This window comes from Prevotella sp. P4-119, from assembly GCF_002251345.1.
In the GTDB taxonomy this organism is placed as follows: domain Bacteria; phylum Bacteroidota; class Bacteroidia; order Bacteroidales; family Bacteroidaceae; genus Prevotella.
Genome location: NZ_NPJB01000085.1, coordinates 1 through 57,671, shown reverse-complemented (window position 1 = coordinate 57,671; position 57,671 = coordinate 1). Strand labels below are relative to the sequence as shown.

52 protein-coding genes are annotated in these 57,671 nt (G+C 41.2%); 13 read left to right on the top strand and 39 right to left on the bottom strand.

Going from position 1 to position 57,671, the window contains the following annotated elements; translation table 11 throughout:
* Positions 1-385: 385 nt before the first annotated feature.
* From CIK89_RS10710 to CIK89_RS10690, 6 genes are all read left to right on the top strand, one after another.
* Positions 386-1,087: an outer membrane beta-barrel protein gene (locus tag CIK89_RS10710; RefSeq protein ID WP_094391363.1), complete on the top strand. Its 702-nt coding sequence runs from the start codon at positions 386-388 to the stop codon at positions 1,085-1,087.
* 423 nt (positions 1,088-1,510) lie between these two features.
* Positions 1,511-1,648: a hypothetical protein gene (locus CIK89_RS13610; RefSeq protein ID WP_158215014.1), complete on the top strand. Its 138-nt coding sequence runs from the start codon at positions 1,511-1,513 to the stop codon at positions 1,646-1,648.
* A gap of 84 nt (positions 1,649-1,732) precedes the next feature.
* On the top strand, positions 1,733-2,737 hold the full coding sequence (gene mutY / locus CIK89_RS10705) for an A/G-specific adenine glycosylase (RefSeq protein WP_094391362.1): 1,005 nt from the start codon (positions 1,733-1,735) through the stop codon (positions 2,735-2,737).
* Positions 2,738-2,751: 14 nt separating this feature from the next.
* The gene (locus CIK89_RS10700) at positions 2,752-3,105 is read left to right on the top strand and encodes a YraN family protein (protein ID WP_094391361.1); all 354 of its coding nucleotides are present in this window, start codon (positions 2,752-2,754) and stop codon (positions 3,103-3,105) included.
* Positions 3,106-3,404: 299 nt separating this feature from the next.
* Positions 3,405-3,713 (top strand): helix-turn-helix domain-containing protein, encoded by a 309-nt coding sequence (locus CIK89_RS10695; protein WP_094391360.1) that lies wholly within the window; start codon positions 3,405-3,407, stop codon positions 3,711-3,713.
* Between the two features lie 456 nt (positions 3,714-4,169).
* Positions 4,170-6,563, top strand: a complete 2,394-nt coding sequence (locus CIK89_RS10690; protein WP_094391359.1) for an alpha-L-arabinofuranosidase C-terminal domain-containing protein — start codon at positions 4,170-4,172, stop codon at positions 6,561-6,563.
* A gap of 724 nt (positions 6,564-7,287) precedes the next feature.
* Here the strand turns inward: CIK89_RS10690 and CIK89_RS10685 are convergent.
* The 22 genes from CIK89_RS10685 to CIK89_RS13360 all read right to left on the bottom strand — a co-directional run bounded on the left by CIK89_RS10685 (position 7,288) and on the right by CIK89_RS13360 (position 24,060).
* Complete coding sequence (locus CIK89_RS10685) at positions 7,288-7,650, bottom strand: hypothetical protein (RefSeq protein ID WP_094391358.1); 363 nt, start codon at positions 7,648-7,650, stop codon at positions 7,288-7,290.
* Positions 7,647-8,123: a hypothetical protein gene (locus CIK89_RS10680; RefSeq protein ID WP_158215013.1), complete on the bottom strand. Its 477-nt coding sequence runs from the start codon at positions 8,121-8,123 to the stop codon at positions 7,647-7,649. The genes CIK89_RS10685 and CIK89_RS10680 overlap by 4 nt, the downstream gene beginning before the upstream one ends.
* A 130-nt stretch (positions 8,124-8,253) precedes the next feature.
* Positions 8,254-8,850 (bottom strand): matrixin family metalloprotease, encoded by a 597-nt coding sequence (locus CIK89_RS10675; protein ID WP_094391356.1) that lies wholly within the window; start codon positions 8,848-8,850, stop codon positions 8,254-8,256.
* Positions 8,847-9,413 carry a hypothetical protein gene (locus CIK89_RS10670; protein WP_094391355.1) on the bottom strand — a complete coding sequence of 189 codons (567 nt, stop codon included), beginning with the start codon at positions 9,411-9,413 and terminating at the stop codon, positions 8,847-8,849. Before CIK89_RS10670 ends, CIK89_RS10675 begins: the two co-directional genes overlap by 4 nt.
* Positions 9,406-9,972, bottom strand: a complete 567-nt coding sequence (locus tag CIK89_RS10665; RefSeq protein ID WP_144007406.1) for a hypothetical protein — start codon at positions 9,970-9,972, stop codon at positions 9,406-9,408. Before CIK89_RS10665 ends, CIK89_RS10670 begins: the two co-directional genes overlap by 8 nt.
* Positions 9,973-10,019: 47 nt before the next feature.
* On the bottom strand, positions 10,020-10,460 hold the full coding sequence (locus CIK89_RS10660; RefSeq protein WP_094391353.1) for a hypothetical protein: 441 nt from the start codon (positions 10,458-10,460) through the stop codon (positions 10,020-10,022).
* Between the two features lie 138 nt (positions 10,461-10,598).
* Positions 10,599-10,847 (bottom strand): hypothetical protein, encoded by a 249-nt coding sequence (locus CIK89_RS10655; protein ID WP_094391352.1) that lies wholly within the window; start codon positions 10,845-10,847, stop codon positions 10,599-10,601.
* A gap of 91 nt (positions 10,848-10,938) precedes the next feature.
* On the bottom strand, positions 10,939-12,144 hold the full coding sequence (locus CIK89_RS10650; protein WP_094391351.1) for a hypothetical protein: 1,206 nt from the start codon (positions 12,142-12,144) through the stop codon (positions 10,939-10,941).
* 170 nt (positions 12,145-12,314) lie between these two features.
* Positions 12,315-13,205, bottom strand: a complete 891-nt coding sequence (locus CIK89_RS10645) for a zinc-ribbon domain-containing protein (RefSeq protein ID WP_094391350.1) — start codon at positions 13,203-13,205, stop codon at positions 12,315-12,317.
* Positions 13,202-14,443: a protein phosphatase 2C domain-containing protein gene (locus tag CIK89_RS10640; protein ID WP_094391349.1), complete on the bottom strand. Its 1,242-nt coding sequence runs from the start codon at positions 14,441-14,443 to the stop codon at positions 13,202-13,204. Before CIK89_RS10640 ends, CIK89_RS10645 begins: the two co-directional genes overlap by 4 nt.
* A gap of 240 nt (positions 14,444-14,683) precedes the next feature.
* Positions 14,684-14,941 carry a zinc-ribbon domain-containing protein gene (locus CIK89_RS13365; protein ID WP_144007405.1) on the bottom strand — a complete coding sequence of 86 codons (258 nt, stop codon included), beginning with the start codon at positions 14,939-14,941 and terminating at the stop codon, positions 14,684-14,686.
* Positions 14,942-14,954: 13 nt separating this feature from the next.
* Positions 14,955-15,194 carry a hypothetical protein gene (locus CIK89_RS10635; protein ID WP_094391348.1) on the bottom strand — a complete coding sequence of 80 codons (240 nt, stop codon included), beginning with the start codon at positions 15,192-15,194 and terminating at the stop codon, positions 14,955-14,957.
* A gap of 2 nt (positions 15,195-15,196) precedes the next feature.
* Complete coding sequence (locus CIK89_RS10630; protein ID WP_094391347.1) at positions 15,197-16,306, bottom strand: serine/threonine-protein kinase; 1,110 nt, start codon at positions 16,304-16,306, stop codon at positions 15,197-15,199.
* A 57-nt stretch (positions 16,307-16,363) separates the two neighbouring features.
* Positions 16,364-17,779 carry an Hsp70 family protein gene (locus CIK89_RS10625; protein ID WP_094391346.1) on the bottom strand — a complete coding sequence of 472 codons (1,416 nt, stop codon included), beginning with the start codon at positions 17,777-17,779 and terminating at the stop codon, positions 16,364-16,366.
* A complete protein-coding gene (locus CIK89_RS10620) occupies positions 17,760-18,338 on the bottom strand; it encodes a zinc ribbon domain-containing protein (RefSeq protein ID WP_094391345.1) in 579 nt (192 codons plus the stop codon). The genes CIK89_RS10625 and CIK89_RS10620 overlap by 20 nt, the downstream gene beginning before the upstream one ends.
* The gene (locus CIK89_RS10615) at positions 18,325-18,927 is read right to left on the bottom strand and encodes a zinc ribbon domain-containing protein (RefSeq protein WP_144007404.1); all 603 of its coding nucleotides are present in this window, start codon (positions 18,925-18,927) and stop codon (positions 18,325-18,327) included. Before CIK89_RS10615 ends, CIK89_RS10620 begins: the two co-directional genes overlap by 14 nt.
* Positions 18,928-18,931: 4 nt before the next feature.
* Entirely contained in the window at positions 18,932-19,276 is a 345-nt protein-coding gene (locus CIK89_RS14040; RefSeq protein WP_094391343.1) for a zinc ribbon domain-containing protein, read from the bottom strand.
* A gap of 8 nt (positions 19,277-19,284) precedes the next feature.
* A complete protein-coding gene (locus CIK89_RS10605) occupies positions 19,285-19,650 on the bottom strand; it encodes a zinc ribbon domain-containing protein (RefSeq protein ID WP_094391342.1) in 366 nt (121 codons plus the stop codon).
* An 11-nt stretch (positions 19,651-19,661) separates the two neighbouring features.
* Positions 19,662-21,218 (bottom strand): dynamin family protein, encoded by a 1,557-nt coding sequence (locus tag CIK89_RS10600; RefSeq protein ID WP_094391341.1) that lies wholly within the window; start codon positions 21,216-21,218, stop codon positions 19,662-19,664.
* A 2-nt stretch (positions 21,219-21,220) separates the two neighbouring features.
* A complete protein-coding gene (locus tag CIK89_RS10595; protein WP_094391340.1) occupies positions 21,221-22,972 on the bottom strand; it encodes a dynamin family protein in 1,752 nt (583 codons plus the stop codon).
* A gap of 13 nt (positions 22,973-22,985) precedes the next feature.
* Positions 22,986-23,447: a hypothetical protein gene (locus CIK89_RS10590; protein ID WP_094391339.1), complete on the bottom strand. Its 462-nt coding sequence runs from the start codon at positions 23,445-23,447 to the stop codon at positions 22,986-22,988.
* Positions 23,440-24,060 carry an RNA polymerase sigma factor gene (locus tag CIK89_RS13360; protein WP_144007403.1) on the bottom strand — a complete coding sequence of 207 codons (621 nt, stop codon included), beginning with the start codon at positions 24,058-24,060 and terminating at the stop codon, positions 23,440-23,442. The genes CIK89_RS10590 and CIK89_RS13360 overlap by 8 nt, the downstream gene beginning before the upstream one ends.
* Positions 24,061-24,906: 846 nt before the next feature.
* On the opposite strand from CIK89_RS13360, the gene CIK89_RS10575 reads away from it, so the two are divergent.
* From CIK89_RS10575 to CIK89_RS10565, 3 genes are read left to right on the top strand one after another with little or no spacing between them, the layout of a single operon-like run.
* On the top strand, positions 24,907-25,893 hold the full coding sequence (locus CIK89_RS10575; RefSeq protein WP_094391336.1) for a type IV toxin-antitoxin system AbiEi family antitoxin: 987 nt from the start codon (positions 24,907-24,909) through the stop codon (positions 25,891-25,893).
* A complete protein-coding gene (locus CIK89_RS10570) occupies positions 25,883-26,785 on the top strand; it encodes a hypothetical protein (RefSeq protein WP_094391335.1) in 903 nt (300 codons plus the stop codon). Before CIK89_RS10575 ends, CIK89_RS10570 begins: the two co-directional genes overlap by 11 nt.
* Complete coding sequence (locus tag CIK89_RS10565; RefSeq protein WP_094391334.1) at positions 26,782-27,417, top strand: PP2C family serine/threonine-protein phosphatase; 636 nt, start codon at positions 26,782-26,784, stop codon at positions 27,415-27,417. The genes CIK89_RS10570 and CIK89_RS10565 overlap by 4 nt, the downstream gene beginning before the upstream one ends.
* A 605-nt stretch (positions 27,418-28,022) precedes the next feature.
* On the opposite strand, the gene CIK89_RS10560 is transcribed toward CIK89_RS10565, so the two are convergent.
* The 11 genes from CIK89_RS10560 to CIK89_RS10510 form a co-directional block, all read right to left on the bottom strand.
* Positions 28,023-28,466 (bottom strand): DUF1810 domain-containing protein, encoded by a 444-nt coding sequence (locus CIK89_RS10560; RefSeq protein ID WP_094391333.1) that lies wholly within the window; start codon positions 28,464-28,466, stop codon positions 28,023-28,025.
* A gap of 230 nt (positions 28,467-28,696) precedes the next feature.
* Positions 28,697-29,230, bottom strand: coding sequence for a hypothetical protein (locus CIK89_RS10555; RefSeq protein ID WP_094391332.1), 534 nt, complete (start codon positions 29,228-29,230; stop codon positions 28,697-28,699).
* 15 nt (positions 29,231-29,245) lie between these two features.
* The gene (locus tag CIK89_RS10550) at positions 29,246-31,930 is read right to left on the bottom strand and encodes a calcium-translocating P-type ATPase, PMCA-type (RefSeq protein WP_094391331.1); all 2,685 of its coding nucleotides are present in this window, start codon (positions 31,928-31,930) and stop codon (positions 29,246-29,248) included.
* Positions 31,931-32,010: 80 nt separating this feature from the next.
* Positions 32,011-32,619, bottom strand: coding sequence for a hypothetical protein (locus tag CIK89_RS10545; RefSeq protein ID WP_094391330.1), 609 nt, complete (start codon positions 32,617-32,619; stop codon positions 32,011-32,013).
* 19 nt (positions 32,620-32,638) lie between these two features.
* Positions 32,639-33,244 carry a TerD family protein gene (locus CIK89_RS10540; RefSeq protein WP_094391329.1) on the bottom strand — a complete coding sequence of 202 codons (606 nt, stop codon included), beginning with the start codon at positions 33,242-33,244 and terminating at the stop codon, positions 32,639-32,641.
* A 23-nt stretch (positions 33,245-33,267) separates the two neighbouring features.
* The gene (locus tag CIK89_RS10535) at positions 33,268-33,915 is read right to left on the bottom strand and encodes a TerD family protein (RefSeq protein ID WP_094391328.1); all 648 of its coding nucleotides are present in this window, start codon (positions 33,913-33,915) and stop codon (positions 33,268-33,270) included.
* A 23-nt stretch (positions 33,916-33,938) separates the two neighbouring features.
* The gene (locus CIK89_RS10530) at positions 33,939-35,882 is read right to left on the bottom strand and encodes a hypothetical protein (protein ID WP_144007402.1); all 1,944 of its coding nucleotides are present in this window, start codon (positions 35,880-35,882) and stop codon (positions 33,939-33,941) included.
* 22 nt (positions 35,883-35,904) lie between these two features.
* A complete protein-coding gene (locus tag CIK89_RS10525; RefSeq protein ID WP_094391326.1) occupies positions 35,905-39,774 on the bottom strand; it encodes a hypothetical protein in 3,870 nt (1,289 codons plus the stop codon).
* A 20-nt stretch (positions 39,775-39,794) separates the two neighbouring features.
* Positions 39,795-41,471 carry a hypothetical protein gene (locus tag CIK89_RS10520; RefSeq protein WP_094391325.1) on the bottom strand — a complete coding sequence of 559 codons (1,677 nt, stop codon included), beginning with the start codon at positions 41,469-41,471 and terminating at the stop codon, positions 39,795-39,797.
* A 14-nt stretch (positions 41,472-41,485) separates the two neighbouring features.
* Entirely contained in the window at positions 41,486-41,827 is a 342-nt protein-coding gene (locus CIK89_RS10515) for a hypothetical protein (RefSeq protein WP_094391324.1), read from the bottom strand.
* A gap of 31 nt (positions 41,828-41,858) precedes the next feature.
* A complete protein-coding gene (locus CIK89_RS10510; RefSeq protein WP_144007401.1) occupies positions 41,859-43,409 on the bottom strand; it encodes a hypothetical protein in 1,551 nt (516 codons plus the stop codon).
* A gap of 904 nt (positions 43,410-44,313) precedes the next feature.
* Here CIK89_RS10510 and CIK89_RS10505 point away from each other — a divergent pair.
* Both CIK89_RS10505 and CIK89_RS10500 read left to right on the top strand, forming a co-directional pair.
* Entirely contained in the window at positions 44,314-45,573 is a 1,260-nt protein-coding gene (locus CIK89_RS10505) for an ATP-binding protein (RefSeq protein ID WP_094391322.1), read from the top strand.
* 113 nt (positions 45,574-45,686) lie between these two features.
* Complete coding sequence (locus tag CIK89_RS10500; RefSeq protein WP_254046671.1) at positions 45,687-45,905, top strand: hypothetical protein; 219 nt, start codon at positions 45,687-45,689, stop codon at positions 45,903-45,905.
* Between the two features lie 1,394 nt (positions 45,906-47,299).
* Here CIK89_RS10500 and CIK89_RS10495 read toward each other — a convergent pair.
* The 4 genes from CIK89_RS10495 to CIK89_RS10480 all read right to left on the bottom strand — a co-directional run bounded on the left by CIK89_RS10495 (position 47,300) and on the right by CIK89_RS10480 (position 51,738).
* Positions 47,300-49,027, bottom strand: a complete 1,728-nt coding sequence (locus CIK89_RS10495; RefSeq protein WP_094391321.1) for an acyl-CoA dehydrogenase family protein — start codon at positions 49,025-49,027, stop codon at positions 47,300-47,302.
* Between the two features lie 3 nt (positions 49,028-49,030).
* A complete protein-coding gene (locus CIK89_RS10490) occupies positions 49,031-50,053 on the bottom strand; it encodes an electron transfer flavoprotein subunit alpha/FixB family protein (protein ID WP_094391320.1) in 1,023 nt (340 codons plus the stop codon).
* A gap of 5 nt (positions 50,054-50,058) precedes the next feature.
* Complete coding sequence (locus CIK89_RS10485) at positions 50,059-50,931, bottom strand: electron transfer flavoprotein subunit beta/FixA family protein (RefSeq protein WP_094391319.1); 873 nt, start codon at positions 50,929-50,931, stop codon at positions 50,059-50,061.
* Positions 50,932-51,159: 228 nt separating this feature from the next.
* Positions 51,160-51,738, bottom strand: coding sequence for a porin family protein (locus CIK89_RS10480; protein ID WP_094391318.1), 579 nt, complete (start codon positions 51,736-51,738; stop codon positions 51,160-51,162).
* A gap of 947 nt (positions 51,739-52,685) precedes the next feature.
* Between CIK89_RS10480 and dnaG the strand changes: the two genes are divergently transcribed.
* On the top strand, positions 52,686-54,614 hold the full coding sequence (gene dnaG / locus CIK89_RS10475) for a DNA primase (protein WP_094391317.1): 1,929 nt from the start codon (positions 52,686-52,688) through the stop codon (positions 54,612-54,614).
* Positions 54,615-54,627: 13 nt separating this feature from the next.
* Positions 54,628-56,076: a cardiolipin synthase gene (cls, locus tag CIK89_RS10470; RefSeq protein WP_094391316.1), complete on the top strand. Its 1,449-nt coding sequence runs from the start codon at positions 54,628-54,630 to the stop codon at positions 56,074-56,076.
* Here the strand turns inward: cls and rsmD are convergent.
* Together rsmD and CIK89_RS10460 are read right to left on the bottom strand one after the other, a co-directional pair.
* Positions 56,048-56,599 carry a 16S rRNA (guanine(966)-N(2))-methyltransferase RsmD gene (rsmD, locus tag CIK89_RS10465; protein WP_094391315.1) on the bottom strand — a complete coding sequence of 184 codons (552 nt, stop codon included), beginning with the start codon at positions 56,597-56,599 and terminating at the stop codon, positions 56,048-56,050. The two genes, cls and rsmD, sit on opposite strands and share 29 nt — an antisense overlap.
* Complete coding sequence (locus CIK89_RS10460) at positions 56,596-57,405, bottom strand: DUF3822 family protein (protein WP_094391314.1); 810 nt, start codon at positions 57,403-57,405, stop codon at positions 56,596-56,598. The genes rsmD and CIK89_RS10460 overlap by 4 nt, the downstream gene beginning before the upstream one ends.
* Positions 57,406-57,671 lie beyond the last annotated feature (266 nt).

Below are 57,671 nucleotides of genomic sequence, written 5' to 3'. Positions count from 1 at the left end.
AATCGTTATTGGTGGTGCAAATATACGTTTTTTTTATTGATTAATAAAATTTAAGTCTTTAAAAATTACTCCTCAACATGATTTTTATACGCAATGAATATGTTTTTTACCGTATGATAATTGTTTTGTGGCGTTTCTCATGCGGTTGCAATCCTGTCTGAAACGGTCTCATTTTCCATCGCATGACGATGACCCCTATATAAAAAGATGTAGTGTAGAAATCCTGTGGATAAGTGTTATATTTGATGTAAACTACTGATTGTTCATCTGTTATCATGCGCGTGTAACATAGATTAAGGTATCCATTCTTTTTTTGTAGTAACATGCATTCCCATTTTTTTTCGCCCACTTTGATATTTTTCCCTTTCTTCTTTTTCCTGATGTGATGATGCGAGCCTACGAGATCATGAAGGCCCCTGTGCCTGCAGAACTGCTTGGCAAGTGGGAAACCATCCACTATACGCACATGATCAATGGCGAGAATGTTACCGATATTGATATTCTCAATGGCGATGAATGGAACAAGCAGTTTTACCACACATTAGCTTTTTCAGAAAATCACAAAATAAACAAATGGGATAGATTTGGAAGCCAACTCTACGACCAATGCTTCATGTTGAAGGGTGACAATATCACTATTGCAGGAAACTTGACCGATCTCCTTTTCCCACAATACAATTTCTCCGTGCCGCTGCAAATCAAGACATATTTCTCTGGTGTGAAAGGTTTGGCTGCACATATTGGTGTGCAGGCTGGCATACTCCTCTCGGCAAAGGATAAGATGACTATACACAGCATACGCACGATGAACCTCGGCAACGACGTATCATCAATGTACCTATGGGAATCGTACAAAGAGAAGAAATCGGAGAATGTGAGCAGCAAATTCCGCAATGTCGTTATTGGCATTCCCCTTGGAGTGAGCTACGAATGGCGACACATCACCCTCGATGCCTCCTATTGCTTCGAACTGCGACAAGCTATCAATCTGGAGACAGACAACCCCGGTGGCTGGGACTTCAACAACTCTCGCACCGCACGCAACCATGCCATCTATATCACAGCAGGATATAAGTTCACGCTATAAGCAGAACCACAATATCTAATGTCCCACACGGATTTTTAATGCCGCACACGGACGACACGGATTATAGTTAAAGATTATTTTTAAGATTCTATTTAAGATTTACCATAGGTTATTTTTCTCGCGACTCGGCAAAGAATAAATTTTTGGATTTATTCTCTGCTCTCGCTGCTCCAAAATTCGAGCCTGTAAGGCGATCCCCATAAAAACCCTTCCCAGAAGCGAGGAACTTGAGCGCATTTTGGTCAAGGATTTTTATTTAAAGATTATTATTTCTGGCCAAAGGCCATATTTCATTAAAGATTTCCTCCAAAGATTTCTTGCGCTCGCGCAACCCCCCAAAAAACATCCGTATAAATTCCGTCTAAGATCCGATGATTTCCTTCAAAGATTTACCTATGGTTTGTTTTGTCGTGACTCAGCATAGTGAAAGCGAACGTTTTCGTTAAGCCAGATGAGCAGAATAAAGCTCGCTTTAATTCTGCCATGGCGAGAAAAGGTGCCATGAAATGGAACTCTCACTATGTCTTCGCTACTCCAAAACATCTTGCCGTAGGCAACTAAAAAACATCCGTGTACTCCGTGGATCAAAAAAATATCCCCCGATATTTTGTTTTTCGCAACCGATTCAGTAACTTTGTCACCACTATGAGTTTCACAACCACCATACTGCAATGGTACCAGAAAAATGGACGGATGTTGCCTTGGCGACAGACACGAGACCCATATGCCATCTGGCTCTCGGAAATCATACTGCAACAGACACGCATTGAACAAGGACAACCCTACTGGCAACGCTTCATCGAACGCTGGCCTACCGTTGATCACCTCGCACAAGCCTCTGAAGACGAAGTACTGCGCTTATGGCAGGGACTGGGCTATTACAGTCGTGCCAGACATCTGCTGCAGGCAGCCCGTCAGGTGGTGGCAATGGGAGGATTCCCCAAAGACATGAAAGCGCTGCGCAGCCTGAAAGGAGTAGGCGACTATACCGCAGCAGCAATAGGAAGTATAGCCTTCGACCTCCCCGTTGCCGTGGTCGATGGCAATGTCTATCGCGTCCTTTCAAGATACTACGGCATCACCACCCCCATCAATTCCACAGCAGGCAAACACGAGTTTGCTGCCTTGGCACAACAGCTGTTGCCCGAACATCAAGCTGCGGATTATAATCAGGCGATGATGGATTTCGGTGCATTACAATGCACCCCCAAAGGACAACAGTGTCAGCGGTGTCCGCTCCAGGAAACGTGTGTGGCATGTCGTGAAGGACGTGTCGATACCTTACCCGTAAAACTCAAAACCGTCAAGGTGAGTGAACGCCTCATCACCTATATCTATATAAGGTGTAACGGACAGATCGCCATTCGCCGACGTCCCGAAGGCGACATCTGGCAAGGACTCTGGGAACCGCCAATGATCTCCCCCGATGCGTTACCCGCCGAAGGCGGCCACCTGACCCTCGTGTGCAGTAAACTGCGCCACGTACTGACCCATCGTGTCATCCTGGCAGACTGTTGGCTGTGGGAAACAGCCACCCGACCACCCCTGTCCGACGACTACATCTGGATAGACGAGTCAGCCATCGACCACTATGCCGTGTCACGATTGGTAGAGATAATGCTACAAAAGATACATACCAACAACGATTGATCATATATAAGTCTATGGCAGAACATAACGAACTCGGAACATGGGGAGAAACCCTTGCTGCAGAATATCTGGAAAAGAAAGGATATCAGATTCTCGAACGCGATTGGAAGAGTGGCCATCGCGACCTCGACATCATCGCCATGGATGGCGACACCATGGTGATAGTAGAAGTCAAGACCCGTCGCAACCGGCTGTTCACCGACCCCGAAATGGCAGTAGATTATCAGAAGATCACCAATCTCCAGCAGGCAGCCAACCGTTACGTCAAGATGAAATATTACGATGGCGACCTACGTTTCGACATCATCTCCATCGTAGGCACCCCCGATACCACCCATACCATCAACCACATCATCGATGCCTTCTGATCCTCCCCATCATTCAACACCGCACACGGATTGTACAGATTTTTACGGATTTTATTTCCGTCTAATTTCCGTTTAAATTCCGATGATTATTTCTTGCGAAGCAACATCTTAAAAAAGATTTCCTCCAAAGATTTCTTGCGAAGCAACTAAACATCCACGGAACACACGGACGACACGGATTATTGTTAAAGATTATATTTCCGTATAAATTCCGATGATCCGATGATTAGTTAACTAAAGATATTTAAATATTTAAGTCGATATTTGGAGATAAATAAAGAAATAACTATATTTGCACCATGATAACAGAATATGGAATAGAAGCAAAGTCAAATTCAGAGATTATCTCAGAATTGGGAGGACGATTCAAGCAATATCGTCTATTCAGCAATCTCACTCAGAAAGAGGTGGCTATAAAGGCAGGTGTGAGCATTTTCACCATCAGCCAGTTTGAAAAAGGCGAAGCTAAGAACATAGGCTTTGGCACTATTCTTTCTCTGTTGAGGAGCATCGGATTCCTGCAGGAAGCAGAGAAATTGTTGCCGCCACTGCCAATGCTGCCTAATCAAGTGAAGAAAATGAATGAAAGGGTAAGACATGAAAGATAATGTAGTACAAGTGAATTTATGGAATAAGAATGTGGGCTTGTTGTCTTGGGATGACAAGCGGGGCTACTCTGTCTTCGCTACTCCAAAACATCTTGCGCTCGCGCAACCCCAAAAACATCCGTTTTCAGAAACAGTAAACTATAACGCCTGGTGTGAATTGGCGTTGTCCAAGAAACAGGAACAGTCCTCGCGAAACCTATTTTCCCTTTCCAAAATCAGTAATACTATAAGCTGTAAGAATTGAAAGTCATGATGTCAATGACCTGCCCCATGGCATCTATTTTTAAGCACCCGATGGATTGCCGCAAAAACATATGATAGAATGCCTCAAAAATTACAAATGGATTATATTAAAAATTTAAAACAAAACACATCAAAAAATTAAAATTTGTTTGGTAATCAAAGTAATATGAGTACCTTTGCACAGAACAAGTTTTAACTATAAATATTCTTAAAATGATAAAAAAGGCACTTTTTTCCAGTTTTGTCTTGATGGCAATGACGGCTGCTGCTCAAAAAACAACGATAACAATCGATGTAAACAAGCCGTTACATGCAGTTTCTCCTACACTTTTTGGTATTTTCTTAGAGGATATCAATCTTTCTGTGGATGGAGGTCTCTACCCTGAGTTGGTGCGCAATCGCTCTTTTGAGGATGCGGATTCGTTATGTTTTTGGCAATTCCGCTCTTTGCAAGGCGAAGCCAAAGTGAGAAAGGCAGACCTTTCTAATGCGAAAAATCCAGCAGTTCCTCTCAACGCCAGAAACCGACAGTTTTTGAATGTTGATGTGCAAGGTGATTTTACGCTTTCTAATGATGGCTACTGGGGCATGAATGTGGAGAAAGGAGAGAAATATGACTTCTCTATTGCTTTGCGCACTCCTAACTCTTATCAAGGAAATATGAAAGCCAAGATAGTTGTTGGTGACAACGTGTTGGCAGAAACTGACATCTCTGATGTAACAGGTCATTGGAAATATACTAAAGCCACATTGATTCCTACGGAAGCAAGTACCAATGCACAACTTGTCATTGAAGGCAACGGGAAAGGCGAGGTGTGTATGGATATGATTAGCCTTATTCCTCAGAAACGATGGGGAAAGAGCGGTGTGAGGAAAGACCTGGGTGAAGCCTTGGACAATCTTCATCCTACCTTCTTGCGTTTTCCTGGTGGTTGCTGGGTAGAAGGAGAGGTAATTTCTCAGCGTTATCAATGGAAGAATACCATCGGTAATATCGACAGTCGCATACCTTTATGGAATATATGGGGATATACAGCAACTCATGGCATAGGATATCATGAATACTTGCAGTTGGCTGAAGACCTTGGCGCAGAACCGTTGTTCTGTATTAATGCTGGAGTCTCACACAAGGAGACAATACCGTCCGATGAGATAGACCAGTGGATTCAAGATGCGCTTGATGCCATTGAGTATGCCAACGGTCCAGTAACGAGCGTATGGGGAGCAGCCAGAGCTCGCAATGGTCATCCTGCACCTTTCAACCTAAAATATATAGAAGTGGGAAATGAGAACTTTGGTAGTGTCTATTTCAAGAATTTCGAGTTGATAGCCAATGCCATCAAGACTCGTTTTCCAGAAATGCAAATCATCTCTAACGACTGGAGTGGCTCACATCCTTCAACTCCTTCTCATGCGATGATTGACGAGCATTATTATAATACGCCAGATTGGTTCATACTCAATGCCAATAAATATGACAATCGCAAGCGTGGAGGAGAAAAAGTGTTTATTGGTGAGTATGCCGTAACTAGTCAATGTGGAAAGGGTAACCTCAGAGGTGCCATTGGTGAAGCTGCATTTATGACGGGATTGGAGCGCAATTCCGATGTGGTGGCTATGGCTGCATACGCTCCTTTGTTCTGCAATGTGGAGCATCAGCGTTGGCCAATCAACTTGATTAATTATGATAACCATCGTTGGTATGGTCTGCCTAGCTATTATGTACAGCAAATGTTTGCTGAGAATCAGGGCACAGTTACGCTGCCTGTTTCTGTGACGGGAAGTCCACTTGTGGATATTCCATCTAGTTCAGGTGGCATTGGTCTGGGTACTTGGAATAATACTGCGGAGTTTAAGGACTTGAAGGTTACTACGCCAAAGGGCAAAGTGCTGTATCAAAATAATTTCTCATCTGGCATTGATGATTGGGAGATGCAGGGTGATGGAGAATGGAACGTTAGCAATGGTGTGCTTAGTCAAAACTCTTTGGCAGCAGAAGTTACTGCTTTTGTTGGCAAAGACAATTGGCGAGAGTATGTTGTTACTTTGAAAGCTCGTAAGTTGTCGGGTGAAAATGGTTTCCAGATATACTTCCATCATCAGAAGGGAGAAAACAATCGTACTCGTTGGGACATTGGTGGTTATAGCAATTCCATCAGTCAGATGCAGACGATTATGGATTCTCATAGCATCAACTATTCAATCGAGCCAGGACGTTGGTATAACATCCGTCTGGAAGTATCCCCTCTCACGGTTAAGGGATATATTGATGGCAAATTGGTGCAGCAGGCTTCGCTTACTGATATAAACAGAAAGACAGTTTGTGCCAGTGCACAAAAAGACGAAAAGTCGGGTGACATTATTGTCAAGGTTGTGAATACCGGCAAAAAAGATCTTACCACAAAGGTTCTGCTCAATGGAATCGGAAAGGTGGCTGATCTGGCAGAGGCAACAGTCCTTTCTTCAGGAAGTAGTCTTGATGAAAACAGCCTAGATGCTCCAACTAAAGTTGTTCCACACAAGGAGCAGGTACGTATCAATGGCAATCATTTACTACATAAGTTCCCTGCAAACTCTGTTACGGTATTCCGTATTAGTAAGAAGTAATTCATAAAATATGTATTCTAAAAACTGAACTTTCGTAAAGGTGAAAGTTCAGTTTTTTATTATATAGGTTGTTTCGGAATAAAAATAAAAGCTTTTGTTACAAATCTAGAAATGTTTCGACCTGTACGGTTGAAACATTTTGTTTGAAGATTATATTTAAGATTTTGTTTTAGATTTCGAGCATCTCCGATGCGATCCAAAATAAATCCCTCCCAAAAGCGAGGTACTCGAGCGCATTTTCAGTTAGGATTATAGTTAAAGATTTTATTTGCTGCCTCCCTGTATTACAGATTATTTCTTGCGAAGCAACATCTTAAAAAAGATTTCCCCCAAAGATTTCTTGCGAAGCAACTAAACATCCACGGAACACACGGACGACACGGATTATCGTTAAAGATTATTCTAAAGATTATAGTTAAGATTTCGAGCATCTCCGATGCGATCCATAGCAAATCCCTCCCGTAAAGCAACGTACTGTTGCGCATTTTGGTCAAAGATTTTAGTTAAAGATTATTTTTGTGTAGCCTATTAATCATCGGATCTTAAACGGAACTTAAACAGATTTCTTGCGAAGCAACATCTTAAAAAAGATTTCCTCCAAAGATTTCTTGCCGTAGGCAACACAATAAACATCCGTCTAATTTCCGTCTAAATTCCGATGATCTGTGTGCCTTTCTAAAAACTGTAATACTGTAAGCTGTAAGAACCACCAATGATTATGATGTCAATGACCCGTCCCTGTGACATCCTGTGACATCTCGACGGGGCGTTCCATAACCATCGTTTCATTAGAAGCGTTACTCCCAAATAGCAATTCTGGGAATCGGGTCATGTTAGTGATGAAATCGTAGAAAGCATCTGCATAGATGGCGACACCATAGAGCAAGACAAATGCCACTAATGGAATAATCGCAAATCGCTCTTTCTTGTACAATAGAAGAGGGACAATGATACGTAGCAGAAGTGCCAAGCCTAATGCTACACGTACTATCCAATTCTCAACATACATGGTGTGATTTAGCGCAAACAAGAAGAAGCCAAACACAGCCATGTCAAGCACATAGAACCCTTTTCTCAATTCATTCATTTTTCAATCTCCTTCCTTTCATCTTTCTTGGGCATACTGATGGCCATAAACTGATTGTTTGCTTCGGCCACACCGATTATCCCTTTTGTTTCTTCTTCATCCCATCCGAAATAGGAGTAGTATTCTCCTTCCATTTCCTTTCGGAAAGAAAACCAAAGTTTTTTATATTCAATACGTGTGACGTTCTCCCCCTTAGAAATGTCATAGATACCACACATACCGTTTTTCCACACAACACCATACCGATGAACAGGGGAACTTACCATCAGGCTGTCGCATTCGTCTAATGGAATTTGAGGAATTGGAGGATTAGCAATCGAATCCACACAGATTGTGTCTGCAGCAGCCACCCCACTTCCATTTGCAGGATAGATAATACCTGTTTCCAAATCAATGGAATCAACTGCTTCAATTTCTTGGGCAACAGCATTTGTAGTCATCAAGACAAGCAACGCAATAAGATTCTTCTTCATAAACATATTGATTAATTATTCAACCTTTATGCCTATAAAGAGATAACCGCTACACTAAAATCTATCAGTACAGCGGGCGATTTTTCAAATCATTTTTTTTGCTAGGGAATGGTGTAATCTATATACCAAATTATATCTTGTCAAATTTCCAGTTCTTTTTACCCAAGAACTCTTTACATCTGCTACAGAATGATGGGGTGTGCCCAAACTGATTTTTCCCTTTGGCATCAACCATTATACAATTTTTATCGGAGCAATGATTAAGACCGAATGCATGTCCCAATTCATGCAGCATAAGACGATTAAAGTAGAGCTGAGTGGTTGCTTTTGTTTTAAAACGTGAGGTAGTTACCACAGAAAGCCCTTTGTCTGTTCTACTTATACCCATACAACGAAAATGTTCCTTCCCATGATTATTGTAGCAAATATCTTTATCGGTAAATCCAATAAGGACATCCGTTTTCCTTATCCGTCTTAGTTGGTTGAGTATTGACGAACCTGTATAGCATCCCTTTGGTTTATATCGCGCCCACTCTGGCAGGTTAATGGCACTTGCCTTTTGTACACGAGGGTAATATTTCTTCAATTCTGCTATAGCGTTATCAGTAATCTTTTCAGAAAACCCATTATAATTATACACATAGACAGTTTCTGTCCCTATTGTTTGGCCGTATATTGAAGCAGCCCAAATCCAAAACCAAGCTAGAGCAATTAACCGAGATTTCATGCTTCACCTCCTTTGCTTATCTGCTTTATTACAAGTTTCCTTTCCTTGAAAACTTCGATTGGCATAGGCTCCACGCCATTTTGTTCTGCTAACTGATTGTAGAAAGCATTAAGAACGTGAAAGATTTTCCCAGCGTCATGACCTTTCTCTCTTAGATACCCAACGAGAACGGGAGGTTCCTTTCCGTTATCGGCTCCATAAAACACCCAATAAGTGCATAAGGCAATATCAGTTCTATGTAGTCCTTGGACGCATGAGATAAAGAATTCGCCCTGATCAATAAACTCACAGAATTTGGGAAAGTCCTTCACCATATTTGCAATAGTATCCATCCCCTTATGTACTGGATAGTGGAAGTAGGCTATCCCATTTGCCAGACATATCTCTTTATACTTGTCTCCCTTATAATCTTGCCGTAGGTCTTTCACCTGTTTGATGCCTCCCTCTACAAGTGCTTTCCAAGCATAACTCTGATGGTGTGAAGACATTGTCCGTCCCCTCATACCGCCATACACAAAAGCTGCATCAGGTATTTTTGCCAGTTCTATTCTATCCCTATCCATTGGCCTTTGTTACTTTTAATTCTGCCTCTTTCCTCATTTCTATAAGTTCACCATCGTTCTTGATGTTTTTGAATTTAACCAGCACTTTGCCAGTTCTGTCAATAAACCCATTGATGTTTACTTCCTGATCATCAGTCATGCCATAGCCATCTTCGTCCATATAATACATGCCATCAGGATTCAATTGCCATCGCACTTCCGCTACACCATTTTTGTATTTCAAGATGAACGAGGGAAAATGAAAATCCAGTTCCTTTGCCCTTCGGACTGCATCTTTATCAATATTGAGGAGTGAATCCCAGTCAATATCATCCAATCTTACAGTTACCAGGTTTTGGGATCTATTCATAAACTCATAAGCACACTTTGCTCGGTGATCCATCAGATAACGAGGTTTCCAATACTCCCAAATTGCTTCATTGACTACACACATATCATCACCAAGATCTTCTGTTTCAAAAGGACGATTCTTATATATTTCAGTGTTCAGAACTGTGTATAGTTTCTCTGCTTCACACTCCCGTCTCATGATCTTATTCAAAGTTTCAATGATACTCATAACTCATAGTTTTTAATACTTCAGAGGTGAACAATTAATAATATATATTATAAGCTAGAAGCTCTAACAGGGCCAGAGGAATATCTAGGTGTATCCCACAAATTATACAACGAAGACTGTCGGTCATTGGCGATTCTCTCCCACTTAAGTGCCTCGTCATAATCTCCATAGCGGATAGCATCATGATATTTGTCAACTGCTATATCCATTTCCTTATGCAAATTAGAACTTTCTTCCAGTTTTGTATGGTTCTGTTCGTGTATGGCATCTGCCATAGAATGCGAAAATGCATTAGCAGGAAGACCACTCATTATATCAACACTCATAGGATCACAGAATCGAGTAAAACCAAACATATCAGTAACAGAAATCATATCCATGCCTGGAAACAATGGAGAATAGTAACCCATACCAGCATTAGGGGCATAAGTAAACGTCTGATTTCCCATGAAATCCGACTGTGAGCTAAAATACATCATATCTTCCATAATCAAATCAATTCTTTATTTGCCCCTTTATTCACCATAATCATATAGGAGGAGCGTTCCAAATATGTGGCATCCTTTATTAAAATAGATGTCATTATTTGGAAAAACTATCACTACCAAATGCAAAAAACAAAGAACTCAGGCCATGCAAGGATTTGGCAGGAGATTGTTTATAACCTCAGATATTCTGTTTATTTCAGCTTGCCAAAATTCAACACCTTCTATATCATTCTTATCTTTTGATGATTGATAAGCTGACTCTGCATGGTCTAGATCAAGACAATATTTAGATAATGTACTTTTAATATCTGGAGGAACATCTAAACATCCCCTCTCTAAGAGAAATTGTTCAAGATATAAATCTTCTATAAATAAGAAATCATCCATCGCTATGTAAATTAAACAATATTTGTCTACCAAACCACTATAAACTAAAATCCTTTCTGCGTGATTAGCACGCAGAAAGGATTATTACATATTAATCATCTATTCCTGGTGCTACAGCTGGAGTGCCGCTGTAGTTAGGCGTATCCCACAAGTCGTACAACTCTTGCTGATGAGAGTTTGCAATGTTTTCCCATTTAAGTGCTTCCTCATAGTTTCCGCTATCCATTGCTTTGTGATAATTGTCAACGGCCAAATCGCGCTCTTGCTCCAAGGTGTGGCTTTGATCCAGTTTTGCTTGATTTTGTTCATGCATAGCATCTGCCATTGAGTGAGAAAAAGCATCAGCAGGAAGGCCACTCATAATATCAACATCCATTGGATTAGCCAAATGGGTATTACCAAACATGTCAGTCACAGGTTGAACACCTCCCATTGGCCCCATCCAATCCAAAGATTGAATACCAGAATAATCAAAGGAGAATGGATCAATGTAATTTGTTGTTGGCATAGACAAAGATAATGTCGGATCAAATGGTGGCAAATTGAATTGGAACAATGCATCATTGAAAGGCATGTCCATAGCGGGGAACTGTTGGAACATGTTATAAAGCTGTGGCCCTTGGGTTGCAAAATCAATCTGATGGCTGTAATCTTGAAATTGTGTGAATGTGTTATAATCCACATTTGCTACCTCATTAAGATGACCATCGACCAGTCCATTAGAAACCATACTTTGAGTCGCATCAGGAGTAGCTATGTCCGTTGATACCATAAAACAATTGGAATCAGACCATGCATCCATAAACTGGTCAAGAGGATAGGGCTGTGCAGGATGCCCATTACCAGGATCCGTTATGATTACCATCGGGTTGTCTGGATCGGTCATGTCTATACCTGCGACAATAAGGGCGTGGTCTGGTGTGTCACCAAAGAAAATATCTTTCAACCAATCCCATATGGAGTTATCCCATAATTCTCCACTATCCACACCTACAATAATTTTATGTCCCTGAGCCAACTCGTTGACCAAATCATAGACATTTGCTCCTTCAGTTTGGGAACAGGGAACCCCGGCGTCGTTAAGGAGCTTTCCTATGTCATCCATTCTAGTACCAGAACCATCGTTAGCATACCATCCATGCTCAATGGAATACTGCACACACTGATCTTCGGTTACAGGAATACCGAAGTCGTTAAGAATCAACTGCTGAGACTTGATAGCACAAGTGTCACTGTAAGTTTGCTGAATTGGATTTGTAAAATCTCCAACAACTCCATTAAATTCTAAATCTGCCATTTTGTCAATTTTTTATTGTTTCTATTATGTTTCATTTCATTATGTCGAATCGTATAGGAATTATATTCCAAATATGTGACATTCTTTATCATTATAGATATCAAAATTGGGGAAAACTATCACCACTGATTTATTAATATAATTAACGCTCTCAGAATGTGCCATAAATATCAGTTTGTTGTATATTTCATATATTCTTTTTCGCTATCTTCTGATATTTTTTCATGATTATACCATAACGAGACATTAATATATATATCCGCAGAAGAATCTAAATGAAGTTCAGAGTATGGCATAAACAATTTAAAATCTCTAAAGTCGGAATTCTCGTAGGATGGACAAAAATCCTTACCTACGGCAACGTCTCCATCTGTCGTTTTATAACTTCCATTTGTGTCTGTTAAGGCGGTTCCGTCTGAGTAATAGAAATATGCAGAGACTCTACCTTCTTTATTTAACATGTTGTGTGCTTTAAACGCTATATGGATTCTCATGCCTTTAGTCCCATCATCATCATAGGTGCTGTGGTCAACCCATACTTTAACAATTTCACCGTAAGGATCAGTGCTTGCATATTGAGTTATATCCACACGTTTCTCAATATCATCCGCAACAACAGTGAAATAATCCGTTCGTTCTTTCCCCTTGTTTTTTTCAACTCTAATAGTCAAACTATTACCATCTTTTGTTAGGGATACCCATTTTTCAACCTCAGTCCCAATTTTCCATTCACCATCTGTATCAATTGTTATGGTTTCTGACTCTCCTTTAGAACTCAAACGAACATCATCATCAGAAATATTCAAATATGATGCTTTTGTCTGGTCATCACTAGCATCGATAAGTGTTTTATCAGAAACTAATGGGGTTGGAGTGTAACTTGATTGAGAATTTTGGTTATTTATGTAAATGGCGACCCCACCAAGAATGCAACCCAAAAGGAAAATCCAAAGGAAAGCCTTGGCACAACCACCATTACTATCCTCGTTAAGTTTCTTGCCACATCTTCTACAGAACTTCGCTTCATCAGGATTTGAAGTACCACATGATTTGCAATTCATTTTTTTTCTCTTTTTTTGTAGTTATGACAAAACTCTATATACTTTTTTTTTAGCGTTTCTTTATGTATAACACTATCTACAAAGTCTTTAGTGGTATCAATCTTACAAACATCGGAAATAAATACTATGGATGCATTCTCAAATTCTTGACGTAGGTAAAGATCCTTGGCCTGGGCTTTTGCATCAACTATTGTCTGCTCTTTTTCGATTTGATAATTCGATATTTTATAATAGACCGCAGTTAAAAGACATCCTATGAGAATATACAGTATGGGAAACGACTTTCTTATGTATTTCTTAAATAGATTCTCTTTTCTTTTCGTTTCTTCTGATTGCATATTAAATGTCTGTGGAATGGGGGTTAATTCTGTACCACATTTTCTGCAGTATTTTGCATCCTGCTCGTTTCTTTCTCCACAATGATTACATTCGATAAATGCTTTTTCTTCTATTTCTTTCCTAGGAAATTGCACCGTGGATTCATTAATTATTGTATTGGGTTCATCCTGGAGAAAATCAACAATAATTGCAGAATAATTGTCACCCGATTTTTCAGAACATATACTATCAATTATGTCCAGTGCATTAGTAACGTTCCGATTAATCATAGATTCTTCTATCTCTTTGTCTCTCATTGCATCATTAATTCCATCAGAACATAAGAGCATACGGTCATTGTTTTCTATCTGCAAGTTGTCAACTTCAATCTGGACATTAGTCTTGCCTGCCATAACACAACGAGTCAACAAATTCTTATGAGAATTATCGAAAGCTTCCTCTTCTGTCAAAATTTCGGCATCTATCGCCTCCGCTACTTTTGAATGATCTTTTGTCCTAAATTTCTTTAGACCGTTCTCGTCAAACAAATAGCAACGGCTATCCCCAATATGCCCTACGAGAATGTTCATCTTATTAATAACAGCAACAATTAGTGTTGTCCCCATTGATTTCTTATCATCAAATGTGTTGACTGCAGTTAGGGTTGATTGCGCAACATTTACAGCATCCTGAAGATCCTGAGAATCATATTCTTCTTTCCTCAAACTTTTTAAATATTCGAATACGGTATCAGCAACAGTTTGGCTTGCTACTTCCCCATGTCCATGCCCGCCCATGCCATCGCATAAGATGATAAACCTACTATCAGGATTGTACTTTTCCTTGAAAAGCACGTAATCTTCATTATTATCACGTTTTCCTTGCTTGGAAAAACCGCCAATTGTTTTAATACGAATCATATTATCTACCTATTTTAGTAACTGCTATTGATTATAATGAAATAATTCTAGTTTTTATACCTATCCAAAGAAGAAATAGTATGAAAGCTAACAGATACCACCATCCACTCACATCTTTCTCTGGCTCACGTTTTATATGGTTATCGTCCATTAATTTTCCACAATGACGACAGTATTTAGAATTATCGTCATTTTGAGTTTTGCAATTACAACAGACTTTCATATTTTTCAAATAACAAATTAGCTTCTCATAGCCCATGACAATCCCGCACCACAAGCAATGGCAATCCAAATAGTTGGATACCTAGGTGCCCCATTCCAATAAGCGATTATACTACCAATGATACCAATAAAGCATAATAACCCAACTATCACTTTAAATGTACTTCCGCCATCTGAAGATTTCGGATCTTCTTGGACATCAAGTATTCTTCCACACGAACGACAAAACTTTGCAGTATCATCATTCTTCGCTTTGCAATTATTACAGACTTTCATATACTCAAATTATTTATTGAAACCAACTATACACCCAAACTCCTAAACCAATAAGCACTATCGCTATAATTAAAGTTGCTGCAAAAGGCACTCCCAAAATGCTACATGTCATTACTCCTCCAATGAAAATAATCCAGAACAACAATGTTCCTATTGTTTCACCTTTAGATTTCTTCTCTAATGCATTTCCACATAAACGACAGTATTTTGCACTATCACTATTAATGGTTTTACAACTTTTGCAGATTTTCATACTTAAACTTTTATTATGTTTGTGGAACCGCAATAAGGACAATGGCTTGTCTTGTTGTCTATTTCAGGATCAACCCACGAATGCTTGCATGATTTGCACAACCATTTCTGAGGAGTAGAAGGGCCTGTTGGCGGCCAAGGATCACCATATTTATGACCACATCTGTCACAGAACACAGCATTGTCAATACGTATGTTACCGCATTTTTGACATTTTTCTTTAGGTTTAGCAACCTGCTCTGTACCGCATTCTGGACAAAATTTTACTATAGAAGGTATCATCTTGCCACATTGAGGATTTATACACCTTTTTAGTTTCGGCTTATCAGACTCTTCAAAGGCATCTTTTATTTCTTTGCAAGTTTGGTATCTATGCTTGGGATTTTGCATAGTACATTTAGTTATTATTGCAGCCAATTTTGGCGACTTTACCTCATATGAGGGGTCTGTACTACCAGTACTTAAGAAATGAAGCACCTTGCCAAAAGAATATATATCTGATGTATAACCTAATTTTGCGCCTACCTGTTGCTCTGGAGAAGCATATGCTAAAGTCCCCTTAAAAGTAGATTCTCCAGTTTCTGTGGTCATGGTTAGTTTTTCTACTCCATCCACAATGGCTGCATTTTCACCAACCACTCTTGCTATACCAAAATCAATTATTTTTATATAACCATCCAACGTTCTAAACAAATTGCTAGGTTTAATATCTAAATGAAGGATGTTATGGTCGTGTGCATATTGAAGTCCATCAAGGACTTGAAAGGCAATCTTTTTAATAGTAGCTTCATCAAGCCCACTTTTTGCCTTTTGCTCAATATACCTTTGTAGATCAAGACCATTGAGCCACTCCATTTCCAAAACGGTGAATGAAGTTCCATTGGCTTGCTGATGAGGATAAGCATCCAAAATTTTAATGATATTGGGATGGTCTAATGTAGTTTGTAACCGAATCTCTTTTAAGAACTGCTGAACGAGTTTTGGTGTGTTGGCTGCTTTATCTGGCCTAACAAATTTGAAAGCTCTTGAAAAGCCTCCTTTTTGCCCCTTATATACTAATGCCATTCCGCCCTTATATGGAGGCTCTATCAATGTATAACCATTTATTTGCATATTTTTTTCTTTATATCGTTACAGATTCTATTATTTTATTTTTCTATCACTGATAACTTATTTTTTCAATTGAAAAGATGTACGTCCGGCCCTAATAATCCATCCATCTTGTAGTTCTGCACTTTTCCTTGATATGGGATAATTTTGCAAATCTAATGGCTCCATATTATTCAATATAGTAGCTTTTGTTTCGCTACAAGTGGTGATGGTGTAACTCCATTTTCCATAGGCATTTTTAGTCACAGCAATAGCAAAGTGATTCCTACTCATAGAAGGGTCGTCAAAATGAAAGTCCATATTATTTCCACGACCAAAAGTGTTAATCCCCTCTCTAAGTTGGATGACTTTACCATTAGTATAAATTTTTGCAATTGGCTCAGGTGGCGGTGGCGGCGGTAATATTTTAGATGTAATGCCACCCAAACATGTAGCAAAATTATGATCATACGCACCTTTTGTGCCTGTAAGATTTCTTATAATTTTTACATTCTGAGCATTATGTGAAATAAGATGCTTCTCCAACATTTCTCGAATTAAAGGGATAGCGGTAGAGCCTCCAACAAATAACACTTGTCGTACGTCTGACCAATTTCTACCAGCAGTATGAATCATTGAATCACACGACTTTAGTGTTAAAGCAATTTTATCTTGAATGAGTTCATTAAATTTACTCCTATTTAGTGAAACTGATACTCCATTTGAAAATAGTTGCGTTGCCTTCTCGTGTATGGATAATGTTTCCTTTAGCCTTTTACAAGCTGCATAATCTTCAAGTTTTTCTTCTCTTAATAGGGGTTTCCCCTGTTTCTGGCATTCGCTAAATACATGTTTGTAAATTGCAGCATCAAAGAATTGTCCACCACACTTGTCGCCACTATTATTGCCTATTAGTTTGGGTTCTTTAGCATTAGACATATCCAAAAGGACTGGATCGAAAGTCCCTCCACCTAAATCATAAATGAGAGATATTCCTGGATTTTTTAAGCCCATAATGTATGCATAATGTCGAGCTGCTGCTTCAGGCTCTGGCATGAATTCGATATTAACGAATCCTGCTTGACTAGCAGCTTCTCGCATGACATCAATACGACGGTCACTTTCAGTATAAATTGCAGGTATTGTTAAGACAACAGAGTCGCAAATCTGATTATTATTCTCTATCTGAGAACACTCCTTTACATATTTCAGTATTTCTCGCACGATGTCAACATATTGAACACCATTCAAGTCAATCTGTTCGGCAATGCTCAATTTGAACTCCTGTTTAAAACTTTCAGGCATCTTAAGTCTTAATGGCTCTGCATTTTGACATACTTGTATTTCCTTGTTGGGAAGGACGCATGCTATTGTCGGGAAAAATTGAGTATTCCCATAAGTGACGATATGGGGTTTACCGTCTATTTGTATAGCTGCAGCAGTGTTACATGTACCGAAATCTATACAAACCCAATTACTATTTGAGTTCTTTTCCATAAATATCTATATAAGATGTTTGATTGTCTTTTTGGGCAACAATTATACTTTGAGATGTTTTCCATTCTAAAACATCATATATGGCTGGTATTTGAACTTGGCATCTTTTTATATCAAGAACCCCCATTTTCCCGTTTTTACAGAAAAATAGGTAGCGAGGGCTGTTAGTGGATATACGTTGAATATAATCTGCTAATTGGGTGTAATTTGGTACCGTTATTTTCTTATAGCTATAAGCCAAGATAAAGACAGAAATGCATAATATAATTCCCCATAATAACATCCAAGGCAAATAGTGTTCAGGCCTCCATTGATACGGCTCAATCATGTTTAATTCAAACAAGATTGATATAATAATAAGTAACATCGAAAGGTAAAACAGTAATTTCCAAATTAAACTAACTGGCCATTTTAACACTGACGCAGGAACAAAATCGTAACTAGGGAAAGTATCCATGACATTCCCCTCAGACAATTCTTTTCCACAATTCCTGCAGAAACGAGCCCCTTCGATATTGTTACTATTACAATAAATACATTTCATCTTATTGATAATCATTACCATTAATGTCTATCACAATTCTATTGCCATCTTTTAATGCGTTCAGAAGTTTACCTTTGTCAAGCCACGTTAATTCTTCATAAATAGGTGATAGCTTCATTCTTATATTTTGAACATCAAATAATCCAAACTTATGAGATTCACTTGTGCCTCGTGCAAATAATACATAGTGAACATCTCGGCTATCATACTTCTGAATATAATCATTATCACGCAGTCCTCTTTTTTTCCTTGTTCTATTTACAAACACTTTGTTTTTTGCTAAACGATAAACCAACGAGGATACAATTATTACTGCGATTAAAACACCGATACCTGCGGCAACTTCCTCTATCAATACATAATCTCTAAAAAACGCACCTTCTATAATAAGTCCTCCACTTATGAAAGTGAAGAATAATATAATCAGGAGCATTATAGCACAAAAAAGGCTAGCCCATGAAGATTGCTTTAATTTGTAGGTTCCCACAGGCTCCATATTATGCTCTTTCCACCATGCTTTGTTATGTGTCGTTAAGGGCCTTCCACAAGAACGACAAAACTGAGCATCTGGTTTGTTGTCAATATTACAATAAACACATTTCATAGTTTTATTTTTTTTGTTTATTTCTCAGCCAGAATAATATAGCCGTTACTAAAGATGCTATAATAAGAGCAGACATCCATTCTTGCATATAATAGCTCTTTCCGTCACTATTCATGGCGAAGGGGTCACTATAATAAAGATGTTGAGAACCATCAAAAAACTTGTGATAACTTTCGATGGGGAAAACAACACTTATTAAGCAGTACAAAGAAATAACAAGACCAACCCAAAACAACGTATTAAAAAGGCCATAATACGATCCCGTGGATTTATCAATTAACTTTTCTCCACATACTCGGCAGAACAATGCATTATCTGGATTCTCCGAATTACACTTTTTACATTTCATAATTGTCACTATTTAAGAGATCTTCGCCTGTTTTCTAACTGATTAATAATTTCGTCTTTACCCCACACAGTCAATTTTATGTTCTTGCCATCCGAAAAAGAAATTGTAAGGAATGAAAGGAATCCTTTCTTATATCCTATAATATCCTTGATTTCAAATATTCTATCCTCAAGATTACCGACATTAAACGAATGGGCACGAAAGATAAGTTGAGAAGGAGTTATGATGATTTTACCTCCTATAGAGTTAAAGCCTGTATTGAAATTAGCTTTGTGTTCTATAAAATCCGGGAATGCAGATATTAACTCATTACCGCAAGAACGGCAGAACTTTGCACCGTCCTGATTCTCTGTGTTACATTTTGGACAAATCATATCTTTGTAAGTTATTCGTTAAATAAAAAGGCTTTAGACTGTTCATATTGATACTTCATCAATTGCAATTTCTGACGTAGCCGAGAATAAGAAGTAAGAATAATATTCATCCATTCTCTTTCTTCAGGATCTGGTTCCAAAGCAACCTGCTTCCTCCAATATTTCTCGCGATCAAGTGCCTTATCCACTAAATCTTGTGCTGAAGAAATGGTGGTTAGACCTAATCTTTCTAAAGCTGAACTACCCCGTTCCCCGCAAAGTGAAAAGAACTCCTGTTTTTCTTTTTCATCTATTATTCTTTCATTGTTATATAGTTGATATAGTAGCTCGTATTCCTTATGCTCATGTACAAGACTTGAAAACAATTCAGAAATGCGTTGTTCAACTTTAGATAGTAACAGAGTGGTTGTTCTGTCTTTCGCTTGTCCTCTTGATGACTTAATTGTTTGTTGTATGCTCTGATAAACACTCTCCATCTTTATCAATTTAGCCCTCATGCCAAAATGATTATGAAGGACTTTCATGAAACTTTTAGCGCCACTCTCTTCCCATAACAATTGTCTAGCAGATTTTGTATCTCTGACATTTCCTTTTTTTATGGAATTAACTATTAGATATGCCCCATAAAGCCCAATCGTTGTGACAATATGTTCCCTTTGAGGTATCGATAAATTAAGTTCCAATTCTGGTTTGAGGAAGTTTGTGACCGAATTAAAAGCCCTTTTAAGTTGTGTTTCATCACTTCTTGAAAGATTCTCTAAATCTGTAAAAGTAGAGTCATTCAATGTAGATGAAGCAAGAAATTGCAAAGCAGATATTGGAAGAATGTTAAATAGAGTTTTTTGAAGAATGGGCTCCTTTTTTAACTTGTTCTTTGTCATCCTTTCACCTATCTGTAAAGCGGTTTTATCTCTTTCAATCGTTTCCTGCCATAGAACATCTATTTTTGCTAACACTCCTATTGCATTCAAAGGATTAAAGGAACTACCTGCGTTATATTGCCGAACTATGTCAAGTACATTTTCTGAGACAGATTTTGTAAAGATCATAATCACTGCATCAGGCCGTACCTTCTGTATGAAATCTAATGTGTTTTGTGAATCTTTTCCCCTAAGGGCATCCAATCCAGGAGTGTCAATTATGTTTATCTCCTTTAGTATTTCTGAATCATCAAAAATTTCTATATAACTAATGTTGTCTATTTCAGAATTATGACTTTGAGTTGACCAAAGTGCAAATTCTTTCGGACTTTTGTGCACAACAGGGGATTTGTCTTTATGGTGAATTATAATATCAGAATCTGGATTACCATATTTAAGCCACCCAACATTATAAGTGACTTCTTTTTGACCCGTAGCCATAATTTCATTCTTTCCTAATATGGCATTCACCAATGTTGATTTTGAAGAGCTTATTTTTCCTATTATGGCTAGTTGCATAGGCTCGTCAATCCGCATTACCGAATCTTCCAACTTACTATACAAAGCTGACAAAGAACTTCTTGGTATCATTTGCATAATACCAAGTAGCCCTTTTGCAATGCTTTGTGTGTCGTATATACCTTCCATCCCTAAATATCCAACTCATCAATATCCTTCTTTGCCTTTACCAATGGATTCAGTTGATTTTGCAATGAAACTTTTTTGCTAACAGCAATGTTAATTTGTTGCTTTACTTTCTGAATCTCGGTTATCGACACTTGTAAACTGTCTTTATAATCTTTTGCTCTTGCAGAAATAACACTAATCCATTCACTTTGGAACTCAGAGAAACGACTTTCAACGTAATTTCTCATATTTTGTGTTGCAGCAGAAATTTGAGGTTGATACAATTGTCTCAATTGAGATTCCTGTTGAGTATTGGCTACGTCTTTTTGATTTTTATAACCTGTATAAATTCCTAGAGCAAGTGGAGCAATAATATTGACTATAGGTATTGATTCAAGAAGTATACCACTTATCATAGCAACACCCCAACCGGGTGTACTAGACAAAATTCTTTTATATACGGGTGTGGAATTTGTGATATTCTTTGTTACAACCCTTCCTGTAAATTGCTTTGCCCTATAATTCAATAAGCCGTCAAATTCTGGCATCTTTGCGATGTTTTCAAAAGCCTTATTGAGTTTTAATGTTATTTCGGACCCCATAGCTTCCATTGCATCATTGATTTGCTGACCAAGCCATTCTCCCCCATTTTCAGCCTTGGACCTTTCGTTTTTCAATAAGGCATTAAGTCCTGTTGAGGAGAGATCAATACTTGCTTCATTTAGCCAATTAATTATTTGCTCATGTTCTGAGGCAATTTTCTTTGAAACGGAAACCCTAAATGATGAAGTGGGATTATTAAGATCCACAATTTTTGCCTCTATGGCTGACTTTTTTTGAGACAAATCTTTTATTTGATCCACATCAGGACTTTCAATTTGGGTTATTTGGACTTGCAAAGGAGTAATTACCAAATCCAGTTGTTCTGACAAATCATCTCTGATACCTCCAAGAAGCTCAGCTTTATAATCAGAGACCAAATTGGAAATTAAGTCACGCACTTTGGGAAAATTCCCCAACCCATCTTCTTCACGGATACAATCCGCTGCTGAAACAGAAATCACATCCAAGGAATCGGCATCAACTTGAGTATAGGTCGAGACTTTACTAATTGTATCTTTTCGAATTTCTTCAACAGAATCATTGTCCTTTAGATCTGCTTTGTTAACGATAATTGCACTATGTTTTGCATATTGCAAAACTTTGTCCTTGTAAAACTTAAGTTCCGTTGTTGTTAATGGCTCATTTACATCTGTCATGAACAACGTAACATCGGCTTGTGGAAGAAAAAAGTTAGTTAACATTGCATGACGAGGATCCAAACCACCCACACCCGGAGTGTCAATAATAATAAGTCCCTTTTTCAGTTCATTAAGCGGCAACTCCAATTCCATACAAATGGTATTACCAATTTCTTCTGCAGACCCTACTGTGTATCGTTCTATGTCATCGAAAGGAACTACTTCCTGTTTTAAGTTTGAGAAATCACCATAAACACGTATAGCTTTTTCTTTTTCCCCATACTTAATAACGGATACGACAGAAGTACAAATGTCAGTATCGGTGGGACAAATATTACGCCCTATAAGAGCATTTATAAATGTAGATTTCCCTCGTTTAAACTCACCACAGACCAAAACTGTCGTTGCAGTATTTTTCAAGTCATTTAACTTCTTAGAAATCTCTGCAATGCTCTTTCCTTTCTTTGCCTGTGTCATATAGGCAGAAACAGAATCAATAGACGATTTGATGACACCAATTTGATTTTCCAGCATAATTGCATCTTATTTAATCATTATTCAAAAAATCCAGCTGCATACCAGAGTCCACAATAGAATCATTATCAGAAGAAGGATAATTATCATACCCCACATTATCACCCATACTCTCTGATTCAGAATAAAATGAAGTTTCTTCATTGTTTAATCCAAACAAATTATTGGATTCTACTGAATAATCTTCATGCATCAGCAGGGTTTCTATACCATCTAAATTGGGAATTTCTGTCGTTTCATCAATATGTGGGTAGTCAAATTCCATGTTTGCCAAATCATCTGGCAGAACAAAGCCACTTTCTTCCATTTGTTGCACCTGACTATCTACAGCTGTATTTACTGCTAATAATTCAGACAAAGCGGAATCATTCATAATTAGTCCGGCAACATCTTGGGTTTCTTCTATTGATAGATTCCCATCAAGATAAGCTGCAAATTTTTCTATACTTATAGAATTATGCATCGTCTTAGCCATGAGAAGCCTCCTTTCTGCTCACGCTCAAAAACTGTGCCTTTGCCAGTTTGTGCTTGTTATAATAATTCGCCATAGTCATACCAAGGGCCTCCGCAGTTTCTTCGTTGGATAGATGTTCTACATATCGGAGTTGAATAATTCTGCGGTATCTCTCATTAGACATCATGCCTATTAATGTTTCTATGTCCATACGATTCATGTTATCAAACTCTATTTCAGAAGAGCCGTATTTTTCCAATAAACTATCACTATCGATAGATTTATTTTCAGAGGAGTGCTGAAGGACTGAGATTTTTTCAAAGTTCTCTCTCTTCTCAAATCTCTTATAACAGTAGAAAAGACAAACAGACTTTAGCCAACTTGTCAGCGTACTTTCTCCCCGGAAATTTTCCATCTGACATTTTCCAGTTGCCCTACTTGGTGCTAACACGAGAATATATATTTCATCGATGAACTCCTTGCAGCAGGTGCAGTCAGTATAATAGTTGTCAAAAATAGACTTAAAGAGGGGATAGCATTGTCTATAAAAGAAATGCTTTGTAACGCTCTCATCATGTCTTATGAGAGCCTTAGCGATGTTTAGGTCTTCTGTATATAATCGAATCGTATTCACTTTTTAGCCTTTTAGTCTCGTTAATAAAAAAGCGCAGACAGAATCCACGCGCCACCAAGGTTTACCACAACCTAACCAAGCCGTAGAAACGTCTGCGCACTATGGCGCGACGCCCGTTGCTTGGTTTTTCTTGGCTCATTTACTTTCGAGGTGGTAATTCGGTGGCGTAAGAGCCAATACTTATGTTTGACAACTCTTGCGAGAAATCGGGGGTAAAATTACAAAAAAAAATCCAAATACTTTCCAGTTTTACTAAAAAAGTAAGTTATAAGGTGTGTTTTTCTTTCAAAAAGGCAGATTATAACTCTAATTAGATGCTTTTTGAGTCCAAATCTGCAATTTGTGACTCAAAGTGAACATAAAAACTATTCTATATGCCACAGGGACTGGTCAATGACACCAAGGCTTTTGTTTTCCAAAAACTGTAATACTGTAAGCTGTAAGAACGCAATAATCATGATGTCAATGACCCGTCCCTGTGACATCCCTGTGACATCTGAAATAATTGGGGAAAAAAGGGGCTACAAGGGGAATAATGATAGGGGAAAAGGTAAAAATAGAACTTGCGGCAAGGCTTATTGGTGCTCCCGACAGAAGATCACAAAACAGAAAGTGGGCGAAAACCGATGCAATGACATCAGCTTTCGCCCACTATCATCAAGAGATTATCCATTTTAAAAGACTGCAAAATTTTAGAAAATGCATATTTTTTGTTCAAAGCATTATATTTATTCAAGATTCGTGAACAAACACCATTTTTTGAACAAAAAGTTTGGTTGTTTGCAAAATGTTCATTAAATTTGTAGTGTTCAAAATGCATGAACAAAAACAAAACAGTGAACAAGTATGGTCAGAGAAGAAGAAATCATCAATGATGTCGTCTATAATCTGAGACGATTAACGAACTTGGAAGATATTGTATTCAAGGCAGCTGAACAAAGCAAAAGTTATGGCTATAACCTCACTATCAACGGGGTTACATTTGCTTGTGATGTGAGGCCACAAGTGAACAAGGCAAATTACAACCTTATTGTGCAGCACATGAGAAGTCTTAAGGAGCAGACAGACAAGCCGCTGATGCTGGCAGCAAACCATTTTTCACCAGAATCTTTTGACGGTCTGCCTGAAGAAGGAGTTAGTGTGGTGGAGAGCAGCGGAAACTGCAACATTGTTGCCGCTCCGATGTTTATACGTATAAGCGGACAAAAGGCAATGCTGCCAAAAGAGGCAAAAGGAAAAGCGTTCAATGAAGCAGGTCTGAAGGTTATTTTTTATTTGTTGCTTGACGAAATAAATATCAATAAGCCTTATCGGACTATTCATGAAGAAACCGGTGTGTCACTTGGCACAATCAAGAACGTAATAGAGGAACTTGGCAGGGGGAAGTTTGTGCTTACCACAGAAAATGGACGCTTTTTGAAAAACAGGAAAGAGTTGCTAGATGTTTGGCAGACTCACTACAATCAGAGTCTGAAGCCGAAGTTACTGCTAAAGGAAATGGAGTTTGTGGATGCCGACTGCCGACGAGATTGGAACAAAATAATACTACCAGATGGAATGTGCTGGGGAGGTGAAGGTGGAGCCTTTTTGATTGACCGCTACCTGATGCCAGAACTATTTGATATTTACACGGAAACGCCGAGTGTCAAGCTGATGATGACCAAGAAGGTGAAATTCCAGGAGAAAGGCAGGATAAAACTCTATCAGAAGTTCTGGAAAGACAATACTTACGAGAAAACGGCTCCCAAAATTCTAATATACGCTGACTTGATGGGAAGTGGCAACAGCCGTTGCATTGAGGCGGCTCAAAGACTGATTGAGAATGGAATATAAAATCACGAAAGAGGAACTTGGCAATGACTGGCTATATAGTACACTCGTTGCCTTGAATAAATGTATGGCAGAGCATGGGTTGCCACTGTATGTGGTAGGTGCCAGGGCAAGAGATGTAGCCATGAAGCTAATGAAAGGCGATGAACCAAAGCGCCGCACGGAAGATTTGGATGTAGCCATTGCCATAGAAGACTGGCAAACCTTTGATGACATCTGCAAAACGCTGGAGAATAACCATTTCAAGCGTCATGGAGAAACGCAGAAGTTCTTCTACAAAGGCGTGAACGGGGATTTAGATTTTGAGGTGGACATTGTTCCATTTGGCGGAGTCGCTGTGGACGAAAAGATTGGTTGGCCACCAGAAGGGAATCCTGTCATGTCGGTAAAGTGCTTTCAAGACGTGATGAACGAAGCGGTCACCGTGATTGTGAATGGCGAAGTAGAAGTAAAGATGGCTCCGCTATGCGGTCAGTTCCTGATTAAGTTGGACACATGGAACGACAGAAACGCATCGACCGACAAGGATGCAGAAGACATGTTGTTCATCTTGAAAAACTACCTTGACATCCAGTTGCTATATCAAAAAGACAATGTGCCGCCCGACGTAGTGACTTTCGACAATGAGAGTCTGGATGCAATCATCTGGGGTGCGCAATGGCTGGCCTACGACATCAGCAAACTGCTGACAACAGAACATCTTCAGTTCTATGCAGACCTTGCATCAGCAGAACTGAAGAAGAAGGAAAAGAGCAACCTTATTTATCACTTTATGAAGTATTATGGGAACAGTGAAATGGGCGACTTTAGTAGCAATTATGAGCCTTGTCGCCAAATCTGGAGTGTTTTCGTAAAAATCTTTAGCAAAGAGTTAGAAGAAAGGAAGAAACAATGAAAGTAAAATCATTTTCGATTAGCAGCAAACGTTATCCGAATGAGGATAGGATGGCCATACAAAATATGGGGATATACGGCATTGCCATAGTGCTTGCTGATGGTATGGGCGGATTGAGTCTTGGTGATTTAGCAGCTGATGTCGTGACTAATACCGTGGCTGATTATCTGATGAAGAATTATGAGGGATATGCCGAGAAAGAAGTCTTGCACAAGGCTCTGGAGCGTGCAGATCAGGAAGTGAGACGGGTAAGCATTGAGAAGAAAAGTAACATGGGTGCTGCAGTAGCCGTGGCAATCATAATAGATTATGAACTTTATTTCACATGGCAGGGAAATGTCAGAATCTATGCCCAACACGAAGAAAAGACGGAGTTGTTAACAACAGACCATTTGGCAAATATTGGGTATGGTAGAACAGCCTTGACCAGATGCATTAAAGGGTCTGGTCTGCGAGATGATGTTCCTTTCTTATGCCATAAGTTGTCAGGAGATGATACTGTGTTCGTCTGTACGGATGGATTGTACAAAGTTGCTGAGAAGAATCTGGGGGTGTTATCTGCAGATGAAATTTCAAGAAAACTGAATGATCCAGAGGATGATGCATCACTTATAGAGGTATCTTTTAAATAGGAAGAATGGGTGTCATACAAAGTTTCTAGCTATCACAAAAACGATACTTGACTTTTTATCGAAAAGTTGAAAATTTTTATTTTAAAATTTTATTTCCGTCTAAATCCGTCTAAATTGGCATACGCCTTTGTCTTCTCGCCACGGCATAATTAAAGCGAGCTTAACTTCGTTGACTTTCCTCACGATCGGAAAACTTCAAGCGAGCTTGATTTTTCGCTCACTTAATCGGAAAGTTAGATTCTGCTCATGGCTTAACGAAAACAATCCGATGATCCGATGATCCGTGTACCTTTCCAAAAACTGTAATTCTGTAAGCTGTAAGAATTGAAAGTCATGATGTCAATGACCCGTCCCTGTGACATTTTCCGGCCGATACCCGTTCACCAATTTCGGAGCATACCCGTTCAGTCCGTTGTTAATCTTCAGTATCGTAGGCAAAGTTAATACTTTTTTCTTAAACTCTCTCCCTTTAGCTCAAATCTTTCTGATTCACACCCGATTCCGTCAAGACAGAGCACCGCAACACCTCACTTGCCCCCACATCATACCCGTCCTTGATGCCATTGGTCAGTTCCCGTGGCCTTTGGCATTAAAGCGATTTTATTCTAGTCCTGGCTTAACGATAACGTTCTCTTATCCTTTTCACCATTATAACACACTTTAAGGCAATCATCGAAAATGTCATTGGGTAAGACCTCATTAAACAGTGTTAGACATGATTTTACTTTCATAGCGTCAATACCTCCAAGTATTTGATGCACAGTAAATCCATTCTCCTTTACTTGTTTTTTGAGCTCACAACACACGGCTACAAGTCTTTTCCTTAGTATGTCGTTTTCAAGAAAAGCTCTTGCTTCATCTTTAGATCCAATACCATAAAATCTGGAGTTATAGCTATGTCCAAGTCCTTTAAGTTGTGGAAACACAAACCAGACCCAATGTGATCGCTTCCTTCCAGCTTTGAGCTCCTTCAATGCCATGTCATACGCTCCATAGCAGTCCTGTGCTTCTATGAAGCGAGATAAGTTATAGTTGTCAGTCTTTTCCATATTATTTTTGGAAAATGGGAGTCGCGTATGTTACCCATCCCCAACTCCCATATCTATTTGTTTTTATTCTTTTGTCATCAAATGCCAAGTTTATATCCCCAAAGTACGAGTGAAGAACGAATATGGCAAATTATAAAAACAGCCTTGTTTCATTCAATATAAACGAACTGACCAACATCTAATACCTTGATGTCATTGACCTATTCCTGTGGCATTTAATTTGTAGTAGATTAATAGACACCTCTTTGAGAAGCTATTTTCTCTAGAAATTTCATTCCTCTGCGTGTCATTTCTCTCTGACTTTTTGTATAGCCTTCGCCTATCCACCATTGACCATCATGAAGATAAACAGGAAAGATTTCCTCATCGCTTTTTTCATGGACAGTTTCACCATCGTCAAACCTATAAGTAAATTTGACACGAACACGACCTTTGTCTTCTTGAATGTTTGAATCTATTATTTCATAGGAAATATCTGGAAGAAGTTCACTTTCCTTTGCTGCAGAAATATACTCTTGTAACGCTGCTGCAGAAAAATCCGAATCAGACGTTCCGTCCATCAATGATAAGATTTCATCGCTATATTCAAAACACGAAATAGCACTTTCTATATCCATCGATGCCATACTTTGAGCAAAGGTGTCAACAACGGACTCTGGAGTATCTTGGACATTCCTATGGCATCCTGCAAGTGAAGTGCTTAACAAGATCGCTAACACATTTATTTTGAAAACTTTAAAAAATCTTAGATGTTTTGAATTCATGTAATAGTCAGTTCTTTATTTTTTAGTCATCAAATGCCAGATTTCGCGTACCCAAAGTACGAATGAAGAGCCAATGATAATAATAATCCAGTCTATTAGTTTAAGACTTTCAACATTGAAGAACTGTTGCAAACCAGGTAATTCAACCATAGCAATTTGTCCAATGAGGATTATTACAACAATTGTAAGCAATCCATTGCAGCCTTTGAAATGCAATGCACTACGACCTGTCTCAAATGCACGTGCATTGAAGAGATAGAAAAAGTGGGTCATGACGAAGGTTGTGAAGAGCAATGTCAGTTCGTATGTAGAAACGTGTCCCTTCTCTCCCAGCTGTAGGTGAAGGAGATCGGTAAGCTGATTCACTTCTGCATGCTGGAAGATATAAAGCATTCCGAGCAGCATCAGAAAGAAGAAACCACCGACACCGATAATCTCTCGAAGCATCGGCTTATTGAGGATAAATGCATTACGGTCACGAGGTTTGTCCTTCATGACGCTCTCTGATGGAGGTAGTGAGGCAAGAGCCATAGCTGCGAAGGTATCCATGATGAGGTTTATCCACAACATCTGAGTAACGGTAAGAGGAGACTCTGTGCCCATGAAAGCACCACAGAGAACGAGGAAACAAGCCGTAACGTTCACAGTCAACTGGAACAGGAGGAAGCGCTGGATATTCTGATACAGCGAGCGTCCCCACATAACAGCCTTTCCGATACTGCTAAACGAGTTGTCGATGATTGTAATATCGGATGCCTCCTTTGCCACGCTCGTGCCGTCACCCATCGACAGACCGACGTGGGCTGCACGTAGAGCTGGGGCATCATTTGTTCCGTCACCTGTAACTGCCACCACCTGGTTCTTCTTCTGTAAAGTCTCCACCAGACGTTTCTTGTCCATAGGACGGGCACGAGAGATAATCTTCAGGTCAAGAATGCGCTCCTGTAATTCCGTATCCGACAATGCTGCAAATTCTGGACCTGTAATGATGTTACGCTCTGTATCCTCAGAATCATTCCAAAGGCCGATCTGACGTGCAATTTCCTTTGCTGTTCTAGGAGTGTCACCAGTTACAATCTTCACACTGATACCGGCATCGACACATTCCTTAACAGCAAAAGGCACATCCAGTCTTACAGGGTCTGCAATAGCTGCAACTCCGATGAAGCAGAGTTTGTCTGCAACTATCTTGTTGTCTTCAATCGCTTTATCACCATCGTTCAACACCTGGTAGGCAAAGCCCAACGTACGCATGGCGCGATTCTGATATTCAGTCAGTTGTTTTTCAACATCCTCTTTGCGTACAGGTGTTTCTTTGCAAAGACCGAACACAATCTCGGGAGCACCTTTCACATAAAGTACCTTCTTGCCCTTCAACGCAACAGACTCTACTATGGTTGCCATATATTTGCGTTCTGTAGAGAATGGCACCTCCGCAACAGTCTTTACACTCTCACGTATAGAGCGATAATCTACACCATTCTTGTTCAACCAAAGAAGCAATGCTCCTTCTGTTGGGTTGCCAAGAATCTGCGGTTTGTTTTTGTCAGAGAAATCAATGGACGCAGTAGAGTTTACGGCAATGCCCTCATCCAAAACCTCCTTAGGAGTATCGCCATACACTTTCATCATGTTCACGCTCATCAGGTTCTGTGTCAGCGTTCCAGTCTTGTCCGTGCAGATGACTGTTGTTGCTCCCATTGTCTCACAAGCATGCATCTTTCTTACTAGGTTGTTGGTCTTGAGCATACGACGCATACTATAAGCCAAGCTTAAAGTGACAGCCATTGGCAAGCCCTCTGGCACTGCCACAACCACAAGTGTTACGGCAATCATTAATGTTTGAAGAACGTATGCTATGAACGGAGCAACCTGCTCCATTGAGCCGAAACAGTCCGTACCATTGGTAACGAAATACATTATAATACGGCCAACAACAATCAAAGCGGCAAAGCCATAGCTTACCTTGGTAATCCAGTCACTCAATCCGTCGAGCTGTTCATTGAGCGGAGTCTTCACACTGTCGTCAATCTGTACAGCCTCAAAAACCTTACCTTGTTCCGTCTTGTCACCAACAGCAAGTACACGACAGATGCCATGACCCTCCATAACCTTAGTGCCCTTCATTACATGGTTTGTAGGATAGGTTGCAGCCTTATCGAAATCTTTCTCATTGACGCTCTTACCACACATTGGCTCACCAGTCAATGTTGATTCGTCCATGTGTAACGATGTAGCCTCGAGCAATTCGCTGTCTGCAGGAACTTCCTCGCCGGTATTGAGAATCACAATGTCACCGACAACAATATCCTTACGAGGAATTTGCGTAGTGTTGCCATTGCGAATCACCTCAACAGGCTCGTCATCGTTCACCTGATTAAGAATGGTGAACTCCTTGTCAGCCTGCAACTCAAAATAGAAGGCAAGACCCGTTGCAAGCAGAATAGCAACGAATATTCCTACCGGTTCAAAGAAAACGGCAGCACCTTGCCCGAGTCCAAAGAACTCGTAGCATGATATACCTATTGACAACGCACCTGCAATCATCAGGATGATGATGAGTGGATCGCCGAACTTCTCCAAGAATTGCTTCCATAGAGCTTCTTTCTCTGGTGGTGTCAACACGTTGGCACCATTCTTTCTGCGACTTTCGAGCACCTGGGCATCGGTCAAGCCTGTGTAGTGATGTTTTTGTTCCATATATAAAAAACTATCTACTATATTGAAATGCAATTTGGACAGAAGGCATGCTATAATCCATCTGTCCAAATCTTTGTTATTTAATGTCTGTATCCATTACGATACATTTCATTCACGCGTTTCTGAACAGCCTTATAATCAGAACCAAGTTTTGATTTACGTTCTGTTCCATTACCATATACACCATCCCAAACCTGCAGTGCTTTTTCTTCTACAGAGCTATTAGAAGTCGATATAGGAGCAGAGGCTTGCTTTGTAGGTTCATCAGAATTTGTTGGTGTAGCAGAAGCAGCATCTGTATTCTCACCAACATTGTTTTGTTCTTGTTCAGTCTCTGGGGCTGTTGTCTTCTTTTTTACATTTGAAGTTGTATCTGTTTTTTCTTTTTCTGTTGAATCTGAAACAATCGTTTTAGTTGGCTCAGACTCTTTTTCTTGACCTGAACTATAGCTACGATAAGCTACAAATGCCAAAATAGCCAATACAACAACAATAACAGTTATCAATTTACCTCGATTATTCGATGTACATGTGTTTTCTTCTGTAGAACCATCTATCAAACTTTCAGGCTTTTCTACAGGAGTATCGGCTACAGGAACTTCTTCTTTTTCTATCTCGAAATGTCGCTCAACATGCTTTTCCATGTTAAAGCTACGAGTCGATTTCCTTTGTTTTTTATTATCAACCATAATAGTAATGTTTTATTTTTTAACTTGCGTAGATGTCAATAAGTGTTTCCAAGCCGCCGACATGTCCAACACCAACTGCCTCAAACTCCCAATCACCATCTTCGTTTACAACAAGTTTAGCGACCGACAAAGCGGTCTCTTTCGTGAAATCCTCAGCAAGTTCATATCGACACAGTTCTTCATCATTTTCAGCATTGATGACACTGATAAACGCTCCTTTTACATCTCCGAAAGTTTTGCCTTCATCATGTATAGAAACAACAAAGACTATCTCACAAACATTTGGGTCAACTTTGTCCAAATCAACGTCAATCTGCTCTCCAGAATCTCCATCACGGTCATCAAGAGAACCTAAGACTGCTCCATCACTTGACATTGGACGTGTTTCTTCCATCCATCTACGCTTATTGCCATACACAGCACGGTCAAATGGTTTCTCTCGATTCTCTGAATTGTAGAATACAAAACCTGCATCATCCAAAATGACACCTTCATCCCCGCAAAGGAAAGTAGAAGCATCAAGGTCTGCATCAGAATCCCAATCCAAAACAACCTTTATCTTACTTAATCCATCAGACTTCGCTATTTTAAAGCGTTCGCCCTTGGATAAATTGAATCTTCCCATAATTTTTATTTTTAGGATTTATACTATGCGTAAATGTCTATCAAAGTCTGCATACCGCCATCATGACCTTCGCCTACAGCTTCAAATTCCCATTCGCCTTCATCATTGCAAATGAGTTTTGCAGCCTCAACAGCAGTTTCTGTAGAGAACTTTTCCTTGAGATTGTACTTACAAAGCTCCTCGCCTGTCTCTTCATTAGAGATTGTGATAGATGGCTCACGTACTGCACCAAAAGTCACACCATTCTTATCACCATGATAAATGGTTACACAGAAGATGATTTCCTGAACTTTAGGACTCACCTTCGAAAGATCTACGTGCATAGTTTCTCCTGACTCATCTCCCTCTTCGTTATCACCAAGGTCATCAGCAGAGCCAAGAACAGATCCATCTGCAGATACAGGAACAGTTGCAGCTCTCCAATGAGCCTTATTGCCATGAACAGCCTTGTTAAAAGACTCAACTTCACCAGTCTCTGGATTTGCTCGACGATTAGAATTGTAGAACACGAAGTCTGCATCATCCATTATCATGCCATCAGCACCAACAAGAAAAGCAGATGCATCCAAGTCTGCACCAGACTTCCAATTAAGGTCTATCTGCACTTTCTCTAATCCTTCACTCTTGTCAAGCGCAAAACGCTCACCTTTTTCAATTTGAAATCTTGCCATAATCTTTCGGTTTTAATTGTTAATTATATTGTTTTATATTGTTCGATAAGTTGCTCTATATCTATGGTTTCCAAGCCATACTGACGATACAAAGCTAAACTATTTTCCAACTCTTTGATGGCATTCTGTTTGCTTGTCACATTATGACTTCGGCGAACAGAATCAATACCGCTTGCATACGAAGCAATATTACGTTTGGCTCTAATCAGTTTAGAACAAACTTGCGCCATTTCCGAATTACCTTCTTCCGATGCAAATTTTCGTTTTGCTTCAGCAAACAGCCCTTTTTGAAGCATTTTTTCTGCTTCACTCTTTGTCTTTTTAGCAGAAACCACAGGTTTATCCAAAATAATCTTAACAGCATCAATTAAGCCATATTCCTTACGTATGTCTGCTAAATCTGAGTCAAACGCATGAACCTTGTCATGATGCAAACGCACTTCCAACTTCTCCAAAGCGATAACTGCATCATCTTTTCTACCTGTTCGTACCAATGCCTTTATATCAGCCGTTTCTCTGTGAAATTCTCTTTGCAATTTCTTTAAGTCAACAACAGGAGATTTCTTTGGATTTTCTGAAGTTTGCTTAGGAACTGGATGTCGTTTATCTTCCGAAGGAGAAGGTTCCTTCACGACTCTATCCACACCTTTTATCACATTTTCCAATTCGACATCCCATTCATGAAAACTATTTTGCTCAAGCCAGAGTTTTAATTCATCATAAATAGCATAAGCACCCTTTACGTCACTTCCTCGAAGTTTTGCTTTTATATCAGCCATCATGATACGAACCTTTCGTGTATCCGTAGGAGACGGTGTATGAATAGCATTATTTTCTGACGAACAAGAAGGATCTACAATCCCTTCAGAAAACAAATTGCTTACTTCATAATTAGCTTTCTTTACCAAGCTAAGCAATCGGTCAAGCATCAAATTTTTCTCTTTCTCCAAGACCTTCTTCACAGGATAAGCCAATGCCATCTGACTAAAGATATTTTCAAAATAATCAGTAGCAGCATTTCCAACAAGTATTATCTGACATTGTTGAATACTTAACCCCTTGTTTATTAACGCCTCGTTCAAATGATGCGAAACCAACCGACAAGCCTCTCCTATTGCTGACATATCCAATTCATCACGAGAAAGACAATAATCTTGCATTGATCCATCACTCATACACAAGACATCATTTACCGTTCTAGAATTGCTATTCAGAAATTTCAATGCCGCATCTCTCAATACATTCTCTTCTGGTTCACGAGGCTGATAATTGTAATTATTAAGTCCTGCCCAAATCAAATCCATTGCTTGTTTCAACCTTGGGTCACTTCCTTGCCCTTTTATTCTTACCAAATCAGCAAGTAACTTATCCGTCACAGCATCATAGATTTGTAAGATTAAGTCATTCCTATCAACCGATACCATAATGGCAACTTTTGATTTCTGCTTTTTAGGCAAAGAACCCATGATAATAGGCAACAAAAGTTGATGGTAGCTTATAGAACAAATATTCTGAAAACCACCTTTTTCAAAAGGACGTGTAATAAAAAGTTTTTTGTCTGTATCTAATTCTGGAGCGAACAAGAACACCAACGGTAACTTCGAGACATTGCTGTCAATATTTCCTACTTCACCATAAAAACAATCAGACAAAATTTTACCGATATAATCCTTGATTGCATAGAACGGCAATTTATTGAGTTGTTCATCACGTCCTGCGAATCTGAACGTCCTCATTTCTTTGCATGTATCAAAGATATTGGCAAAAGCATTTGGTGCAAGTTGTTTGGAAGCGGACTCCAAGGCACTTTTACCTATTACAAACTCATTGCCTACGCATTCTATAGCAAAAGGCATCTCGCTTCCGCCATCCTGCATGAAATCGACAAAGCGATTGTCGCCATCTATTCGGTTATAGCGGAAGGAAATACTATTACGCGATATAGTTACCAATATGCAATAATTCACTTTCTTATGTTTTTATCTGTTATCAACTCTTAAATATATCCATCAAGAACTCATCGTAGAACTTCATACCTTCAAGAATGATGATAGGAGCCACATAATCGAACTTATCTTGACGACGAGCCTTCTGCATCTCTGGAAGATTCTGAATATAAGTATTGATGTTTGCCATTGACATGATACCATTCATCATTTTAGACAAATCCACCATATCTTTTCCGAAAAGACTTTTTACATACTTATAGAAGATTCCTGCGAAACTGTAGAAACACATCTTATTCTTATCCAAAGTCTCGGGTGATTTGAAACAAACACCTATACTCTCCATAAAATCAGAAGACATACTATCATCAAAATTCAACTCTTCTTCCTTACCTGTGCTACTATTATAGAGAGTGAAGCCATTTTCTCCAACAATCTCGATAACCTTATCCGAAATTTGCAATGGACTTGCGATGGTCTTTGCCAATCCCTTAGATACCTCAAACTTGACTTCATTTGCTTGTTTCGTTTGAATGTCAATATTGGGCCAACCACCTAGATTTGCCGTGACGGTTTCAACACCTCCCATACCCATACAGAACATCTCCATATAGTATTTCTGGGCTACATTCTTATTGATGGTATATAACCACTCGAAGATACGAGAGCCTTTACCTGCAAAGATAATCTTTACCTTTGGTCGCCAATTTTCTTTGAACATTGACAATTCGTCCGACTGACGTGCTTCCTTTATCAACTTTATTGCCAACTGTCCTGCATAATAGGTGATAAGACCTGTTACATACATATCCACACAGAACAAAGGACGGCACTCTGTTGATAGAATCTGATAAAACTCTGTTAGTTGCTTTGTATCCAATTGGTCAACTACTTGCTCGAAATAGTATGGAGCAGTCGCTGCAGAATAGAGTTTCTGACCATCATTAAACCCTAGCAATTTCAAGTTGTTACGATGACAAACATTCGTCAATGCCTTCTCAAACTGCGACTCCATAGATTTCGTTGCCGCAGATATTCTCTGGGCTGCAAAACGAATAGAATTCTGCTTCAACATTTTACTAGCCACATTGTCCTTACAAATAACAGATATATCCGTCGTACTACCACCTACATCAAAACAGAAAGTTAGCTCATTGGTACTGTTTATATTGTATGATAGGTAATTTGCTACAGCACAAGCTTCCGTCATAGCTTTACTTGTATCAATATCCTTGAATTCAAACTTGAATGGCTCACGATGAGGAACAAGCGGTTTCTGTTCTATTTTTGTTTGCTTAGCAGAAGATGAGCCAAAAGGATTATCACTATCATCGAATGCACTTGCAGTATTTGAGAAAGAATTCATTTCTGCTTGCGAAGAGCTGAAAACATCTTTTGAACCAAATGGATCTCCACCAAAAGGGTCTCCACCTCCAAACGGACTATCATTTCCAAATCCATCGTCAGGAATCGAACTTGATGCTTTTTCGCTCACACCAAATCCACTTACCCCCATCTCTATGTTCAAACCTGGCACTGAAGACACAGACAAAGAAACTGTATTCCCCATAGCATCAACTACAGGAGAAACATGCTCTAAAGACTGCCAAATCTGATTATATTGCAACATCAAATTATACCCCATTGCCGAAGGATACGACCATCTAAGAACATTTGGTACAAATCCTTTGACAAACAACTCTGCATAGATATGCAACAACAAAGAAGCTAAAAAAGCCTGCTTATGCGCCTTATCCTCCTCTCTATCACTCCACTTCATATTATGGATGAGTTGCACAATATTCTGTCCACCTCGGAAGCCAAGCGTCATCGTGTCATCCGCAACATTGTCAACAGGCAAGTGACGGCAGAAGCATGGGAATCCTCCTTGTACAGCTTCACTGCGCAAGGTATTGATACCATCCAACTCATTTTTTGGCAGACGTAGGTCATCGTGGATGGCAAGAATGCTCTTAATGGCATTCGAATACAAATCTTCATTTTGGAAGAAGAGCACATTTCGCTCTGCAGGAGCTTGATTGGCATTAGATCCCAAATCAGTAAAGAGCGATACTCGCTGACCAGTAAACTGTATGCCTTCTGCATATTGCATCTGCCCATCATGATAAGCCACAGAAGTATTAGTACTTCCAAAGTCCACACCAACAGTAACATCACTCAATGTACGATTCACATCAAGCATATCCTTTGGCAAGATGTCATTCGCATTTAAATTACTGCTATAATGTATCAAGACAAAGCCACTATCACAACCTGTAATATGAGTAAAGCGCACACCTCTGAAAGGGTGTTTGCTCTCATATATCTCGTATTTGTATTTACGAGTTGCAGTACGGCTATCGCTTGTTACCAAAAGTTTAGCATCTCCCAAAGCTACTCCCTTATCCGCTAAATACAGAATATTACTATCAGAATCTGTAATAATCTCATTATCTTGCTTTTCATCACCTACGAATGGAACCGCACTATACTGGCAGTCCTCTTGACGAGCATTGTGTGGCATCTCTGAATATAAGAAATAACGATTCCACTTATCGGAAATGAAATTAGGCCACAACACGACATCTTTGTTTCTCTTAAAAATACCATTAATCTTATATTCTATAGGAATGGTTTTCTCCTTACGGTCACCACTTTCATCTGTAACAGATATAGTCAACCGCACTGAAAGATTAGATTTCTCCTCGTCAAACTCGGCATCCATATGCGAATTGATACTAATGCCAGCCTGAACATACCCCAGCAAAGAGCTTACATTACGACCAAACACTACCAATCCCTTTTGACTCAAAGGGATGGCAAAGAAGGCATAATCCGTACTGCCTGCCCTATGTGCTCTCAACAAAAATATAGGCAATGTCGCTATATCTTTTTCACCTTTTTCATACTCACGTGGTAGCCAAACCCTAAGCAACTTAGAATCCTTAGGCAACAAAAGTTCCTCTGGTTTAAAAGCTTTTGACACTCCATCAGCATCAGGTTCCGTGGTTATATCTCCATTATATCCATAAAGTTCCTCTGTATAATTAAGGAAACTAAATGGTAATCCAAAGCCTTGTACAGGAAGAGCACTTGCATTATGCTCATCGAGCTTTCGGTCGCGTATAAGTTTCAAGATTTCATTACGCCATGTGCCCAATTCACCCTTGATACCTTCATATGTGAGTCCAGTCTGCTTGTAGTAGTCTTCCAACTGCTTGATACGAGGCAACAACTTATCTACGTAAGCAAACAAATTGAGCAACTGTTCATCAGAAATCGTGCTATGCAGTGGGTCTGTAAAACGGCGAGTCGTAGGGTCTACAAACGCTGCATTCTTATCTATACCATAAGACACAGAAGTAAAGAACAACGAGCGAGGCGAAGTGGCGCCAACTACTTGCTTATTATATTTAATAAGGTATAGAAAAGGCTGCACTTGGTCATTTTTAGCCTTACCCTGCTCTGTCCAAAGGCTGCGGTCATTCATCAGCATATTACCAAAAGCACCTTTTGGCTCATACATATTTTCCGTAGTCTTTATATCCTTTCCATCACTATAGGCAAGTGTGACACGACGTATCTCTATTGCGGTATTATTCAAAGCAATACAAGCTATAAGACCTCGCCACTCATCTACAAGATTTAAATAATATTGGTTTAGTCCTACTGAAGCATCTTTACGGATTGTCTGTATCTCATTGAGTGCATGATTGAAAAGATCGGCACGAGCAAACACTGTTGGTACGCCCGAAACTATGGCACTAACATCTACACCATCTTGAATAGATGGTGTTTCTATATCTCGTGTAAAAGCCTGTATGCTTGATGTCAAATCCTGCCATTGCCCAGCAGCACCTTGCTGTTGGCTACGAGGTTTGACGTTGATTACTAATGCTTTAATATCTGGCATAAGATTTTGTTTTTTAATATTTATAATTTGGCACTAAAAGGAATGGTACGATTAATGGCATTAAACATGTGAGCCAAGAAACGTTCTTTCATCGTGCTGACGTTCTGCTTATCTGCAACTGGAGGACATTTTGGAAGATTTTTAATAAAATTGTCATAATCGGTACGTTTGTCCGTTTTAAACAATCCTGATTTCTTCTCCTCTTGAATTTCTTTACATGGATCCATCGATGCAAGTGCCATAACATTCTCCTCGAATACTTTTGAGGGGAACAAGAAGCTACTTACTCCAGCCAAGCGAACGGAATTGTAAACTTGATAAATCCATCCTCGCACTACAGAACCATTCATAATACTATAAGCAAACTCCTTCATATAGTCGTCAATCTCCTTAGATTGTTCTTTCTTCATATCATTATAGTCAGGTATTTGCTGCTCCGCAAGTCGAGCGATAAAACCACGTGTACCTCTAGTTTCATTGGTTACATTATTATTCTGCAACAAGGCACCACCATGCTTCGAGAGTATGATATGCGCCAAAGTCAAGAATGACCCCAACTTTTGCATAAACTCTGAAGCCTTGGATTGACTCACGAAGTCTGTTCCTCTGAATGTTAAATTCTTTGCCTCGTCCAATTCTATAGAACGATAAAGATATTGAGCTGTAGTATTTTGTATGTTTTGCTCATCAAGCGTAAAGAAATCATAAGCTGCACAAGCGCTCATTAACTCCACGACGTGGCAAACATTTTTTTGCTCTGCACCACCGGTTATTGTATTTCCATTATTACTGTCAGAAACATTTAGATCCTTAGCAGGCCAACCGATATGATAGAGACGTTTGTAACGTTCTTTCACGGTCTTATCATTCTGATAAAATTGCAAAGCAGCCTGTGAGTTGATAGCAAAATAATCAGACGAAGCTATCAGTTTTTCATCCTTTCGTTGTGCATCCGAAGGAGATTGGAAACTAAAATACTCAGTAAGTAATGTAGCCCCAAACTTTACTTTGTTAAAGTCTATCGTATTTTGAGAAATGATATTACATGCCTCTTTCAAAGCCTCAGGAACTACAGGTATAGAAGAAGCACCAGTTCCTCCAAATACAGAACCAAATACAAAGACACGAGCACCTGTTCCACTTTTCTGTAACTCTGTCAGAAAATCAGCTAGCTGTTGTTCTGGCTCTGTTGCCTTAGCTTTATTTTCCACATAGTGACATGCCGCTTCAACGATTCCATGATATATTAGCATCGAACCCAAATGTGTTTGCGCGCGATACCCATGTTCTAGATTGAAACTCTGCACCGTATCATGTTCCAAGAAAAGGTCTGCCAAATCATGGTCATCCTCCTCTGTTTCTTGCCCAATTCCTTGCGTAGCACTCAATTTAGAATAAGTACTACGATTTGCCTTTGAATAATCTGTATAGAAACGATAAAGGCTCAACTTAGAAGAGAAGAAAGTATTGGAATTTGGACTCCCTCCTGGTGACTCGGGATTGTCAGTCTTCACCTTATTATACAGCTCTATCAATCGTTCTACACGCCCTTTATTACCATTACTTTGGTCGGTATCAAGAGTAAGTATGTTTATCTCTTCATTGTCAAACATACCTATTGCACAAAGATGCACAAATGCCTCCAAACATCTCATTCCCGTACCACCAATGGCTATAACAAACAAACTATCTTTCATAATAAATATTTCATTTAGAACCAAGAACCCAACTTACCTTGTTTGTTTGCCTTAGAAACAATAAGACCGAGCAAAACATATACTACCCATGAGACACAAAGTCCAATGAACATATGAAGCATAAAAGTATTTTTCTTTGAGCCTGTCTTCAATCCGATATATACAAACAAGAATGCAAGCAATGCAGAAATGACAGGGGCAGCTATACTAGAAAACCAGAAAATACCCTTACGCTTACCTACATCACTCAAATTTGGCTGAAAAGAAACATTGTTAGACAAAATAATTGCCAACACCAACGCCAACACTGCTGCCACCAAGGCGCAAATATAAACAGGAATAATAATCTCTGACATACTTTTTCTTTTTATTATGGTTTAACGATTGTTATTGATTCATTCTAATGAAATAGCTATATACGCAACTGCCTTGAGGATTGCAATGCTGCAATACATTTCTGACAGCAGAACTGAGGCAATTGTTGCCAGACCAAGAGAACAAGCTGTCTATTTGAGAGCCAAGATTAGGCTCGGCATTAGCGACAACAATATCTATACGATAAAGCCCTGAAGTTTCCTCATTGCCAGCTATTACACCTCCAAACTGAGGATTTAAATCTACAGCCAATTCTGCTTCATGTCCCTTTGTCTTAGCAAAAGTTTGAGCAAACAGGTCTTGGTCAAAAGCTACCACCCCTTGGATGTCACTAATACTTCTGCCTCCCAACTTTACATAGTCAAACTCTGGCAGTAGTTGTCCTTGCTCATCATAAAACTCAGAACTCTCGGATGGAATATCTATTTGCTTTTCTCCTTCTACCACTGTTGTCTTAGGCTTATATTGCATAGCTGTATACCAATTCATATAAAGCCCAAAATCCTTACCTATATCTGTCATTCTTACAGCCAATTCTTTAATTTGATAAGAATCGACATTTGAGAAGTCTGCATACAGATTTTGGAACAAATGCCGGAAGCGATATTGCAATGGAATTTCTTCTTCCTCTTGACCACGAGCATTTTCTACAATCGCGGACCAATTCTCGTCAAACGTATATAGTTCTGCACGTGCTCCCATCAAGAAATTAAATCCATCATCCTTTCCATTTTCAATAGAACCTGTTACCACATCATCTCCATTCTGGTCATGATAAGTTCCTCCAAGACATGGACCTGCATAAGCTCCACTCGTTCCTCCTTTCTTTGGCATAACAGTATAATTATGCATAGAAAGCGTAAAGCGTTTATAGTTTTGAGACTTACCTTGCAAACCATCCTCTATCTCTCTTAGCAAACGATGGCTTTCATCATCAAAGACCGTATAGTACAGATGTTTGTCAAGTGCACCTTCTTTATAGTCAGTAACAAAGAATGTTATGTCTTTACCTCGCTTTAGCCACTCCTCAAAATAAGGAGTAGCATAAGCCTGTTGGTAAATCTGATGTCCAGGGGTGTATTCCTCATAATCTGTCACCAGCAAAGCACTACGATTCTCGTCCACGATTTTCTTGAGAGTCTTTTCAATAGGAGCATACAACTGCCCTTGCGTTGATGGATCGTGAAGCTGAGCAAAGATATTAGCGGCTGAATGCAAATCTTCACCATTCAACTTCTCTATTTTTTCATTAGCCAAGGAATAAAGGTCATAATTATTCAATGAGCCTGTGACTTTCTGTGTAATGCCATTGAAAGTCTGTGCTGTAGTAGGGTCTTCGTATGCTATATAGACTCCAGAAAAATCAAAATATGCAGCCCATTTCCCTTCACTTGGCATTCTCTGTGAATCCTTCTCATAGTATGCTTGAATGTTTTGAGGATTGGGTTCCATATCTACTTTATTGCTGCCACAACTCGGCAAAGCGCCAACTAAACTTATTGACGCAAAAAATATAGCTAATGAAGAACCAACTTTTGATAGACCTAAAGATTTGTTTAACATTTTTGCTTTTTATGTGCGCAGATTAGTCCCCATCAATACTGTGCGATTAAACTTCAAAGTTTCATACGAACATAAAAAAGCGTGGGAACTGCCTGTCGTCTGTCCTACTACTTGAGGCCTTCGCATTGCCTTATCCTGTTGAACAGACAACGTTAGAGCCCACGCCGATATGATACTCCACCACATGGAGTAAAGCAACCTATAATATATATAGGTACAATACTCCATTGGTTGTGATATAATCACACCCGTAGACATCTACCGTTGCTAAGTTCGTGACAGGATAGTGAAAGTTGCGAAGTTTCAGATAGTCAAGAACAAAGCGTCAAGTAAACGCCTTCTATATGTCGTGTCTCTCTACCCACCCTTTGACTCCTCGACAGGAGCAGAACCCCTTATGAGGCACGGCGTGGCTTGAGACTTGAGCGCTCAGTCTTTATGCGATGTTTTCATGCTTTAACTGATAGCTCGCTCCAAAGGTACAAATATTTTTTAAATAAATGAATTTTTTTAAGTAATTTTCTTTGTGGTTTAAAAAAATCTTTGGATTTAGATGATATGGGCGTAACTGATTATCGAATTATTTGTACTTTGTAAGTGTAATGTTTATACTGTGGTTGATCATATCAATGACAGGATGTCACGGGGGATGCCGATTATATCAAGATTGTTTTTCCTTTTCAAAACTGTAATACTGTAAGCTGTAAGAACTGTAAGTCATGATGCCAATGACATGTCCCTGTGGCATTCTCTATATAGCATTTTTGTGTAGTTTACGAAGCTACGTTTTGCTGTTTTTTACTTAGTAGACGCAGTTTTTCCATTGTTTATGCCGTATTTCGAGATAAAAACGTTATCTTTGTGGTGTAAAATATGATACCAATATCAAAAATAGTACTCTAATATGATATTTGAACGTAAGAAATATTTGGATGAACTTATCGCAGGACGTGGGAATGGACTTGTGAAGATTATAACAGGTGTCAGACGATGTGGAAAGTCTTTCCTGCTGTTTGACATCTGGCATAACTGGCTGTTGGAACATGGGGTGACTGATAATCACATTATTGAAATACAACTTGATGATTTCCGAAACAGGCGGTTGAGAAAGCCTGATGCCTTGCTCGACTATATAGACTCAAAGGTAGTGGATGATGGCAAACCTTATTATATAGTCTTGGACGAGGTGCAACTTGTAGAAGAATTTGTGGAGGTTATTCTTAGTTTGACACACATGAGGAATGTAGATGTGTATGTGTCGGGGTCAAACTCTCGTTTCCTGTCAAGTGATGTTGTGACTGAGTTCCGGGGCAGAGGTGACGAGATACGCATCTGGCCTCTCACCTTTGACGAATACTTTAGTGGTATTGGTGGCAATATACGCAAAGCTTGGTTGGATTACTATACTTTTGGAGGACTGCCACAGGTGGCTTTGCTTGAAACGGAAGAAAAGAAAACAGACTATTTGCGTGGTCTGTATGAAACGACCTATCTGCGTGACGTAATTGAGCGCAACCATCTACGCAATCCAGAAGGATTGAAGGAATTGGTGCGTGTGCTTGCCTCGGGCATTGGTTCGTCAACCAATCCAACGAGAATGGCCAATACCTTTCAATCTTCACAAGGGGTAACCATAAAAAGAGACACTATAAAACAATACATAGACTATCTGAAAGACTCTTTCTTGATAGAAGAAGCCTTGCGCTATGATGTGAAAGGCAGAAAATATATTGGTACCGAGACGAAATACTACTTCGCAGACATCGGCATTCGTGCAGCCATTCTCAACTATAGACAGCAGGAAGAAACGCACATTATGGAAAACATTATCTATAATGAGCTTCGCAGTCGAGGATATAATGTGGACGTAGGATTGGTTGAACTTGGTGGCAAGGATGAGAACGGTAAGTTTGTCAGAAAACAGTTGGAGGTAGACTTTGTGGTGAACCGCCCTCCATACAGAGTGTATATCCAGTCGGCTTTTCACATGCCTACGCCAGAAAAGGAACAGCAAGAGCGACGTCCTTTATTGTCAATCAATGACCACTTCCGTAAGATTGTCATTGTAGGTGATGATATCCACCGCAAGGAAGACGAACTCGGAGTATTGACTGTCGGACTCCTGGATTTCTTGACAGACAAGAAAATACTTGAACAGGGTTAAACGCAATCGGATAAAAACAGCTTCTTTTAAGGGGTCACTTGCAAAAGCGTGTGGATAGCATAGCACAATAAAAGCAAGCAGGTGTACGTTTATAGAGTAAACGTTAGAACAAAATGGAACAGTATAGACTCTTAGCGGAATGCCTGTTGCCAGCCCGCATGCTTGACTGGTTTGACTTGAAGACTGTACGTGTCGAGCAGAAAGGTGACACACAGGTGATTCACCTTTATCTCGATGAGAACGAGCAGAAGCCTGACGACGGAGAAGACCTGCGCCCCAATGGATTTACACGCGAAAGTGTGTTTCACGACTTTCCGATTAGAGGTCAGTAAGTACTGCTTCACGTGCGCCGTCTTATGCCACAGGGACTGGTCAATGACACCAAGGCTTTTGTTTTCCGAAAACTGTAATACTGTAAGCTGTAAGAACTGTAAGTGAGTATCGTCACGGATCATCGGATCATCGGAATTTAAACGGAATTTATACGGATGTTTTTCTTAGTTGCCTACGGCAAGAAATCTTTGGAGGAAATCTTGTTTAAGTTGTTGCTTCGCAAGAAATATTGTGTGTTAAAAGATTATCTCCCTAACAAAACCTTTAAACAAAATCTCAACTAGAATCTCTAACCTCTATTAAACTATAACCTATAACCTAAAAACTCCGGGTTGTCTGTGTGTTCCGTGGATGAAAAAATTCTGTGCCATCCGTGTGCGCTTTTTCCTAACTGTCAACTGTAATGCTTGGGTGTTTATCTCTTGTCAAAAGGCTCTGTATAGTTATAAAATTAGGCTTTTTTGTGTTAAAAAAGATTATATTATAGTTAAATAAAATTAAATTTTGAGTCAAAGGGTTGACAATGGGGGGTGTGATTTTGTATATTTGCACGCGAACTCAAGGCTGATTTTCATAACCAGAAAGAAGCCTTTGCAATAAACCACAAGTCTTACAAATTAAAAATTCTCATTTATGTTTACAATTATTACATCAAACATCTCGAGCTGGTTCCAACAGAAGGATCATGGTTTTTCGATTGACACCCGACCAGGGCTTGATTTCTTCCCGTTAGCTTATCGTTCGGTTCTCGTTAACTTCTCGTTAGGTCCTCGTTCGTCTCTCGTTCGTCTCTCGTTGCTTATTCGTTAGTCTATCGAAGACCGAACGAGGACCGAACGAGGATCAAGCAAAAAACGAACGAGAGACGGACGAAAGAAGAACGACTCTCGGACGAGAAACTATCGAAAACTCGACGAGAAACTGCCCAACCTGTGGGGGATGGTAGCCTTTCTTCCCGAACTCGTTGAGTTATGCCATGGCGAGAAAATGTGCCATGAAATGGATCGTTTTCGTTAAGCCAGATGAGTAGAACCGAGCTGGTTCGAGTTATACCATGGCGAGAAAATGTGCCACGAAGTGGAACTGACGAGTGAAGTAATAGCAATCCGGGGATATTCGAACTTGCAAAGTTGTGTGTGATGGTATTATGCCTTTTGGAAGAGTAAGTAAAGCCAATGACTGGTATGCGCTAATTCCATAACCTGTTGTAAAACAACGAGGGAGATATTTGATGAGATTTCGTTTTTCTTTTTGGTACAGATTGCATCAAAACACTTAACATTCCAGTGGAATCATTGACGGAAATCTGAGAAGTCTTGTTATGGTATAGGTGAAAAAAAATCACCGCCGTAGTGCTTGACTTTGGCGGTGATTGGTATAGTGGGGGAGTAGATTACTCGGCGGCAGATTCTTCGGCAGCACGGAAGCTGGCGAGATCCTCTACCTGGAAATTCTGAATGTAGGCTGCCTTGCCAAGAACATCTTCCTCGGTCATGCGAACATATACGTTGGCTGACTTGGTGAAGAGCTCTGGAGCACGGGTGGCATCGTCGAGGATGAGGAGCGACATCACAATCTCACAGGTCATGTCGTAAAGACGACGGGCAAGGAAATCGTGGGCGTCCTGATTGTTGAGGTCCTTGACGCGGTTGAGGGCTGCCTCATAAACGGGGATGAGCTTCTCAACACGTGCCTTCAGGGGCTGGAGTGCCTCAGAAACTTCTGTGGCTGCCATGTCCTTGATGTTGTTGAGCATGGTGCCGTTGGTGATGTAACGGATGGCGGCTACTACCTGAAGCTGGGTGGTTCCCTCGTAGATAGAGAAGATGCGGGCGTCGCGGAACAAACGCTGGCTCTTGTACTCCATGATGAAGCCTGAACCTCCGTGGATGCTGATGGCATCGTAGGCGTTCTGGTTGGCGTATTCTGAGTTCATACCCTTTGCCATTGGAGTGAAGGCGTCTGCCAGACGCTGGTATTTCTTGAGCTCCTGCTTCTCTTCGGGGGTGAGCTTGCGGTCGCGCTCAATATCCTCAAGGGCTTTGTAGATATCTACGTAGCGGGCGGTTTGATAGAGCAGTGAACGGCCTGCGTCGAGCTTGGCCTTCATGCGTGAGAGCATGTCATAGACTGCAGGGAAGTTGATGATCTTCTCACCAAACTGTGCACGCTCTTTGGCGTAGGCGAGTCCTTCGTTGTAGGCTTCCTGTTCTACACCTACAGACTGGGCTGCGATGCCGAGGCGGGCGCCGTTCATCAGTGCCATGACGTACTTGATCAGACCGAGACGGGTGCTTCCGCAGAGTTCTGCCTTAGCGTTCTTATAGGTCAGCTCACAGGTGGGTGATCCGTGGATACCGAGCTTGTGCTCGATGTGGCGCACGTCAACACCGCCTTGGTTCTTGTCGTAGATGAACATAGAGAGTCCACGACCGTCTTTGGTGCCTTCTTCTGAACGGGCGAGTACGAGGTGGATGTCTGAGTCACCATTGGTGATGAAGCGCTTCACGCCATTCAGACGCCAGCAACCTTCTTTCTCGTCGTAGGTGGCTTTGAGCATGACGCGCTGCAGGTCGGAACCGGCATCGGGCTCGGTGAGGTCCATTGACATGGTTTCGCCGGCACATACGCGCGGGATGTACTTCTGACGCTGTTCCTCTGAACCAAACTCATAGAGGGTGTCGATACAGCTCTGGAGGCTCCAGATGTTCTGGAAGCCTGCATCGGCTGCTGAGATGACCTCGCTGAGCATAGAGAATACGGTGTTGGGGAGGTTGAGACCGCCGTAGCGACGGGGCATTGAGACACCGTGGAGTCCAGCCTTACGGGTGGCGTCAAGGTTCTCGAATGTCTTTGAGGCATAGATCATACGACCATTCTCAAGGTGTGGACCTTCGAGGTCAACGCTCTCTGAGTTGGGTTCAATGATATTGGCAGCCACATCGCCGGTGATGTCGAGAATCTGTTTGTAGTTCTCGATGGCATCGTTATAATCGACGGGTGCGTCCTCGAACTTGGCTTTGTCTTCGTAGTTTTTCTCCTTGAGTTCTACGATACGCTCCATCAACGGGTGGTTGAGGTGGAACGCGATTTCGGGGTGATCACTATAATAGTTTGCCATGTGTTATTTCGAATTTTGCTTGTAATACTTAATGAGCTTCGGCACTACCTCCTCGACATTGCCCACGATGACGTAGTCGGCAATCTTGTTGATGGGTGCGTCGGGGTCGTTGTTGACGCTGATGATGATGCCTGAATCCTGCATACCAGCGATGTGCTGGATCTGACCAGAGATACCGCAGGCAATATATACCTTGGGGTGTACGGTGACACCGGTCTGACCGATCTGACGGTCGTGGTCTATCCATCCGGCATCGACAGCGGCACGTGATCCTCCTACTTCGCCATGGAGTACTTTTGCCAACTGGAAGAGTTGGTCGAAGCCTTCCTTAGATCCTACGCCATATCCTCCGGCTACTACGATAGGTGCGCCTTTGAGGTTGTGCTTGGCTGCCTCTACGTGGTGGTCGAGCACCTTTACGACGAAGGCTTCTGGAGCTACGTATTTTGATACTTCAGGATATACGACCTCGTTCTTGGCCTGTCCGTCGTAGAGGGCTTTCTGCATCACACCGCTACGAACGGTTGCCATCTGTGGACGGTGTTCGGGGTTGACGATGGTGGCTACGATGTTACCACCGAAAGCGGGACGAATCTGATAGAGCAGGTTGTCGAAGGTCTTGCCAGACTTTTTGTCTTCAAACGAACCGATTTCCAGTTCGGTGCAGTCGGCAGTCAGTCCGCTGGTGAGTGATGATGACACGCGGGGACCGAGGTCGCGACCGATGACTGTTGCACCCATGAGGCAAATCTGCGGCTGTTCCTCTTTGAAGAGGTTGACCATGATATCGGTGTGGGGAGCTGAGGTGTAGGGGAAGAGTCCTTCGCCATCGAACACGAACAGCTTGTCAACACCATAGGGGAGAATCTGATCCTCTACCTTACCCTTGATACCGGTGCCGGCAACCACAGCGTGGAGCTCTACACCGAGTTCATTGGCGAGCTTGCGACCTTTGGTCAGCAGTTCCTGAGATACTTCCTGTACCTGCGTACCTTCTATCTCAACATATACAAATACATTATTCATATCTCTTATCCAATAATCTTTTCGTCCAACAATTCCTTGATCATTCCTTCAATGTCGGCATCTGAAGCGGTCAGGGTCTTTGACTCTTTGGCTTGGAACACGATGTTCTTCACTGCCTTCACCTTGGTGGGTGATCCTGAAAGACCACACTGCTCTACGTCGCCGTCAACATCTGCCACACCCCACTGGTTGAGGTTGAGGTAGGGGCGCTCTTCATAGAGGTAGTCGTAGGGAGTGCCTTCCTTGGGGCGCTCCATAGGACAGGTGGCGCGTTTGTACTTCATCACCAGTTTGGCATTCTGCGGACGGCAGGGTGCTGCACTTCCGTTGACGGTGATGACAACAGGCAGGGGAGCTTCTACGGTCTCCACACCTCCGTCGATGATGCGGCGGATGGTGGCCTTTCCATTTTCTACTTTCAGAATCTCTTCAGCGTAGGTGACTTGGTTGAGTCCCAGTTTCTGGGCAACCTGCGGGCCTACCTGTGCGGTGTCGCCATCGATAGCCTGACGACCACCGAGTACGATATCCACATCGCCAATCTTCTTGATGGCGGTGGCCAAAGCGTAAGAAGTAGCAAGGGTATCGGCACCAGCGAAGAGGCGGTCGGTGAGAACCCAACCGGTATCGGCGCCACGGTAAAGTCCCTGACGGACAATTTCTCCTGCACGTGGAGGACCCATGGTGAGGATTCCAACTGTTGAGCCTGGGTTTTGTTCCTTCAGACGAAGGGCTTGTTCCAGGGCGTTCAAATCTTCGGGATTGAAGATAGCAGGCAAGGCGGCGCGGTTTACGGTACCTTCAGCGGTCATTGCGTCCTTACCCACATTTCGGGTGTCTGGCACTTGTTTTGCCAGAACGACAATCTTTAAAGCCATATAAATTTTGAGTTATTGAAATTTCGAAATCGGGTGCAAAGGTAATCTTTTTTTGGTATGTAGCCAAATAAAATGCACAAAAACCGACGATTTGTGCACAAATGGCGATTTTTGTGCAATGTCTGTGATTTTTCGAGTTGGTATATATAAATAGGTGTGGGATATTAAAAAAGGTAGGTTCTGGGAGAACCTACCTTGTGGATATAATGATTGACTATCATGTTGCTATTACAAAGAGAACTTGTAGCCAACGGTAATCTGGAATACGCTATGCTTTGAATCGCTATCTTCAACAATATTTGTAACACCCCAGTTGTAGCGAGCGTCAAACACGATATTCTGATACTGATAAGAGACGCCTACAGGAATAGAAAGGTCAACGCTTTTGAAACCATCAACATCTACCTCTTTTGATCCTCCAGATCCTTTAAATTCCGCCTTTGAAGAGAGCTTGAAACCAGGCTGTACACCGAGTTTCACAGCAAATCCTTTTGCTACATAGAAATTGGCAAGGATAGGAACGTTCAGGTAATCGAGTTTCGAAGTGCAATCATCATCAACAATGATAGTTTTAACACCCTGCATAGAATAAAGGACACCAGCGCTCAAACCGATATTGTCTGTTAGTCCATACTCAAATTCTGCACCGGCAGCCAAACCAATACGGGGATCGGCGTCGTTGACATCTGTGATGTTGGCGATGTTGACACCAACCTTAGGCTGGATAGTGAGCTGACCTACTTCATTTTGTGCAAAGGTAGCTGCTGATATCATCATTGCTACTACGGCTAAAAATAACTTCTTCATAATTGTACTGAAATTAAATTAATAATAGGGTTTATTATTTGGCTTGTTACACTGTTTCATGTCTTATCACGGAACAAAAGTATGAAAAAATGTCAATATATCCAAGGAAAAAAATATGAAAAACAAAGAAATAGCGAAAAAATGTGGTGATTCGACGATTTTGTCGGGTCATCGGAACATCGGATCATCGGAATTTAAACGGAATTTAAACAGATGAGTTTTTTGGGGGGTGCCTCCGTGTGCGCTCCCTTGAAAGGTCACACAGAAATCACGGAAATCACAGAAAAGATTATTTTTTAGTTGCCTACGGCAAGAAATCTTTGGAGGAAATCTTTCTGAAGATGTTGCTTCGCAAGAAATCAATCATCGGAATTTAAACGGAATTTATACGGAACTATGAATAGAACTCTGACAAGCAAAAGCGGGCTGAAAGCCCAATGGTTTCCTTAGCCCAGGGCATCGCCCTGAAGATACAAATGCACATATCGAACCACGTCCCTTTCCTCTAAGTCTCATTTCTATCTTATTTACAGTACTTTGGTTTGATGCCTGTGCCATGTTTTTGAAACCTTTTTGTTATATTTTTGGTTCTTATTTGCTTGCAAAGATATAGTATTTTCTTCTAACCGCCAATGTTTTATTGATTTTTTTTTGCTTATTATAAAAGATAAAATTAACCTACGGTAAATCTTTGGAGGAAATCTTTAAACAATCATCGGAATTTAAACGGAATTTATACGGATGTTTTTGGGGGTTGCGCGAGCGCAAGAAATCTTTGAAGGAAATCTTTAATGAAATATGGCCTTTGGCCAGAAATAATAATCTTTAAATAAAAATCCTTGACCAAAATGCGCTCGAATACCTCGCAATCCGTGTGCGGCATTAAAAAATGTGGGGTTTTGTTTTGTACTTCGCTGTTTTATTCGTAATTTCGCATTTTGAAGGTTATGATAGACAGAGCGACGATAGACAAAATCATGGACGCCACCAATATTGTGGATGTGGTGAGCGAGTTTGTTAGCTTGCGCAAAGCGGGAGTTAACTATAAGGGATTGTGTCCCTTCCACGACGATAAGACACCGTCGTTTATGGTGTCGCCATCGAAACAGATTTGCCATTGCTTTGCCTGCGGAGAGGGCGGTAATGCGATCAACTTCCTGATGAAGCATGAGCAGATCACCTATCCTGAAGCGTTGCGGTGGCTTGCCAAGAAATATAATATCGAGGTGGAGGAGCGCGAACTGACTGCCGAGGAACAGAAAGAGCAGGGCGACCGCGAGTCGATGTTTATCGTCAACGAATGGGCATGTCAGTATTTCCATACCATCCTGCAACAGGATGTGGATGGCATGGCTATCGGTAAACAGTATTTCCGTAGCCGTGGCATCCGCGACGATATCATCAGTAAGTTTAAGTTGGGCTTTGCTCTCACCAAGCGTGATGCGCTGTTGGAGGAGGCACGCCGCAAAGGTTATAAGGATGAGTATCTGGTGAAGACCGGCCTGTGCTACACTGGTGAACATGGCACCTACGACCGCTTTGCGGGTCGCGCCATCTTCCCTTGGTTTAATGTGAGTGGTAAGGTGGTGGCTTTTGGCGGTCGCAAGCTCGATGCAGCCACCAAGGGTGTGCAACAGAAATATGTGAACTCACCCGATTCGGAAATCTACCATAAAGACCATGAGCTCTATGGCATCTATCAAGCCAAGAAAGCCATTGTCAAATGTGACTGCGTCTATATGGTGGAAGGCTATACCGACGTGATTGCCATGCACCAATGTGGATTGGAGAATGTGGTGGCCAACTCCGGTACGGCACTCTCCATCTATCAGATTCGTATGTTGCACCGCTTCACGCAGAATATCGTACTGCTCTACGACGGTGATGCTGCCGGAATCCATGCAGCCATGCGCGGTACGGATATGTTGTTGCAGGAAGGCATGAATGTGAAGGTGTTGCTGTTGCCCGATGGCGACGATCCCGATTCGTTCTCGCGCAAACATACTGCCGAGGAGTTTCGCAAGTATATTGACGACCACCAGACCGACTTCATTCAGTTTAAGACCGACCTGCTGCTGAAAGGAGTGAACGACCCCTTGCGCCGTGCAGAAGCCATCAACTCCATCGTGCGTTCGGTGAGTGTGATACCCGATTCCATTGTGCGTTCCACGTATCTGACCGATTGTTCGCGCCGCTTGGGTGTGGATGAGCGCACGCTGATCACGCAAACCAATAAGTTTATAGCGCAAGAGCGCGAGAAACCCACGACGGAACGCCCGCAGGATGTTCAGGCGCCTGATGCGCAGACCACCTCAGCCAATGATGTAGCCTTTGCCGTTCAGGTGAACGCCACAGCCGAGGTGGAGCGTCTGTTGATACAACAGGTGGTGCGCCACGGTGAAGAGATTATCTTCGATGACCTGGAGACAGAAGACGGTCAGACGGTCAGCATGAATGTGGCGCAATATGTGGATTATGAGTTTGGCTGCGACGAACTCTCGTTTGCCGAACCCCTCTATAATACGATACTGCACGAAGCCGTAGAGCACTCAGCCAATGCCGGTTTTCGTGCCGAAGCCTATTTCACCCAGCATCCCGATGTGAACATCAGCCAGTTGGCAACGCGTCTTGCCATCGACAACTATCAGTTGGGTCGAGGTTTTGAGATGAAACACAGCGGACATACCTTGCGCCAACGGGTGCAGCATCTGATGCTCGACTACCGTTATATCATCGTGGGTGAGCGGTTGAAAACCATCAACCAGCAACTCAAGACCTCGGCAGGCGATATGGAGAAGCTGCGCGAACTGATGAAGGCGTATATGGACACCAGCAAGATCTACCAGGAACTGGGGCGGCAGTTGGGACGCAACTAAAAGAGACACGGGCATGATGACATTCTCCATCTTCTATCTGACATTGATGCTGCTGCTGACGATAGCCGTTATCGCAGCAGGCTTTATCGCTATCTTCCATGTGTTGCTTGACAACCGTCAGCCGGTGAAGACCATGGCATGGATTATGGTAATCATCTTCTTGCCAGTAGTGGGATTGCTGTTTTATGTATTCTTCGGTGTGAACCATCGGCGTGCAAGGGTCATCAGTCAACGGTCAATGAATCAGTTGACGAAACGTTCGATGCTGGAGTTTGTAGGTCAGCAGAATCTGCGTGTTGCCGACCGCCATAAACAGTTGGTCGATCTGTTTGTCAACCAGTCGTTCTCATTGCCCTTCAAAGACAACCGCATCGACATCATCACCGAGGGCGAAGCCTTCTTCCGCCAGTTGATTGACGATATCAACCGTGCCACCCATCATATTCATATCTGCATGTATATCTTCGAAGACGACAGTCTCGGCAGACAGATCCTCGACGCCCTGCGAGCAAGAGCCAAGGCAGGTGTGAAGGTGCGTGTCATCTATGATGATGTAGGGTGTTGGCGCGTGAAGAATCGGTTCTATGAGGAGATGCGCGAGTCGGGCATAGAAGTCGTTTCGTTCCTTCCCGTTCGCTTCCCGTTGTTCACCAGTAAGGTCAACTACCGCAACCACCGTAAGATAGTGGTGATAGACGGACGGGTGGGGTATATCGGCGGCATGAATATTGCCGAACGCTATGTGAAAGGCATCCACGGTATGGCTTGGCGCGACACGATGTTGCGCATTGTGGGAAGTGGCGTCTATGCCTTGCAACGAGCATTTCTGGTGGATTGGTATTTTGTAGATCGCACCCTTATCAGCGACCGCAGCTATTATCCCTCGCCGGACGATGCCAGTCTGTCTAACAACTGTTTGATGCAGGTGGTGACGAGTGCACCCACCTCACTCTATCCAGAGATTATGCAGGGTTATGTGCGTATCATCTTGGCAGCCCGTCGCTATGTTTATATCGAGACTCCTTATTTCATGCCCAACGAACCCGTGCTCTTTGCGCTCAAGACCGCAGCCACGGCAGGTGTCGATGTGCGTTTGCTGTGTCCGTATAAAGCCGATGCGAGGTTAGTGGAGTGGGCATCACGATCCTATCTGCGTGAAGTGGAAGAAGCCGGTGTGAAGGTCAGTCTCTATCAAGGCGGTTTCCTGCACGCCAAGATGTTGGTGTGTGATGATGCGTTGACATCGTGCGGTTCCACCAATGTTGACTTCCGGTCTTTTGAAAACAATTTTGAAGCCAATGCCTTCATCTATGACGAAGGCACCGCCTTGCGCATGAAGCGTATCTTCCTGCGTGATGAAGAGCAGTCGGTGGCATGGGCAGACCTCCCCAGGCGCGTACATCCAAAGTTTGGCGTGCGTTTGTGGGAGAGTATCACTCGGTTGTTTTCGCCGTTGCTCTGAACAGTGTGAAATTGACGCTGCCGTACTGTCGGTGTTCAATGAAGTTGGGGTGTTCGGAGAAGTCATGGTCTTTGCCATGTTCAAAGACGAAGATGCCATCCTCTTTCAGTATGCCTTTCTGCAAGATGAGGTCAGGAATCTGTGGCAGTTCCTTGAGTGCATAAGGTGGATCGGCAAAGATGAAATCATACTGTTGGCGGCATGATTTCACGAAGCGGAACACATCGCCACGGATGGGAATACACACCTTGGTATTGAGTTTCTTCAGGCACTCCTGTATGAAACGATGGTGGTCACGATCCATTTCCACGCTGACCACCGTCTGGCAGCCACGCGACACGAGTTCGAGGGAAATGCTTCCTGTGCCCGAAAAGAGGTCGAGTGCCTCCGCCCCATCGAAATCAACATACTGCGTGAGTACGTTGAAGATATTCTCTTTGGCAAAATCGGTAGTGGGTCGCGCTTTAAACGAGCGCGGAATGTCGAAGTGACGTCCCTTGTATATTCCTGTAATAATTCTCATCTTCCTTTTACGAATAATGTCATGAGGTCATAAGGCATTCCTTCTATCTGCGTCACGGCAGAACGGTTGAAATCGCCAGTGGGTAGGATGACATAGGCGCGCTGCACATATTTCTTCAGTTCCTCAATCAGCCATTGTTGTTCGGGAATATCGCCTACGAGAAATATTTCGTCGTGCCCCACCTTCATGCCCAGTTGTTTCCAAACGGAGAGCAGGTAGTAAAGGGCATCGTGCGCATCGCGTCCGTCGAAGGCATTGCAGAACTTAAAGCGGTTTTGTCCATAGCAGAACACATCCATGCGCTGGTCGTGGAAGTAGCAGTAGAGTTTAGCTTTCGTGCCCATGTAACTCCTTTGGTGCAGGTGTCTCCATACGGGAGCCACCGCCGCCATGTATCTTGCTTCGGGGTAGTGGTCGGCGATGACGCTCTTCAGATTTCTGTTGATGGCAAAGAGCACCACGCAGTTGAGGTCGTCCATCACCGTATATCCCACACAATCCTGTTCGTGATTGGTGAAGGCGTGTCGGAACAATATTTCCTTTTCCTGTTCTTTAAACTGTTCGGTAGGAACGGTGAGTGTCGGTGCCACCACCGATACCAGTACGTGTTGGTATTTATCGTTTAGAATTACTTCATCGCGGAACGCCTCACGAAGGTTTGCCGATAGTGAGATGCCGCTTTTCAGTGGGTAGGGGCTGAAAGAAATCTGTCCGTTGCCGCTGTCTAAAACAGAGAACGACAATGACTTACGGCTCACTCTGATGATGAGTCGTTTACGTGAAACGGGTTGGCTATAGTCGTGCATCTTGCCAGTGGTTTTAGTTGCTGACGATGCTTAGCAGGCATAGTATTGCCAGTATCAGGGCTGCCAAGCCCAGTATTGCATTCGTCGTTCTATTAGACATATTCATTGCAAAGGTACGATTAAGTGAGAGAAAAACCAAATAAATTTTGGTTTTTCCGAGCGTGAGTACCTTTGAAGTGACCCCAAGAAGTTGGACGGGTTAAACATTTACGTATTTAATTGAGTCATTCTGTATTGTACTGGACTCATACCATTTAACTTGATTT

What these genes read in the sequence shown, in the direction of transcription:
- CIK89_RS10555 (WP_094391332.1), bottom strand. Translation starts at nt 29,230, where the DNA reads ATGAATTCAAAACATCTAAGATTTTTTAAAGTTTTCAAAATAAATGTG.
- CIK89_RS10565 (WP_094391334.1), top strand. Translation starts at nt 26,782, where the DNA reads ATGAAAGTAAAATCATTTTCGATTAGCAGCAAACGTTATCCGAATGAG.
- CIK89_RS10620 (WP_094391345.1), bottom strand. Translation starts at nt 18,338, where the DNA reads ATGATTATCAATAAGATGAAATGTATTTATTGTAATAGTAACAATATC.
- CIK89_RS10635 (WP_094391348.1), bottom strand. Translation starts at nt 15,194, where the DNA reads ATGAAAATCTGCAAAAGTTGTAAAACCATTAATAGTGATAGTGCAAAA.
- CIK89_RS10560 (WP_094391333.1), bottom strand. Translation starts at nt 28,466, where the DNA reads ATGGAAAAGACTGACAACTATAACTTATCTCGCTTCATAGAAGCACAG.
- CIK89_RS10550 (WP_094391331.1), bottom strand. Translation starts at nt 31,930, where the DNA reads ATGGAACAAAAACATCACTACACAGGCTTGACCGATGCCCAGGTGCTC.
- CIK89_RS10600 (WP_094391341.1), bottom strand. Translation starts at nt 21,218, where the DNA reads ATGGAAGGTATATACGACACACAAAGCATTGCAAAAGGGCTACTTGGT.
- CIK89_RS10590 (WP_094391339.1), bottom strand. Translation starts at nt 23,447, where the DNA reads ATGGCTAAGACGATGCATAATTCTATAAGTATAGAAAAATTTGCAGCT.
- CIK89_RS10675 (WP_094391356.1), bottom strand. Translation starts at nt 8,850, where the DNA reads ATGAAATCTCGGTTAATTGCTCTAGCTTGGTTTTGGATTTGGGCTGCT.
- CIK89_RS10710 (WP_094391363.1), top strand. Translation starts at nt 386, where the DNA reads ATGATGCGAGCCTACGAGATCATGAAGGCCCCTGTGCCTGCAGAACTG.
- CIK89_RS10490 (WP_094391320.1), bottom strand. Translation starts at nt 50,053, where the DNA reads ATGAATAATGTATTTGTATATGTTGAGATAGAAGGTACGCAGGTACAG.
- CIK89_RS10655 (WP_094391352.1), bottom strand. Translation starts at nt 10,847, where the DNA reads ATGGATGATTTCTTATTTATAGAAGATTTATATCTTGAACAATTTCTC.
- CIK89_RS10545 (WP_094391330.1), bottom strand. Translation starts at nt 32,619, where the DNA reads ATGGTTGATAATAAAAAACAAAGGAAATCGACTCGTAGCTTTAACATG.
- CIK89_RS10595 (WP_094391340.1), bottom strand. Translation starts at nt 22,972, where the DNA reads ATGCTGGAAAATCAAATTGGTGTCATCAAATCGTCTATTGATTCTGTT.
- CIK89_RS10515 (WP_094391324.1), bottom strand. Translation starts at nt 41,827, where the DNA reads ATGTCAGAGATTATTATTCCTGTTTATATTTGCGCCTTGGTGGCAGCA.
- CIK89_RS10615 (WP_144007404.1), bottom strand. Translation starts at nt 18,927, where the DNA reads ATGAAATGTGTTTATTGTAATATTGACAACAAACCAGATGCTCAGTTT.
- CIK89_RS10505 (WP_094391322.1), top strand. Translation starts at nt 44,314, where the DNA reads ATGATATTTGAACGTAAGAAATATTTGGATGAACTTATCGCAGGACGT.
- CIK89_RS10625 (WP_094391346.1), bottom strand. Translation starts at nt 17,779, where the DNA reads ATGGAAAAGAACTCAAATAGTAATTGGGTTTGTATAGATTTCGGTACA.
- CIK89_RS10575 (WP_094391336.1), top strand. Translation starts at nt 24,907, where the DNA reads ATGGTCAGAGAAGAAGAAATCATCAATGATGTCGTCTATAATCTGAGA.
- CIK89_RS10670 (WP_094391355.1), bottom strand. Translation starts at nt 9,413, where the DNA reads ATGGATAGGGATAGAATAGAACTGGCAAAAATACCTGATGCAGCTTTT.
- CIK89_RS10495 (WP_094391321.1), bottom strand. Translation starts at nt 49,027, where the DNA reads ATGGCAAACTATTATAGTGATCACCCCGAAATCGCGTTCCACCTCAAC.
- CIK89_RS10640 (WP_094391349.1), bottom strand. Translation starts at nt 14,443, where the DNA reads ATGATTCGTATTAAAACAATTGGCGGTTTTTCCAAGCAAGGAAAACGT.
- CIK89_RS10630 (WP_094391347.1), bottom strand. Translation starts at nt 16,306, where the DNA reads ATGCAAATAAATGGTTATACATTGATAGAGCCTCCATATAAGGGCGGA.
- CIK89_RS10535 (WP_094391328.1), bottom strand. Translation starts at nt 33,915, where the DNA reads ATGGCAAGATTTCAAATTGAAAAAGGTGAGCGTTTTGCGCTTGACAAG.
- CIK89_RS10605 (WP_094391342.1), bottom strand. Translation starts at nt 19,650, where the DNA reads ATGATTTGTCCAAAATGTAACACAGAGAATCAGGACGGTGCAAAGTTC.
- CIK89_RS10645 (WP_094391350.1), bottom strand. Translation starts at nt 13,205, where the DNA reads ATGAATTGCAAATCATGTGGTACTTCAAATCCTGATGAAGCGAAGTTC.
- CIK89_RS10460 (WP_094391314.1), bottom strand. Translation starts at nt 57,405, where the DNA reads ATGCACGACTATAGCCAACCCGTTTCACGTAAACGACTCATCATCAGA.
- CIK89_RS10660 (WP_094391353.1), bottom strand. Translation starts at nt 10,460, where the DNA reads ATGGAAGATATGATGTATTTTAGCTCACAGTCGGATTTCATGGGAAAT.
- CIK89_RS10500 (WP_254046671.1), top strand. Translation starts at nt 45,687, where the DNA reads ATGGAACAGTATAGACTCTTAGCGGAATGCCTGTTGCCAGCCCGCATG.
- CIK89_RS10690 (WP_094391359.1), top strand. Translation starts at nt 4,170, where the DNA reads ATGATAAAAAAGGCACTTTTTTCCAGTTTTGTCTTGATGGCAATGACG.
- CIK89_RS14040 (WP_094391343.1), bottom strand. Translation starts at nt 19,276, where the DNA reads ATGAAATGTAAAAAGTGTAATTCGGAGAATCCAGATAATGCATTGTTC.
- CIK89_RS10680 (WP_158215013.1), bottom strand. Translation starts at nt 8,123, where the DNA reads ATGAAGAAGAATCTTATTGCGTTGCTTGTCTTGATGACTACAAATGCT.
- CIK89_RS10520 (WP_094391325.1), bottom strand. Translation starts at nt 41,471, where the DNA reads ATGAAAGATAGTTTGTTTGTTATAGCCATTGGTGGTACGGGAATGAGA.
- CIK89_RS10570 (WP_094391335.1), top strand. Translation starts at nt 25,883, where the DNA reads ATGGAATATAAAATCACGAAAGAGGAACTTGGCAATGACTGGCTATAT.
- CIK89_RS10665 (WP_144007406.1), bottom strand. Translation starts at nt 9,972, where the DNA reads ATGAGTATCATTGAAACTTTGAATAAGATCATGAGACGGGAGTGTGAA.
- cls (WP_094391316.1), top strand. Translation starts at nt 54,628, where the DNA reads ATGATGACATTCTCCATCTTCTATCTGACATTGATGCTGCTGCTGACG.
- mutY (WP_094391362.1), top strand. Translation starts at nt 1,733, where the DNA reads ATGAGTTTCACAACCACCATACTGCAATGGTACCAGAAAAATGGACGG.
- rsmD (WP_094391315.1), bottom strand. Translation starts at nt 56,599, where the DNA reads ATGAGAATTATTACAGGAATATACAAGGGACGTCACTTCGACATTCCG.
- CIK89_RS10540 (WP_094391329.1), bottom strand. Translation starts at nt 33,244, where the DNA reads ATGGGAAGATTCAATTTATCCAAGGGCGAACGCTTTAAAATAGCGAAG.
- CIK89_RS10685 (WP_094391358.1), bottom strand. Translation starts at nt 7,650, where the DNA reads ATGAATGAATTGAGAAAAGGGTTCTATGTGCTTGACATGGCTGTGTTT.
- CIK89_RS10525 (WP_094391326.1), bottom strand. Translation starts at nt 39,774, where the DNA reads ATGCCAGATATTAAAGCATTAGTAATCAACGTCAAACCTCGTAGCCAA.
- CIK89_RS10700 (WP_094391361.1), top strand. Translation starts at nt 2,752, where the DNA reads ATGGCAGAACATAACGAACTCGGAACATGGGGAGAAACCCTTGCTGCA.
- CIK89_RS10510 (WP_144007401.1), bottom strand. Translation starts at nt 43,409, where the DNA reads ATGTTAAACAAATCTTTAGGTCTATCAAAAGTTGGTTCTTCATTAGCT.
- CIK89_RS10480 (WP_094391318.1), bottom strand. Translation starts at nt 51,738, where the DNA reads ATGAAGAAGTTATTTTTAGCCGTAGTAGCAATGATGATATCAGCAGCT.
- CIK89_RS13365 (WP_144007405.1), bottom strand. Translation starts at nt 14,941, where the DNA reads ATGAAAGTCTGTAATAATTGCAAAGCGAAGAATGATGATACTGCAAAG.
- dnaG (WP_094391317.1), top strand. Translation starts at nt 52,686, where the DNA reads ATGATAGACAGAGCGACGATAGACAAAATCATGGACGCCACCAATATT.
- CIK89_RS10485 (WP_094391319.1), bottom strand. Translation starts at nt 50,931, where the DNA reads ATGGCTTTAAAGATTGTCGTTCTGGCAAAACAAGTGCCAGACACCCGA.
- CIK89_RS10650 (WP_094391351.1), bottom strand. Translation starts at nt 12,144, where the DNA reads ATGGCAGATTTAGAATTTAATGGAGTTGTTGGAGATTTTACAAATCCA.
- CIK89_RS10695 (WP_094391360.1), top strand. Translation starts at nt 3,405, where the DNA reads ATGATAACAGAATATGGAATAGAAGCAAAGTCAAATTCAGAGATTATC.